This window comes from Betaproteobacteria bacterium, assembly GCA_009377585.1.
Taxonomy (GTDB): Bacteria; Pseudomonadota; Gammaproteobacteria; order Burkholderiales; family WYBJ01; genus WYBJ01.
The window spans coordinates 1-56,573 of sequence record WHTS01000007.1 but is presented as its reverse complement, the minus strand read 5'-3'; the positions used below and the strand labels follow the sequence as shown (position 1 = coordinate 56,573).

Here is a 56,573-nt window from a genome sequence, read left to right as displayed (position 1 = left end):
GCTGCCCGGCGCGGCCGCCGCGCTGGGCGCGGTTGTGCCCTGGCTTCTGATCTGGCCCCTCGCCCTTTACTCGCAATCGAGCGAGCTCTTCTGGCAGTGGTGGACACATACGTCCGCCTGCTTCCTCGGTACCCAGGAGGCGAGCTTTCATAACGATCGCCTGCACTATCTTCGCATCCTGCCGTGGTACGCATGGCCGTCGCTGCCGCTCGCGCTTTGGGTGTTATGGGGAACCCGCGTGTCCCATTTCGGCCGGCCGGCAGTTCAGCTTCCGGTAGTCGTGTTCGCGGTGGCGCTCATGGTCCTCAGCGCGTGCGGGCCCATGCGCGAGCTGCATGCCATGCCACTGCTCGTGCCGCTCGCCTTGCTGGCCGCGCCGGCGGTCGACAACATGCGTCGCGGCGCATCCAACTCGATGTACTGGTTCGGCGTGATGGGCTTCAGTTTCTTCGCCGTTGTAGCCTGGGTGTACTGGAGCGGGCTCGAGCTCGGCATCCCCGGGCGACTCTCACGCCATCTTCACAAGCTGCAGCCCGCTTACGACAGCCACGTGCGCTGGTTGCCACTGCTGGCCGCCATCGCTTTCTGCGGCCTCTGGGTCGCGTTGCTGGCGAAGCTCGAGCGCATGCTGGAGCGTCCGGTCGTCGTATGGGCGGCCGGCATGACGCTCATCTGGGGATTGCTCAATACCCTGTTCCTGGACTATGCCGATACGAGCAAGAGCTACCGCAGCATGGTGGCCGAGCTCGTCCAGACGCTGCCCGCCGGGTACGATTGCATTTCCAGCCGCGGCCTCGGCGAATCGCAGCGCGCCATGCTGCACTACTTCGGCGGCATCGTGACCTATCGCGAGGAAGCGCCCGAGCGCCGGCGCACCTGCGATCTGCTGCTGGCGCAAGGCGAGCGTTCGGAACCGCCCGAAATTCCACCCGGCTGGCACCAGGTATGGGAGGGAACGCGGCCCGGAGAGAACGACGAGTATTTCTGGCTCTACGGCTACGGGCCGCCGCAACCGCTGCGGTAGGGCGGGAAGCTCATGTCGCGCGTCCTCCGAACGCACAGCGCAGGCAATCCGCCAAGGCGTCGGCCGCCGGCGCCATTCGCTTTGCGGTCGATCCCCGCAAGCGGGGCGCCTCATGAACCGTCGAGCGAACTGAACCGCCGGAGCAGCGGCGCCTGGCGCCACTCGACTTGCGGTCGATCCCCACTTTGTGGGGCCCCTCGCCCGGGAGTCTCATGTCGCCCCCCTCGCCCGGGAAGCTCATGTCGCCCGCCGCATGGCGCCGCCGGCCTCGGGTTCGCCACCGCCGTGACTGATCGGCTGCAACAACTCGGCCGGAGGTTGCAATTCGAGCAATCGATAGAGCTCGGTCAGATTGCGCCGGAAAAGCCGATCGAAGCTCGCCACCGCATGCGCCGGGTTGTAGTCGCCGAACCACCAGAACCAGTCGGAGGCTTCGCACACGGCGAGCCGGCGCTCGGCCGCAGCCAGCTCGGAGGGCGTGAGCCGCCCGCTCGCCGACACGAGGTCGAAGCTGCGCTTGGCCGCGCACAGAAGACCCCACGCGCGGTTCTTGTCGTGCGAGCCGATCCAGGTCGAGAAGGTGCCGTAGACCCAGCTGCCGGCAACGATGCGTTCGAGCGGCTCGCGCACGCGCTCCAGGCACTGCACCGGCAACCGCGTGCGGATCGATGCATGCGACTCGAGCGCGCCATAAAGATCCTGCAGGAAGTAAAAGCCGTTGTACGGGTAGTACTCCCAGGCGTTCTCGCCGTCGAGCATCACGCTCACCAAGGGCACGTCGCCTTCGGCCGCATCGCGTGCGATCGTTTCGAGCTCGGAGACGAAATGGCTGGATGCGTCCTTGCCATGCCATTTCGCGTATTCGAACCCGATCAGATCGGACAAGCGGTCGTCGCGAAACAGCAGCATGAGACCGCTCGTCTGGTACGGCCGGTACAGGAATCGGTTCTTGTCGTCGGCGGCGCGCCCGAGCGAACGCAACGAGTTCGCAGCCACCGTCTCGCTGCTCGCAGCCCACGCACAAGCCGTGCCGGTCAGCATTTCGACGAAGGCATCCGATAGCGCGCCTTCGGCCGGCCACACGCCCTTGGGCCGCGCACCGAAACGCGCTTCGTGGCTCGTCATGGCGGAGCCGAGATGCGCTGCGACCCGGCTGCGCCCGCCCGGATACGACAATTCATGCGGCAGCTCGATGCCCGGTTCGGCCTGGCGCGCGCTGGCAAGATCGAGCAGCAAGGGCGCCAGCGGATGCTGCTGCGGCGTAGTGGTGAGCTCGACCCGTCCGCTCGCCGCGAGCGCGCGAAAGCGCGGAACGATACCGCGCACGACGCGGCCGATCAGATCGAGCAGAGCCGCGCGGTCCGCAGCCGAAAATTCCGATCCCTTCGTCATGAGCTGCACAACGAGCGCGTGTTCCCTGCGTACCGACTCGCCGGTCCACGCGAGGTGATACCACGTCAGCAGGTCGGCGAGGTACTGGCCCGACAGGTAGCTGCATGAAGCGTCTCCGCCCTCCTCGCACTGCAGGTAAAGCGCGTGCAGGGCACGATAGGCCGGAAAGGGCTCGATCATGCGAGCGTGGTTGCTGCGAAAACAGCTCTCGAGCACCAGCGCGCGCTCGGTCTCGTCCATGCGATCGGGATCGGCATGCACGAGCAGCCGCAGGAGCGGATCGCGCAACTCGCGGCTCTCGAACTGGCGCGCGTAATCTTCGATCTGATCCAGCAGAACCGGCACCAGGTTGACGGTTGCATGCATGCCCGTGCGCTGCTCGAGGTGCCACGCCATGTCGGAGTAGTCCTTGAGCGCATGCAGATACACCCACGGGAACAGGAACTCGCCGCTGGCGGGGTCGCGATAATCGGGCTGGTGCATGTGCCACAGCAGCACCAGGTCGAGCGGTCGGCTCACGGCAGCACGAAACCGGCCGTCTGGCCCGGATATTTATTGGTTACGCTTCGGGCCGGCCTGGTGAAATATCCGGGCAAGCCGGGCTCAGCGCGTGACATGCGTCTGCTGGCCGAGCTTGTCCGCAGTGACCAGCGTAACGCCCCGCTCAGTGACGAAGAAGTTCCTGGCGCGGTCGGCTTGCACATCGACGCCGATCTGCATGCCGTCGGGAATGATGCAGCGCTTGTCGACCACGACCTTGCGCAATACCACGCCGGCTCCGACCGTCACGTCGGGCAGCACGACGCAATCTTCGATGACGGCTCGGTTGTCGACGCGCACGTTGGAGAACAGCAGCGAACGGCGCACAGTGCCGCCGCTGATGATGTCGCCGCCGGATACGAGCGAATCGATCGCCATGCCGCGGCGGCCGTCGTCGTCGTCGAATACGAACTTGGCCGGCGGCAGCTGCTCCTGATGGGTCCAGATGGGCCATACGTCGTCGTAGAGATTGAGCGCGGGCGTCACGCGCGTCAATTCCATGTTGGCTTCCCAGTAGGCGTCGACGGTGCCGACGTCGCGCCAGTACGGCGTGCCGTTCTCGCTCCCCACGCAGGAGTCGCCGAAGCGATGCGCGTAGACGCGGTAGCGTGGCACCAGGTGCGGAATGAGGTCCTTGCCGAAATCGTGCTGCGAGCCCGGTTCGTCGGCGTCGCGAATGAGCTGCTCGAACAGGAACCGGGTGCTGAATACGTAGATGCCCATGCTGGCGAGCGCCACACCCGGCTTGCCGGGTACGCACGGCGGCTGGGGAGGCTTCTCGACGAAGGAGACCACGCGATCGTTCTCGTCGACCCCCATGACGCCGAACGCGCGTGCATCTTCCGCCGTCACCTCGATGCAGCCCACCGTCACATCGGCCGCGGTCTGCTCGTGATAGGCGAGCATGCGCCCGTAGTCCATCTTGTACACGTGATCGCCGGCGAGGATCAGCATGTACTGCGGATCGTAATCGCGCAGGACGTCGAGGTTCTGGAACACGGCATCCGCGGTGCCCTTGTACCAGGCTTCCACGATGCGTTGCTGCGCGGGCAGGATATCGACGAACTCCTTCATGCGCCCGTCGAGAAAGCTCCACCCGCGCTGGATATGCTGGATCAGGCTCTGCGCCTTGTACTGGGTCGCCACGCCGATGCGGCGAATGCCCGAGTTGACACAGTTCGAGAGCGGAAAATCGATGATGCGGAACTTGCCGCCGAACGGCACGGCAGGCTTGGCGCGCCAGTCGGTCAGGCCCAGCAGCCGGCTGCCGCGGCCACCGGCCAGGATGAGAGCGTACGTGTTCTTGGTGAGGCGGCTTACGTAACGCTCGCCGCGATCGATCGGCGACTGCGGTACGGGTCTCGAAGGCGGCGCGCCTGGCGTCATGGTTCGACGTGGAATTCGTTGCGGAGGGGCAGGACTGGGCGTCGCGGCGACGCGTCCTATAATTCGTCGCGGCCTATGAGACACGAGCACTGCAACAAAGTCAATCCGCGCCCGATCGCGCCGGCGGATGCGCAACCGCTTGCCCGCACGACACTGGGCGCGGTTGTCGCTGCGCGTGAGGAGCTTGCGGTGCGAGGCGCGCTGCCCCTCGGCGCTGAGCGTGCAGCATCTGACGCGCGCTCAGCGCTGTCGCTCGCCGTTCGCATCGTTCACTGCCGCTTGGCGTCAATGCCGTGAGCGATTTCCTGCACGGATTCATGTTCGAGCACGTCGCGGTACGCGGCGCGATCGTCCAGCTCGATGCGGCATGGCGTTTCATGCGCACGCTGCGCGCCTATCCGGGCGTGGTGGAATCGTTGCTCGGCGAAGGCTTGGCTGCGGCGGCCCTGCTCGCTTCGACGCTCAAGCGCACGCACGGCAGCCTGCTGCTGCAGATGCAAGGCGATGGCGCGCTCCAATTGCTGCTCGCCGAATGCTCCAGCGATTACGGATTGCGCGGAACCGCGCGCTGGAGCGACCCGATCCCGGCAGCACCCTTGAACGAGCTGATCGGCACCGGGCGCTGCGTCATCACGCTGGGCGGCAACGGCGGCGCGAGGTACCAAGGTATCGTGCCGATGGAAAGCAATTCGCTGGCGCAAGCGCTCGAAGATTACATGCGCCGATCCGAGCAACTCGAAACGCGCATGCTGCTGCACGCCGATACGGAAGCCGCGGTCGGTCTGCTGCTGCAGCGTATCCCGGACCGTACCGACGCCGACCCCGACGATTGGAACCGGGTGCAACATTTCGCGGGCACCGTGAGCGCGAAAGAGCTGCACGAGCTGCCCGTCCCGACGCTCTTGCACCGGCTGTTCCCGCAGGACGATGTGCGCGTGTTCGACGGGCGAGCGTTGCGCTTCGCCTGTTCCTGCTCGATCCAACGCGTGCAGAACATGCTGACCGGCCTTGGGCGCAGCGAAGTCGAGGAAGTGCTCGCCGAGCGCGGCCGGATGGAGGTGAGATGCGAGTTCTGCGGCCAGCTGTACCTCTTCACCGCCGAGCAATGTCGCGCGCTTTTCTCTTGACCGATCGCTCAGAGCCGGGATGGCAGTCGCAGCTGCGTGGCGGGTCGATACGCTACACCGAGGACTATAATGTGCCGGCCGAGGCGGCGAGCGAAAAGGAGCATCATGGACGGCAAACGCGAAGTGGTGGTAGTGAGCGGCGCACGCACCGCGATCGGAGACTACGGCGGCGCGTTGAAGGATGTTGCGCCCACGGAGCTGGCTGCGACCGTGGTGCGTGAAGCCGTCAAGCGATCGAAAGTTGTGCCGGAAGAAGTCGGCCAGCTGGTGTTCGGGAACGTGATCCATACCGAGCCCAAGGACATGTACCTGTCGCGGGTGGCCGCGCTCCAAGGGGGGCTCGGGCAGGAAACGGTTGCGCTCACGCTCAATCGGCTATGCGGCAGCGGCCTGCAAGCGGTCGTCAGCGCCGCGCAGAGCATCGCAGCGGGTGATTGCGATACGGCGGTCGCGGGCGGCGTCGAGTCGATGAGTCGCGGCGGCTATCTGCTGCCGACTCTGCGCTGGGGCCAACGCATGGCCGACGGCGGCGTCGTCGACATGATGGTCGGCGCGCTGACCGATCCGTTCGATACCGTGCACATGGGCATCACCGCGGAGAACATCGCCGAGAAATGGAACATCTCGCGCGAGGAACAGGATGCGTTCGCGGTGGAAAGCCACCGGCGCGCCATCCATGCGATCGAATCCGGGCGCTTCAAGGAGCAGATCGTCCCGGTGGAGATCAAGACGCGCAGGGGCAGCATCGTGGTGGATCGCGACGAGCATCCGCGAGCCGATGCCAGCCTCGAAGGGATGGCGAAATTGCGCGCCGCCTTCAAGAAGGAAGGATCGGTCACCGCGGGCAACGCCTCGGGCATCAACGACGGCGCTGCCGCGGTGGTGCTGATGGCGGCCGAGAAGGCAAAGGCCAGCGGGTTGAAGCCGCTGGCACGCCTGATGTCCTATAGCATCGCCGGCGTCGATCCGAAGTACATGGGCATCGGACCGGTCCCCGCCTGCACCCGGGCACTCGCCGAGGCCAGGCTCGGCATCGACGACATCGACGTGGTCGAGTCCAACGAAGCCTTCGCGGTCCAGGCGCTCGCGGTGGCAAGCGACCTGAAGCTGCCGGGCGCCAAGACCAACCCCAACGGCGGAGCCGTCGCCCTGGGCCATCCGATCGGCGCCACCGGCTGCATCCTGACGGTCAAGGCGCTTTACGAGCTGCAGCGTACGGGCGGGCGTTATGCGCTGGTGACCATGTGCATCGGCGGTGGGCAAGGCATCGCCGCGGTATTCGAACGGGCCCGGTAAGCGCGCGTCCAAGTTCGCTCCGCTGCTGGATGCTGCAGCACAGAAATATCGCTTGACAAGGTCGTGACAGCCCCTCTAGACTCGCGTTTGTTGCACTGCATCAATATCAGCCAAATAGAGGGCCATCATGGAGCAAGCACCCGAACGTTTCATGCAGCTGGGCAAGTCGAGCATGGAAGCGGCTCTGAGCGTTGCCAACATCACGTTGCAAAGCACCGAGCGTCTCATCGATCTGAATCTCAAGACCGCCAAGGCGGCGCTGGACGAAAGCCTGCGCAAGGCCAAGGCGCTGACCGAAGCGAAGAACGTCCAGGATCTCGTCGCGCTGCAATCGAGCGACGCGCAGCCTGGTATCGACAAGGCACTCGCCTATTCGCGCAGCGTGTACGAGGTTGCCACGCAGGCGCAAACCGAGCTCAACAAGCTGGTGGAAGCGCGGCTGACGCAGGTGAACGAAGAGCTCATCGCGGCGCTGGACAAGGCGGCCAAGGCCGCCCCGGCCGGCTCGGAACCCGCCTTCGCCGCTTTCAAGTCCGCGCTGGTCATGGCCAATAGCGCCTACGATACCTTCGCCAAGGTAGCGCGCCAGGCCACGGACGCCGCGGTCAACAACGGCTCGCAAGTCGCGGCGCAAGTAGCGAAGAACGCCAGGAAGAAAGCGCACTGAGCTCTCGACACGCCCGGATCGTGCAATCACAGGCCCCGTCCCCGACGGGGCTTTTTATTTGCGCAGGGGACTTTGCGCCCCATGCCGGAAATCGTTGCGGACGGCCATGACCCGTTCGTTCGGTTCGTTTCATCCGGCCGGCTAGAATGATCGTCTGCGAACGAGGTGGCCGCCTTTGAACGAGGTGGCCGAACGAGGTAGCCATGTCACGCCTGACCGAATCGCCTGCCTGGAAAACGCTCGCCGCGCACCGCGCCGACATCAACGGTGTCCACATGCGCGAACTGTTCGCCGCCGAGCCACCGCGCAGCGAACGCTACACCCTGCAAGGGGCAGGGCTCATGCTCGATTACTCGAAGAACCTGGTCGTCGACGCAACGATGCCGTTGCTGCATGCGCTTGCGAGGCAGCAAGACGTGCCGGGCTGGATCGAAAAAATGTTCAACGGCAGCCGCATCAACGACACCGAGGGCCGAGCCGCCTTGCACGTCGCCTTGCGCGCCACGACGCCGATGCTGCTCGATGGCCAGGACGTGATGCCGGCGGTGCTGCGGGTGCGAGAGGCGATGCGCCGCTTCAGCGACAGCATTCGCAGCGGATCGATCGCCGGCTATACCGGCAAGCCGATCCGATCCGTGATCAACATCGGCATCGGCGGCTCCGACCTGGGCCCGCTGATGGCCACCGAAGCGCTGACACCGTACCGACATCCGCGCATCACGCCCTATTTCGTCTCCAACGTCGACGGCACGCATCTGGCCGAAGTGTTGAAGCGCGTGCAAGCCGATAGCACGCTCGTCATCGTCGCCTCGAAAACCTTCACGACCCAGGAGACGCTGGCCAATGCAGCCTCGGCGCGCGCCTGGCTCGTAGCCGAGCTCGGTTCGGACGCCGCCGTCGGCCATCACTTCGCCGCGCTCTCCACCAACCTGGCCGCCACCGGGCGCTTCGGCATCGACCCTGCGCGCGTGTTCGAATTCTGGGACTGGGTCGGCGGGCGTTATTCGCTGTGGTCGGCGATCGGCTTGTCGCTGGCGCTGGCGATCGGCATGGATCGATTCGAGCAGATGCTTGCCGGCGCCAACGCCATGGACGCACACTTCCGCGCAGCACCCCTGGAATCGAACATGCCGGTGACGCTGGCGCTGCTCGGCGTGTGGTACACGAATTTCTTCGGCACCCGGTCGCACGCCGTACTGCCCTACGATCAGTACCTCGCGCGCTTTCCCGCGTACCTGCAGCAACTGGAAATGGAAAGCAACGGCAAGTCGGTCAACCGCGACGGCGAAGCGGTCGACTACGCGACCTGCCCGATCGTCTGGGGAGAGCCCGGCACCAACGGCCAGCACGCGTTCTACCAGCTGCTGCATCAGGGAACGCCGCTGGTGCCGGCCGATTTCATCGCGCCGGTCCATAGTCAGAACCCGATCGGCGAGCATCATCGGCTGCTGCTGGCGAATTTCATCGCCCAGACCGAAGCGCTCATGCGCGGCAAAACGCAGGCCGAAGTGCGCGCGGAGCTGCAGCAGCAGGGCCTCGAAGGCGAGGCGCTCGAGCACTTGCTGCCGCACAAGGTGTTTCCCGGCAACCGGCCGACCAATTCGATCGTGTTCGATCGCCTCACGCCGCATACGCTGGGCGCATTGATCGCGCTCTACGAGCACAAGGTCTACGTGCAAGGCACGATCTGGGGCATCAATTCCTTCGACCAGTGGGGCGTGGAGCTCGGCAAGCAGCTGGCCCAGCGCATACTGGACGAAGCAGCCGATCCGGCGCGGCAAGGCGCACACGATGCGTCGACTTCGGCGCTCATCCGGCATATGCTTTCGCACCCGAGCCGGACATGAATCTCGCTGCTATTGATCGTTCCGTATTGGACGGCAGTCCAGTACGGACGCGACGCTCCCCTCTCCCCCCGGGGGAGGGGTTGGGGGTGAGGGACGAGCGTGACATGAAATGGGGAACGCTCGATAAGACACACGAGGTCATTGCATGAACGAAGACGCTTTCAACATGAGCATCCGAAAATTCCTCAAGACCGTGGGCGTGAAGTCGCAGCACGAGATCGAACAGGCGGTTGCGCACGCCCGCGCGGAAGCGAAAATTCAGGGGACCGAATCGTTCCCGGCCACCATGACACTGCGCATTCCGGCGCTCGGGCTGGAAGTGCAGTTCGACGGCCGCATCGAGCTCGAATAAGCGCGCGGCGCTACGTGACGGCATCGTTGCGCGTCCTGTTTGCCGCCTCGGAGTGCGCGCCGCTCACCAAGACCGGTGGTCTGGGCGATGTCGCGGCTGCGTTGCCCGCGGCGTTGCGCCGCCTCGGGGTCGATGTGCATGTGCTGCTGCCGGGATACCGCGAGGTTCTCGGCGCCGTAAGCGCGCATGCAGTGGCACCGGTACCGCCCAGCGCCGGTTTTCCGCCGGCGCGCCTGTTGGCGGCAGAGCATCCCAACGGCGTGCCGCTGCTGATCCTCGCCTGCCCCCAGTTATACGAGCGCGAAGGCGGCCCGTATCTGAACCCGCAGGGCCTCGACTGGCCCGACAATGCGTTGCGCTTCGGCCTGCTGTCCCACGTCGCCGCCTGGCTGGCTTCTGCGCACAGTCCCTGCGACTGGCGCTGCGATCTCGTCCACTGCAACGACTGGCAGACCGCGCTCGCGCCCGCATACCTGCACTGGTCGGGCAACACCGACATACCCAGCCTCGTCACCATTCACAATCTCGCCTACCAAGGTATTTTCCCGCCCGACGTACTGCCCAGCCTGGGATTGCCTGCGCAGAGCCTGGACATCAACGGCCTGGAGTTCCACGGCAAGGTTTCGTTTCTCAAGGCGGGCCTCTACTACGCGCGGCGCATCAGTACGGTGAGCCCCACCTATGCGCGCGAGATACAGTCCGAGCCGCTCGGCTTCGGCCTGCACGGGCTGCTCGCCGCTCGCACGGGCGAGCTGGAGGGAATACTCAACGGTGTCGACCTCGATACCTGGAATCCGGCGACCGACCCGTGCTTGAGCGCAACTTACGACGCCGCAAGCCTCGCCCGCAAGTCGGAAAACACCCGGGCCCTGCGCAGCCGCTTCGGCTTGCAGCCGCGGCCCGAGCAGCCGCTGCTCGGCGTAGTCAGCCGCTTGGTTGCGCAGAAGGGCATCGATCTGGTGGTGCAGGCCGCCGATGCCTTGGCTGCCCTGCCGGCGCAATTGATCGTGCTCGGCACCGGCGATGCGCCGATCGAGCAGGCCTTGGCGGCCATGGCCGCGCGCAACCCCGGCAAGGTTGCTGTCATCCGCGGATTCGACGAACCGCTGTCGCACCTGATCGAAGCGGGCGCGGACATCTTTCTCATGCCGTCGCGCTTCGAGCCGTGCGGGCTCAACCAGATGTACAGCCAGCGCTACGGAACGCTGCCGGTCGTGCGCCGCACCGGTGGGTTGGCCGATTCGGTGGTGGATTGCACGCCGCGCTCGCTCGAATCGGGCGCGGCCACCGGCTTCGTGTTCGAAGCGGCGAGCCGGCAAGCGCTCGTGGCGGCGGTGCGGCGGGCAGTCGCCGCATGGCGTCGACCCGAGATATGGCAGCGCTTGCAGCGCAACGCCATGGCGCGTGATTTTGGCTGGGCCGCGAGCGCCCGGCGCTACATTGCGCTATACAAGACGATGCGGACCGCCGCCGCATATCCGTCCCCGGCGCCCGAGCTCAGAGCCAGATCATCAACCCGGTCTCGAACGGATGGGTGAGCAGCTCATGGCACGGATAGGCCCGAATGCGGTATTCGAGCTTGCCGCAAAGCTCGGGTGAGAGCTCGAGCGAAAACAGGTCTTCGCCGAGCTCGTTCTTCCTGCCTTCCCATTCGAGCTCGTAACGGGCCGCCTGGTGGGTGCGCGGTTCGCCGATCGGGCGGCCCATGATGAGCTCCACCACGACGTCGCCGTGCGTGAGCCCATTGAGCCTTACCGCCACCTCGATGGTCAGGCTGTCGCCGAAGGCGATATGCGCGCTCGGCGCGTCCATGCGGCGCAAAGTCACGCCGGGCCAGGCCTGCTGCACCTTGCTCTTCCAGTGGGCGACCAGGCATGCCGCCTCGTGGTTGTTCTCGCCGTAGCGGCGTCCCTGTTGCGATGCCGGCAGATAGGTCTTGCGCACATACTCGGTCAGCATGCGGCTGGCATTGAACCGGGGCAGCAGGCTCACGATGGAATGCTTCGCCATGCGCACCCAGCCGGGCGAATAACCCAGCTCGCCGCGCTCGTAGTAGAGCGGTGCCACATGATCCTGCAACAGCTCGTACAGCGTGACCGCCTCCTCGTGGGCACGGCGCGCATCGTCCAGCTGCGCCGCCGCCGGCTTGATCGCCCAGCCGTTGTTGCCGTCGTACGCTTCCCCCCACCAGCCGTCGAGCACCGAGAGATTGATGCCGCCGTTGATCGCCGCCTTCATGCCCGAGGTGCCGGAGGCCTCCATGGGATAGGTCGGGTTGTTGAGCCAGACATCGCAGCCGCAAACCAGGCGCCGCGCGAGTCGCATGTCGTAGTCCTCGACCAGCAGCAAGCGTCCTTCGAACTCCGGCAGGCGCGACATGCGATGCACCTCACGGATGAGATCCTGTCCCGGCGCATCGGCCGGATGCGCCTTGCCGGCGAAGATGAACAGGATGGGCCGCTTCGCGTCGGATACGATCTCGCGCAGCCACTCGAGGTTGTCGAACAGCAGCCCCGCGCGCTTGTAGGTCGCGAAGCGACGCGCGAAACCGATCGTGAGCACGTTCGGATTGAGCGGATCGGCCAGCTTCAGCAGGCGGTCCAGGTGCGCTTCCGAGCCATCGTTGCGGAAGTGCTGCTGCGCCATCCGGTGGCGCACCAGGTGCAGCATCTGCGACTTGAGCGACTGGCGCACGCTCCAGAACAGCTGATCCGGGATGCGATAGATCCCCTGCCAGAATTCGCTGTTGCCCAGCCGATGCGCCCAGCCGAAGCCGAGGTAGCGCTCGAACACCTCGTGCCACTCCTGCGCGAGAAAAGTCGGCACGTGCACGCCGTTGGTGATGTAAGTGAGCGGGTTTTCCTCCGGCTCGATCTGCGGCCACATTCCGGCGCAGATCGATGCCGACACATTGCCGTGAATGCGCGAGACGCCGTTCTGGAAACGCGAGCCGCGGATGGCGAGCGCCGTCAAGTTGAAATCGCCTGAATCGGGGGCGCGCCCCAGCGCCAGCAGCGCTTCCCGGTCGATGCCGAGATCGAGCGCGTGGCGCTCGAAGTACTGCCACATCGTGTCGGGATTGAAATGATCGTGGCCGGCCGGCACCGGGGTGTGCGTGGTGAACACCGTGTTCGCCGCCACCGTCTCGAGCGCCGCGTGAAAGTCCAGCCCCTGCTGCACCAGCGCGCGCATGCGCTCGAGCACCAGGAATGCGGCGTGACCCTCGTTGATGTGCCATACGGTCGGCTTGAGCCCCAGCGTAGCGAGCAGGCGCACCCCGCCGACACCGAGCACGATCTCCTGTTCGATCCGGGTGGTGCGATCGCCGCCGTAGAGCTGGTGGGTGATGTCGCGGTCGTGTTCGGCGTTGGGCTCGATGTCGGTATCGAGCAGGTGCAGCGTCACGTGCCCGATGCGCGCGTGCCAGGCCTTCGCCATGACCGTGCGCCCGGGGAACTCGACGGCGACGCGAATCTCATTGCCGGCCGCGTCCAGCGAGGGCTCGATCGGCATCGCCTCGAACTCGCTGTCCCGATAGCTCGCGTGCTGATTGCCTTCGGCGTCGATGATCTGCGAGAAGTAGCCTTGCCGGTAGAGCAGCCCGACGCCGACGAACGGCAGGCGCATGTCGCTCGCGCTCTTGCAGTGATCGCCGGCAAGAATGCCCAGGCCGCCGGAGTAGATCGGAAAGCTTTCATGGAAGCCGAATTCGGCGCAGAAGTACGCGACCAGGTCGGTGCTTCGGAGCCACTCGGAGCCGTCGCGGCGCAACGGCTCGGTATGGTAGGTGTCGTAGGCGGAGAGGACCTTGTTGAAGGTGCCGAGAAAAACCGGGTCCTCCGCCACTTCCAGCAGGCGGCGTTCGTCCACGCGCTGCAGGAACGCTCTTGGATTGTGGGCCACGGCGTTCCACAACCCCGGGTGCAGCAGGCCGAAGAGTCCGCGCGTGGGCCGGTCCCACGAATACCAGAGATTGTTCGCCAGCTCGTTCAACCGCTTCAGCCGCGCAGGAATGCGTGGCTGTACTTGCAGCGTGTATGCGGTGCCTTTGGTCATGCTCGATCCTTAACCCATCCGACCGCAGCCGGGATGATTGCGCTCACGCTTTTTGTCGCTCCCGCTTGTTGTATCGGCGCGCGCTGCCGGTTCGGAAGTCGGGTTGGGCCGGCATCGCCCACCGACGATTCGCCAGCCACGTTGTTGGCGCGGGCGGGTTGCACCGCTTGCAGCGCCTGCCGGCATGACCGTCTACAGACGCAGAAAGTGCTCGCGATAGTATTTCAACTCGCCGATCGACTCGTGGATGTCGGCGAGCGCTTCGTGTTTTCCCGCCTTCACCAGCCCGTCGAGCAGCGCCGGACGCCAGCGCCGGGCAAGCTCCTTCAGCGTGCTCACGTCGAGATTGCGATAGAGGAAGTACGCCTCCAGGCGCGGCATGTAGCGAGCGAGAAAGCGCCGGTCCTGGTGGACCGAGTTGCCGCACATCGGCGAGGTGGACGGCGGCACGAGCTCGGAAACGAATTCCAGCATGCGCTGCTCGGCCTGCGCCTCGGTCGTCGTGCCAGCGCGCACCCGTTCGGTCAGTCCGGTACGGGCATGCGTGCTCGTGTTCCAGGAATCCATCGCGCCCAGGACGCTGTCCGGCTGATGTACGACCAGAACCGGAGCTTCGGCCACGACTTCGAGATTAGCGTTCGTGACCACGATCGCGACCTCCAGCACTTTGTCCCGGTCGGGGTCGAGCCCGCTCATTTCCATGTCGATCCAGATGAGGTTGGCGGCGTCCTGTGCCATAATGATCCCGCGCTTGAGCCGGCTTTATTGTGGCACAAGTTCAGCAGCTTCCGAAGATTCCATGCATCCATTCACGGCCCTGTTCCTGGCCGCATTGCTGCTCGCCACCGCGGTGCGGTTGTATCTGGCATACCGGCACGTGCGCTACGTGTGCGCGCACCGCGACCGCGTGCCGAGCGCATTCGCCGGCGCCATCCCGCTCGAAGCGCATCGAAAAGCGGCCGACTACACGGCGGTCAAGACCCGCTTCGGCATGCTCGGCACGCTGCTGGACGCGGTCGTTCTGCTCGCGCTGACTTTCGGCGGGAGCTTGAACTTCGCGCACCAGGTGGTTTCCGACCTGCTCGCGCCCGGGCTCGGACAAGGTATCGCGTTGATTGCTTTGGTGGCGATTGTATTGAGCCTGATCGAGATCCCGTTTTCGCTTTATCGTACCTTCCGCATCGAGGAGCGCTTCGGCTTCAACAAGATGACGCTGAAGCTGTTCCTGATCGACCTTGTCAAAGGGGCGCTGGTTGCGGCGCTGCTCGGTTTGCCGCTGGTGACGCTCATCCTGTGGCTCATGGACGTGGCGGGCAGCCTCTGGTGGCTCTATGCCTGGGCCGCGTGGAGCGCTTTCAACCTGCTCGTGCTCGCCATCTATCCCACGTTCATCGCGCCCTTTTTCAATCGCTTCTCGCCCATGCAGGACGAAGCTTTGAAGGTGCGCATCGAGCGGCTGCTGGCCCGCTGCGGCTTCCGTGCGCAGGGTTTGTTCGTGATGGACGGGTCACGCCGCAGCAGCCACGGCAACGCCTATTTCACCGGCTTCGGCCGCTCCAAGCGCATCGTGTTCTTCGATACCCTGCTCGAGCGCCTCGAGCACGCGGAAATCGAGGCCGTGCTTGCGCACGAGCTCGGACATTTCAAGCACAAGCACGTGCTGAAGCGGATCGCATGGATGTTCGCCGCCAGCCTGGGATTGTTCTGGCTGCTCGGCAGTCTCATGAGCCACGACTGGTTCTATCGTGCGCTCGGCGTACAATCCCCCTCCACGGCCATGGCGCTGCTTCTGTTCTTCCTGGTGCTGCCGGTGTTCACGTTCCTGCTGCAGCCCGTGGCTGGGTTCTATTCGCGCCGGCACGAGTTCGAGGCCGACCGGTATGCCGCGCAAAACGCCTCGGCGGGCGAGCTCAAGCAGGCGCTGATCAAGCTGTACAAGGACAACGCCTCGACCTTGACACCCGATCCCTTGCATTCGGTCTTCTACGATTCGCACCCCCCCGCGGCCGCTCGCATCGCGCGCCTGGAAGCAGCCGCACCGGCTACCTGAGGCTGCAAGCGGAGAATCGCGATGAGCGCAACAGCGACGCAACTGAGCGCGAAGAAGTGCAAGCCTTGCCAGCGCGGGGATACGCCACTTTCGCTCGCGGAGATCGAGCGGTTGCTGCTTGAGCTCGACGGTTGGGCGCAGCGCGACGGGGTGATCACGAAGACTTTCCGCTTCCCGGATTACTGGCACACCATGGCGTTCGTCAACGCCACCGCCTGGATTTCTCACCGCGAAGATCACCACCCGGATCTGCATGTCGGCTACAACAGTTGCCGCATCGACTATTGCACGCATGCAATCGACGGCTTGTCGGAGAACGACTTCATCTGCGCCGCCAAGGTGGACGCGCTGCTTCGCCTGTAGCAAGCTTGCGCCAAGTGGCCGACAGCTCGCCCTACCTAGGATCCTGCCCGCCAGGCGGGCACACGACGCTCCCCTCTCCCGCCGGGAGAGGGGCCGGGGGGCGAGCCCGGGAATTCGCGGACCATGGTCCGCGCCGAGCGAGCGGCATCGGCCTGCATGCCGATGCGCGCACTGCAAGTGAGGGAAGAGACGCCACGCAGGCTCGAGGGCACAATCCGCGATGCTTGTATCGTGGCGTCTCTCGCCCGCGGCACGTGCACCGGTAGATGTCTACAGCTGCAGCGACCGCTGTCTCCGACGTGGACGCTCAGATCGTCGCCAGCCACGGTCAGCGCCTCCTGGTCGAGACGCAGGCTGGTGACGTGGTCTCGTGTTTCGCCCGCAGCCGGCTCGGAACGATCGTCTGCGGCGATCGGGTACGAATCGCGCGCACCGGTTCCAGCGAAGGGATGATCGAGGCCGTGCATGCGCGCAGCTCGCTCATCTACCGCTCCGATCGCAAACGCGAAAAAGCGATCGCAGCCAACGTCAGCCAGGCGGTCGTCGTGCTGGCCAACACGCCGCGCCCCAACGCGGAATTCATCGACCGCTGTCTGGCCGCGATCGAACATGCCGGCGTCAAGGCGCTGCTGCTGCAGAACAAGATCGATCTCGATCCGCAACGCGCGCTGCAACGCATGCTGCTCGCACGCTATGGCGCGCTGGGCTACCCGATCCGCGAGCTGTGCGCGCACGCGGCCGTCGAGCCGCTCACGTCGGCACTGCAGGCGCAAGCAAGCCTTTTGATCGGCCAATCCGGGGTCGGCAAGTCGACCATCGTGAATGCATTACTGCCCTTCGCGGGCGCTCGCACGGGCGAAATGTCGCGCTCCGAGGCAGGACGCCATACCACGACCCATGCCCGGCTCTACCGGCTGGGCGCGGACACAACGCTGATCGATTCACCCGGCATGCACCAATTCGGCCTGCAGCACATTGCGCCGGCCGAGCTGGCCGCGTGCTTCATCGAGTTCCGCCCTCTGGCTGGGCAGTGTCGCTTCAACGATTGCCGCCATGCCGACGAACCGGGCTGCGCCCTGCACGAGGCCGTGCGTCAGGGGGAAATCGCACCCGAGCGGATGCGCTCCTACGAGCGGATACTGAACTCGCTCGAGCCGCCGCTCGGCGCTCGCTCAGGCGCCGGCCGAGCCGAACCAGCTCGCCACCGTCACCAGCGCGATGACGACGAGCCATAGCACCAGTGCGCGCCAGATGAGACCCACGGCGCTGGTCATGAGCTCGGCGTCGGCATCCTCGCCGGTGCCCAGTTCCGGGCGCACCTCCAATGGCGCGGGGCGCCCTTCCAATGGCGCGGGGCGCCCTTCCAATGGCGCGGGCGTTCCGACCACCGAGCCCAGGCGCACACCGATCGCGCCCGCACCGGCGGCGAGCACGATACCTTCGGAGCGCTCGGGCCATGCGTTCGCCTGCGTGCGCCAGCAGTACAGCGCGTCCTCGAAATCGCCCGTTACTGCAAACGCGATCGCGGTAAACCGCGCCGGGATCCAGTTGCACCAATGGAATACTTCCCGGCTGAAACGACCGAAGCGGTCGAGCTCCGTGTCGCTGCGCGCGCCCCAGCGGTCGCGAACCAGCGCAGCCAGGCGGTAGAACACGGCGCCGGCGGCGCCGAACACGGCGAACCAGGCGATCACGCCGAAGACGTGCCGGTGCGCGCAGGCCAGCCCGCGTTCGATGGCAAGCCGCGCCACTTCGTTCGCCGAAAGCTCTTCGGTCGGACCACCGCGCCAGCGGCCGATGCTCGCCCGCGCCTGGAGGAGGTCGCCCGCGCGCAAGGCATCGTGGGTCTCGCGGTACGAGCGGCTGAAGACGCGAAAACCCATGGTGAGATAGAGCACGCCTATATCGAACAGCAGCCCGAGCAGCGGCACCGTGCGATGCAGCCACAGCGCGATCGCGGCCACTACGAGAACGACAGGCAGCGTGGCGAGCGCCCAGGCGAGAATGCCTTGCCGGTAGCTGCCGGCGTCGAGACGGCGCTCGATGAAGAGCAGAAAGCGGTGAAACTGAGTGTAGACCGGATGGGTCGGTGAAAGCGCGCGTGCCTGCTCAAGCAGCAGCGCCGCGGCCAGAGCGAGAAATGTCACGGCCCATTACACGTAACGGATGTCGATCACGGACACGTCTTGCGGCGTTCCGGCCCGCTTCCACGCAAACGAGTCGCCGACGCGCAACCCGATCAAGGCCGTCCCCAGCGGCGATGCCCAGCTGATCCGTCCGGCGTTCACGTCCGCCTCGTCTTCGCCCACGATTCGATAAGTCGTGCGCGCCCCGGTCTCGTTTTCGATCTCGACTTCGGCGCCGAAGCGAACTTCTTCCTTCGGTTGACCGGCCGGGTCCACCACGATGGCCCGCTCCACTCGCCCCTGGAAATAACGCAGATCGCGCTTGACTTCGAGCAGGCGGGTGCGCGCCATGGGATCGTCCTGCGCCGCCAGCCGATCGCGCTCTTCCTGTAGCGCGTGCACGCGTGCGTGCAATTGCGCGAGTCCGGGAGGCGTCACGTAGTTCGCGTGCGGGCTCTGCGGACGCTCGGGCAGCTCGTCGGACGGCAGATTGTCGTCGGCTTCCTTGACGAAGGCACGGCTCATGGCGATTTACCGTAGCTGGTTCGCGGCCAAGCTAACATCATGTGCGCAGCCTGTCAAAGACGCGCTCGACAAGACGCGCTGACGCGATGCTTCCGAGCGGCAGGCGAAGAGCGCGAATCGGCTGTGGCATCGCGCCTCGCGGCATGCGGGGCATCTATCGGACGCGAGATCGCGTTAGCCGCGATAGTCGACGGACGGCGTGCAGACCACGAACATGGCGCCCCGATCGGCGGACCGCGCAGTTCGCGCGTAGCCGATATCATGCCGATGTCATGGATCGCGCGCCATTGCACGCGCCGGCGTTCAGGCCGCGCTGTTTCGCAGCTCGCAGTACCACTGCGTGGCGTAACCGAGAAATCCGCGCAGGTTGTCCTGGCGCGCCATGGCGTCCTTGTAGCCCAAGGCGATCAGCTCGCGGCAGAAGGCGCGCTCGAACAGCACGTACGACAACAACGTCGCACCCCCGCGCTGCATGGCGCCGACGCTGCGGAACAACAGCCGTACGGTGCGCGGCAGCGCGGCCGCGTGGCGCAACGCGATCTTGTCGAGCTCCTCCGACGGCGAGATCACCATGAAGTCGACGTGGCGCAGGGCGCTGCCATTGCGCTGCAGGACCTCCGCGGGAATCATGCTGAGCGTGCGGTTGATGCGTTGCAGCCGTTCCAAGTCGACTTCCATGCTGTCGAGGAAGATGCTGTCGAGCGCGTGGCCGGCAATCTGCGCAAGGGTCGGGTAGCCGGGCGATTTTTCGCGCGGTCGGTCCGGCGCCCGGTCCGGCGCGAGCTGCCTGCCGACCGACACCACCAACACGCGATCCGCGCCCAAGTGCAATGCCGGGCTCACCGGTGCGATCTGTCGCATCGAACCGTCGCCGAAGTATTCCCGGTTGATGTGCATGGCCGGAAAGATGAACGGAAGCGCCGACGAGGCGAGCAGATGGTCGATGCCGATGGGCATCGCGACGCCGACGCGGCGCGCGCGCCGCCAGGGCTCGATGCCTTTGGCGCCCTGAAAGAAGCACACCGACTGGCCCGACGAATAGCCCGAGCACGTGATGCCGAGCGCGTACAGCCCGCCCGCATCGATACAGCGTCCAATCGCCCCGAAGTCGACGCGTTCAGCCAGCAGCTCGCGCAGCGGAGAATTGTCCAGGAGCGACACGGGTTCATGCCGCAGGCCCCCGGTGACCGCGGCCAACAGCCATTTGCCGCTGTTCCTCAGCACCCCGGACGGATCGGCTCGGTAGACCTGCTCGGCATGAAAGTTCTTCCACACCGCCTGCAGGCGCAATGCGGCGCGGCGGTAATTGGCGGCATCGGCGGCTATCGCCACGGCGTTGATGGCACCGGCCGATGTACCGCATACGATCGGGAACGGGTTGCCGGCATCTTTCGGCATCAGGTCGGCGATCGCGCGCAGCACGCCCACCTGGTACGCGGCTCGAGCGCCGCCGCCGGTGAGGACGATTGCCAATCGTGGACGCGGACCGTCGCTCATATCCAACGGCACATCCGCGGCGGACGCGAACGGGCTAGGAGTGCGCCGGCAGCCGCGACCGGAGCTCTCCGCCCAGGACGTGCTCGAAGGCGTCCGAGAGCGTCTCGTCGGACAGCGAGGCAAGCGTGGCGGCGAGCTGGCACAACGATCGACGCGCCCCGGCCGGCAGATCGCGAATGTCGAGCGCAGTGAACAGGCTGGCTGCCGCGCCTGCCGCGTGCAGCAGCCGCTCGCGCTCGTGAATCATCAATTCGATCTCTGCGCCCAGCCAGCGCTCGGATTTGCTGCGCCGCTTTCGGGCAACCGTGCTGCCCACGTGCTTGTGCTTGCGATCGATCATGCCTGCCGTCTCCGTGTGCCCGGGCTTCTCGCCCGCCACCTCGGTATAACGGCCAATCGCAGGATCGGTTTAAGCGCTTCGCGGGCACCGGACTCGTTCAGCTTGCGCGCAGCAGCTGATAGAAGCTGTAAAGGATCGCGGCAGTGGCGCCCCAGATGTAACGCCCGCCATAAGGAATCGCGAGATAGCGCCGGTCGAGCCCTTCCACGACATAGCGGCGGCGCTGGTAATGCCCCGGCGACAGAAAGTGCGCCAGTGGCGCCTCGAAAATGTCCTGCACCTCGAACCGATCGGGCTCGGTCCGATAGGGTGGGCGAATCCAGCCGACGACTGGAGTGATGCAAAAGCCCGATTGCATCTCGTGGTCGGGCAGCGCGCCCAGCACTCGGATGGCGGCGCGCGGCAATCCGATTTCCTCCTCGGTCTCGCGCAGCGCCGTGTCTTCGCGATTGCGGTCTTCGGGCTCGACCCGGCCGCCCGGAAAGCTGATCTGGCCGGCATGATCGTGCAGATGGCTGGTACGCTGGGTGAAGAGCACCTGCGTGCCGGCGCTGCGCTGGACAAGGGGCATCAGGACGGCGGCATGCTTCACCTTCTGCCCGGGAGGAATCCGCTGCTGATGCCACAGGTCGTGCTCGAACGCTTGCACGATGACATGCGCCCGCGCCAGGCGTTCGGCGAGGGCATCCGGTTCGATTGGTACGTTGACCGGCGATTCCGCAGCAGCAGGGGCGGCACCGACGCCGGCCCCATCGAAGGCAGTCATGCGGGCGATTGTAGCCCTGGCTTTCAAACGCCAGGGTGAAGCCGCGCCGCGCCGGCCTCCACTACGCTTAGCGCCGTCATGTTGACGATGCGCCGAACCGTGGCGGACGGCGTCAGGATATGCGCCGGCAACGCGGAGCCGAGCAGGATCGGACCGACCGTAATGCCGTCGCCGGTTGCGACACGCAGCAGGTTGTAGGCGATATTGGCGGCATCGAGCGTGGGCATGACGAGCAGGTTCGCTTCGCCCTTCAAGCGCGCGTTCGGAAACACGCGCGCGCGCAACACCGCATCCAGCGCGGCATCGCCGTGCATCTCGCCGTCGACCTCCAGCTCGGGCTCGGTTCGCCACAGGATCTGCAAGGCCGCGCGCATTTTCATGGCCGACGCGGCTTCGGAGCTACCGAAGCTCGAATGGGAGAGCAGCGCGACCTTCGGCATCAAGCCGAAACGGCGCACCTCCTCCGCCGCCAGCACCGTCATCTCCGCGATCTGCTCCGCGCTCGGATCGATATTCACGTACGTGTCGCAGATGAAGACCGTGCGCATGGGCAGGAGCAGCAAGTTCATGGCGGCGAACGAGCGCACGCCGTCGTGTCGGCCGATGACATCGGCTACGACGCGCAGATGCCGTTGGTACGACCCGACCGTGCCGCACATCATCGCCTCGACCTCGCCCTGACGCAGCAGCATGGCGCCGATCAGCGTGGCACGGCGGCGCATGTCGAGCTTCGCCTGATCCTGCGAAACGCCCTTGCGCTGCATGATCTCGTAATAAGCCGACCAGTATTCGCGAAAGCGGTTGTCGCTGTCCGGGTTCACGAGCTCGAAGTCGATCCCCGGGCGGATGCGTAATCCGAGGCGGTCGATGCGCGCCCCGACCACTTCGGGCCGGCCAATGAGGGTCAGGTGCGCGAGGCCCTCGTTCAGCACTTCTTGCGCGGCGCGCAGCACCCGCTCGTCCTCGCCCTCGCAGTAGACGACTCGCTTCGGCGCCTGCTTCGCGGCGACGAATACCGGCCGCATGATGAGCCCCGATTGCCATACGAATTGCATCAGCCGCTCGCGATACGCCGCCATATCGTCGATCGGCCGGGTGGCAACGCCGCTCGCCATGGCCGCCTCGGCGACCGCGGGGGCGATGGTTGCGATCAGGCGCGGATCGAACGGGCGCGGGATGAGATAGTCGGGCCCGAACCGATCCTCCTGGCCGCCGTAGGCCATGGCGACGATCTCCGATTGCTCCGCGTGCGCCAGCGCGGCCAGCGCATGCACCGCCGCCAGCTCCATCTCGCGCGTGATGCGGGTCGCGCCCGCATCCAGCGCGCCGCGGAACACAAACGGGAAGCACAGCACGTTGTTAACCTGGTTCGGAAAGTCGGAACGGCCGGTGGCAATCACGGCATCCGGGCGCACCGAACGGGCGAGATCGGGCATGATCTCCGGATCCGGATTGGCCAGCGCCAGCACCAGCGGTCGCGGCGCCATTTTCGCCAGCAGCTCGGGCTTGAGCACCCCGCCCGCGGACAAGCCGAGAAATATGTCGGCCCCTGCGATCACTTCCGCGAGCGAGCGCGCGTCGGTCGCGCGCGCATAGCGTGCCTTGAAGGGATCCATTTCGACCGCACGCCCTTGGTAGACGACGCCGGCGATGTCGGTGACCCAGATCCGCTCCCGGCTGACACCCATGCTCACGAGCAGGTCGAGGCAAGCGAGCGCCGCGGCGCCGGCACCCGATACCACCAGCGTCACCTCGGCGATGTTCTTACCCACCACGCGCAACCCGTTTTGCACGGCTGCGCCGACGATGATGGCCGTGCCGTGCTGATCGTCGTGGAATACCGGGATACGCATGCGATCGCGCAGCCTCCTCTCGACGATGAAGCATTCGGGCGACTTGATGTCTTCGAGGTTGATGCCGCCGAAGGTCGGCTCCAGCGCGCTAATGATGTCGACCAGGCGATCCGGGTCGCGCTCGTCGATCTCGATGTCGAACACGTCGATGCCGGCGAATTTCTTGAACAGCACCGCCTTGCCTTCCATCACCGGCTTGGCGGCGAGGGGGCCGATCGCACCCAGCCCCAGTACCGCAGTCCCGTTCGTGATCACGGCCACGAGATTGCCGCGCGCGGTCAGGTCGCGTGCCTGGGCCGGATCGTTCTGGATCGCTTCGCATGCGACCGCGACCCCGGGGGTATAGGCAAGCGCGAGGTCGCGCTGGTTCACCAGCCCCTTGGTCGGGGTCACGGCGATCTTTCCAGCGACCGGCAGGCGGTGATAGTCGAGCGCGGACTGGCGCAGGCGATCGGCGTCGCTCATCAGCTCCGTACGCACTCAGGACGAGGTCGAACGCACACGCAAGTAGGCGATTCGGTCCACCGAGCGGACCTTGACCTGCTGCACGGTCTTGGAGCGAAGAATGTGCAGAACGACATCCTCTCCGGCGGGGCCGCTCGCCCACAGCCGTTGATAGAACTCGCCCTGCCCGCCGATCGACTGCCCCGCCACGCCGAGAATCACGTCGCCTCGGCGCATGCCGGCGTCCGCGGCCGGCGTGCCGGGAAGCACTCGGGTCACCACGACGTGGTTCTCCACTTCTTCGGTGTAGACACCGAGCCAGGGGCGCGCGGGCTCGCGCCGCCGGCCATGGGTGACGAGCTCGTCGAGCACGGGCTTGAGCAGATCGATCGGCACGAACATATTGCCCGGAAACGCCACCCCGGTGTTCAGCGCGTCGCCGACCCAGAGCGAGCCGATGCCGATGAGGCGTCCGTCCCGATCGAGCAAGGCGGCGCCGCTATGGTCGAACCGCGGTGGCGCGGTGAACAGCGCGCCTTCGATCATGTATTCCCAATAGCCGGTGAAACGGCGCCGCGACACCACGTAAGCAGCACTCAGACCGCCAGCGGCGGCATGCGTAGCCGCCATGACCTGGTCGAACTCGCATACCGAATCGGAATCGCCGAAAGCGATCGGCCGGGAGGCGATGCCCGCGCTTGCCCGCAACAGTCCGAACCCGGTGGCATGATCGAAGCCGATCACCGCTGCCGGAAACACCCGTCCGTCGGGCGCGAGCACCAGGATCGAATCCGACTCCAGCACCAGGTAGCCGATGGTGACGATGAGCCCGTCGCGGCCGATGACGACGCCGGTGCCTTCGCGTTCCGCGCCCAGGGTCTCCGCGGTGCGGGCGTTGGGAATGGTCTTGATGCTCAGCTTGACGATCGCATCGAGCGCGGGCTTGCGCGCCGGCACCTCGGCGATCAAGTCATGCGCCGCCCGCCAACATGCGAACGATGCGGTGAACAAGGGCAGAGTCATCGTGCCTCCATGCTAACATTCCAAGCGCTTCATCGCGACGCCCATGCCGGTCCAATCAGCTGCGGTCACCGACTTGTTTCCCTTTCTCGAGCCCCGTGCGAGCGGCATGCTCGAGCTCGATGCTCGGCATCGGATGTATTGGGAAGAATGCGGCAATGCGAGCGGCGTTCCCGTCGTATTTCTCCACGGCGGACCGGGCGCCGGCAGCACCGCCGACCATCGGCGTTTCTTCGACCCGCGCTTCTATCGCATCATCGTCTTCGACCAGCGCGGTGCCGGTCGTTCGCTGCCCCATGGCGAGATCGCCGACAACACTACGCAATTGCTCGTTGCCGACATGGAACGGCTACGTGTGCAGCTGGGGATTGAGCGATGGGTGGTCTTCGGCGGCTCGTGGGGCAGCACGCTCGCACTGGCTTATGGCGCCGCGCATCGCAGCCGTTGCCTGGCTTTCGTCCTGCGTGGCATCTTTCTCGGCAGCCGGGACGAGATCGACTGGTTCCTGTACGGCCTGCGCCGGTTCTTCCCGGAAGCGTGGCGGGCGTTCGTCCGGGATTTGTCCGAATCCGAGCGGGGCGACGTGTTGCAGGCCTACTATCGCCGCCTGGTGCACCCGGACCCGCAGGTCCACGGGCCCGCCGCGCGGGCCTGGAGCACCTACGAAGGGTCCTGCTCGACTTTGCGGCCGAACGGCGAGGGAATGCGCCAGGTGTCGGTCACGCCCACTGCGTTGAGCCTGGCGCGCATCGAAGCCCACTATTTCGTGAACGACATCTTCATGCCGCCCGGCGCCTTGCTGGCCGGTGTGGAGCGCATCCGCCATCTGCCCTGCTGGATCGTCCAGGGCCGCTACGATGCCGTATGCCCGATTGCGACCGCGGATTCGCTCGCGCGCAGCTGGCCGCAGGCGCGTTACGTCGTGGTGCCCGATGCGGGCCATTCCGCCTGGGAGCCGGGAGTATTGGCTGCGCTGCTGCAGGCGATGGAAGCACTGAAGGAGTCCTTCGGCGACGGCGTCGAGGCAGCGTCGCCGGGATTCGAAGCACAGCACGACGCCCGCTAGCCCAACTTCCGAGGTTGCACTACACGAATATTGCGGGTGCGCTGATGCGCACGCGCCGACTTCGAATTCGCGCTCGGCTGTTCGCGCTGGGGCGTCTCCGCGACGCCGAAGGTCCCAGCGTCGGCGTCTGCCTACCTCGTCCCCTCGTCCGGCTTGGCTGCGCCGGCCGCAGACAGAGTTTCGAGCGCCGACTTCTGCATCTCCAGCGTCTTGATCGTCATCTGCAGCAGGCCAAGATTCATCTTCAGCCAGTTCTCGACGCTGCGCAGCTCGGTGAGCTTGCGCTCGATCTCCTCGACGTTGATGGTCGGAGCGACCATCCCCGGCAAGGGGAAGCCGAGCGGGTTCCACATCTTCTGCATGAACTCCAGCATGTCCTTCGACCAGATATCGTCTGCCATGCGGCACCTCCCGGCAAAAGAGAATGTTGGACGAAGCCGCTACGCGGAGGAAGCGGGAATGTCAGGCGGCAACATGAGGCGGGAATGGGAAGCCGTCGTGCCGGCCTGGCAATCGGGATATGCACACGTAACCAGAACGGGCGGCAGTGCGTCAGACCTTGCCTGCGGACCGATCGGTCTGGACCGCCCGGCGATCCTGGACCTTACGCACGATCTGCTCCAGGCGCTGGCGCTCCGAGAGGACCCGGTTCGGATAGGGATTCTGCGGATCGGCACCGACCCCGCCGTACAGCCGTAATGCAGCCGCAAGGTCATCGTCGGTCTGGGTTGCGTACTGGCGCAGCACCTTGGCACCGGCGACGATGTTGATCTCCGGATCGAGCACGTTCGCTTGGCCGCCGTGGGGCGAACGCAGCTTGTCCTGATGGTATTCGGGCATGATCTGCATCAAGCCCTTGGCGCCCATGACGCTTTCGGCGATCGGGTTGAAGCTGGATTCGACCGCCATGACGGCCAGGATCAGCAGCGGGTCGATCTGGGTGGAGTGGCCAGCCGCGTAGGCCAGGCGGACGAAACGCTCCAGCGAGTCGCGCGATACGCGATAGCGCTTTGCCAGGAAGTCCGCCAATGCCCGATGCCGGATGGCGTCCTTTTGCGGCAGGACCTGGATGGCTGTCGTCGGCCGCGCGGCAGCGAGCGGGGAGGCAGAGGCCTGTTGAATCGGGCCTCGTACCGGGGCTGCCTCGAGATCGCGCAGCCATCCTGGCAGCGACACCAGCGTCGCGATACCGGCGACGGCAACCAGGGTTGTCCGCAATCCAGTCAGAGCCCGCCTGGCATCGATTGCAGAAAACGAACCGCGAGTGCTGCTCAACCGATCAGTCATCTCTAACGCCTCTATCTAGCCAGCGCGCGGGGGCGCGGCATCGTTCGTCTCGGCAGGTCGCATCGACCTGCAAGTTCCCCCGTGCTGCTATGTCGTGGGCCGAGGAGGCCCTACATCTGGCAGGTCTAGCTCGGAGATACCTCTACCCATAGAGGCGAGCTTCATGAAGCGGACTGGCAGTGTGCCAGATGACCGGCGCCGCTGGCAAGCGTTTCATGCTGCGACGCAACAAGAGCTATCTCACACGAGGTCGTCGTTGGCGTCGTTGCCGGCCGCGATGTCATTCGGCGGCGTCGGCGGGATGGGCGGCTTGCCACATGCGCAGTTGCTCGTGGTAGCGCTCGAGCGCTTGCTGGTAGCGATCGAACACGCACAGCGCGCAGCCCGAACCGCAGCATTCCTCGGGGTCGGGCTCACGCGGCGCTATCGGCGGATGCTCGCCGTCGCTCATTTCCAGTTGCCACCACGCTGCAACTTTCGCGGCCCGTGGTCACGCGCCGCCGGCGGTTGCTCGCTGTCGCTCATTTCCAGGATTCCGGAAGCGGATGGTCGGGAAAGCGCTTGCGGAATTGATCCAGGCGCGTGCGCGCAAGTTCCTCGCGACCATCGCGCCGCAACTGTTCGATCTCGCGCAGCCACTGTTCCGGCGTCATGAGCGCATCGCGTTGCGCTTCGCTGGGCTCGATTCGCTGGCGCGCCGGACTTTGCGCCGGTGGCGGCGCGGTCGGCGAAGCGCCTGCCTGGGACGCGGCGGGCAGCTTGCTGCGCTCATCGCCTACCGGCGGGTGCTCGTGCTTGGCGGCCGGCGCCGTCGAGTGCATGCGGCGTTCCCCGAGATTCGCCCGCGAGTCGGATTGCGCGGGCTTGCTGGCCCCCGTGCCGCCGTCCGATGGAGGCGGGCCCATGCCGGGCTCGGCTGCCGGTTCGGCGCGCTGCTCGCGCGGAAGCGGCAACGGATGAGCGGACGAGGAAACGCTCGGTGCCGAAGCGAGAGGCGGCGCTGGCGCATCCGCACGCTCACGCTCCTTTTCCAGGACCTCGCGAGCGCCGCGCTCCAGGGCCTCCGGCAAGGTGCGCTGCATCCTGAAGCCTTCGGTCTTTTGAGGAGCGCGAGGAGCGGCCTTTGCCGCCGGCAATCGCTCATGCTCATCGAGGCCTCGATCGCGGCCGACACTAGTGTTCGGGGATTGCGACGACTGCGCATCGGAGCGCTCGCTGCTTGCGGACGCCGACGGCGCGACCGGCGCAGGCAACGGCGGCGAGGAGGCCGGTGTCTGCTCCAACTCGCCTTCCACGACCAGTGCAAGGCTCACCGCAAGCGTCAGCACCGCGGCCACGGCCAGTGGCGCTTGCCAGCGCCAGCGCCAACCCGGGCTCGCACGCCTTGCGGGCTGTACGAGGTCGCGTTCTGCCGCGGTCAGGATCGCTGAATCGAGCCACGACGGCGGCTCCTCGCTCGCGCCGGCCCGGTAAAGCCTCGACACGTCCCGATCGGCGTCTGTATTCACAGCAACTCCTGCAGGCCCCGCCGCAGCTTGGCCAGTGCGTAGCGCAGTCGGCTCTTTGCGGTTTCGGCGTTCACGCCGGTTGCGCGCGCGATTTCCTCGACGCTCAAGCCGGCCTCTTCGTGCATGACGAAAACCTCCCGCTGCGCATCGGGCAAGCCCGCCAGCAGTTCCATGAACCGTTCGACCTGCGCCTTGCGCTGCAGGCGGATATCCGGCTGCTGCCGGCTATCGGCGGCGAGGTTGGCAACCGGATCGTCGTCCGCGTCGTCGCTGGCGAGCGTTGGGCGATGGGCGGCGCGACGGTAGTGATCGATCAGCCGGTTGTGCGCGATCCGGTAAAGATAGGTCGCGAACCGCGCTGCCGGTGCATAGCGCAGGCGAGCCCGAATCAGGTTGAGCCAGACATCCTGGAACAGCTCCTCCGCGATCGCGGCCGCGCCGCATTGTCGCAGCAGAAAACGATAGAGGCCGCCGCGATGGCGCGCGTACAGCACCTGGAAAGCCTGGCCATCGCCATCGCGATAGGCGCTCATGAGCGCTTCGTCGCTCGCCTCCCCGGCGTCTCTCATCGGGCGCGGAGTATGCACGCCTGCGACTGTCGAGTCGACCGCCGAGCGCAAGCGGAACATCGAGACCGCGCCGGCACAGCCATCGCGCTCACCGTCCTCGCCGGCACGCATGCTTCGAGTTCCTCGTCGTTGTTGTTCGAGTCATTAAACGCACGTCGGACCGAATCGGGTTCGACCCGGAGCGCAGCAGGCGTTTGCTTGCGGCTCCCCAACCCGGCCTCTATACTGAACCGAGGCACCCGGAGGAGGAAAGCATGGCGAAGTTCACGACCGAAGCCATCCGCACCGTAGCCTTGGTCGGTCATGGCGCGTCCGGCAAGACCACGCTGACCGAAAGCCTGCTGGCGAAAGCCGGCCTGACAGCGACACCGGGAAGCGTCGAACGCGGCACCACGGTGTGCGACTTCGATCCGCTGGAAAAAACCCACAAGCACTCGATCCAATCCGCGGTCGTCCACTTCGAATGGCAGGGGCGGCGTATCCATTTGCTGGACACCCCGGGCGCGCCGGACCTGGTCGGCAATGCGATCGGCGCGCTCGAAGCCGTCGAGACTGCGGTGATCGTGATCAATGCCCAGAACGGCATCGAGATGATTACCCGACGCATGATGCAATGGGCGTCCCAGCGTCAGCTTTGCCGGATGATCGTGGTCAACAAGATCGACGCCGAGAATGTCGATCTGCCCGGCCTGGTGCAGAAGATTCAGGAGACCTTCGGCAAGGAATGTCTTCCGATCAACCTGCCTGCCGGCGGGGGCAGCCGCGTGGTCGATTGCTTCTTCAATCCTTCGGGCGAGTCCGACTTCTCCTCGGTCGAGACAGCGCATCAGGCTTTGATCGATCAGGTGGTGGAAGTCGACGAGGAATTGATGGCGCTTTATCTGGACAAGGGCGAAGTCAGCCCGGATGAACTGCATGCGCCGTTCGAAACCGCCTTGCGGGAAGGCCATCTGATTCCGATCTGCTTCACCTCGGCGCGCAACGGCGCCGGCATCGCGGAGCTGCTGGAGATCGTCGTCAAGCTCATGCCCAACCCGGCCGAAGGCAATCCGCCTCCGTTCCACAAGGGCGCGGGAGCGTCCGCGGTTCCCATTCAGGCAGTCCCCGATCCGAGCAAGCACGTACTGGCGCACGTGTTCAAGGTGGTCATCGACCCGTTCGTCGGCAAGCTTGGCATCTTCCGGGTCTATCAGGGCACGGTGTCGAAGGACACGCAGCTCTTCATCGGCGATGGGCGCAAGCCCTTCAAGGTGGGGCACCTGCTGATGCTGCGCGGCAAGGACCATATCGAGGTCGAATCGGCAGGCCCGGGCGACATCGCGGCCGTCGCGAAGGTCGAGGAGATCACGCTCGACAGCGTACTGCACGATTCGCACGACGAAGATCACATTCACATGACGCCGATGGAGTTTCCGCAGCCGATGCATGGGTTGGCCGTGGAACCCAAGCGCCGCGGTGACGAGCAGCGCATCTCGGAAGTGCTGCACAAGCTCGCATCGGAGGATCCGTGCTTCAAGGCGGAGCACAGCGCGGCAACCAACGAAACCGTGATTCGCGGCCTGGGCGATCTGCATATGCGGCTGGTTCTGGAGAAGATGGCCGGCCAGTATCACCTCGAAGTCAACACCAAGCCGCCCCGCATACCGTATCGAGAGACGATCACGGCCAAGGCCGAAGGGCATCACCGGCACAAGAAGCAAACCGGTGGCGCCGGCCAGTTCGGCGAAGTTTTTCTGCGCGTGGAGCCGCTGGCGCGCGGGACGGGCTTTCAGTTCGCCGACGAAGTCAAAGGGGGAACGATCCCGACCCAATTCATTCCCGCGGTGGAGAAAGGCATCCACCAGGTGCTCACTGCCGGTCCCCTCGGCGGCTATCATGTGCAGGATCTGAAGGTGACGGTGTACGATGGCAAGCATCATCCCGTGGATTCGAAGGAAATCGCGTTCATCACCGCGGGCAGGCGGGCGCTGCTCGACGCCATGATGAAAGCCAGGCCGATCGTCCTCGAGCCCATCGTCAACATCGAGATCAGCGCACCCGAAGCGGCGATGGGCGACATCGCGGGCGACCTGTCGGCCAAGCGCGGCCAGGTGAGCGGAACCGACAGCCTTCCGGGCGGCACGATCGTCGTCTCCGGCAAGGTCCCCCTGTCCGAGTTGAACAATTATCAGGGGCGCTTGAAGTCCGTAACGGGCGGCCAGGGCTCTTACTCGATCGAGCTCAGTCACTACGATCCCGTACCGCCGCAGGTGCAGCAGCAGATCACCGCGGGCCACAAGAGCGCTCACGACGACGAGGAATAGCTCGAGCAGCCTCCTCGACTGGGTGCGCGCAACGACAACGGCGATCGCGCGCCATCTTTTGCGGAATCGAAGGACATGGATGACGCCGTCCGGCGCGCGATGGCCAAGTGGCCCGATGTACCGGCCGTGTTCGGATGGCTTTCCCTCGACACGCGCGGGCAGTGGCTGCTGCGCAACGAGCGCATCGGCAATCGGCTGCTGATCGAGTTCATCGACCGGAACTATGGCGGCGATTGCAACGGGCGCTGGTTCTTCCAGAACGGGCCGCAACGCGTCTTCGCGGCACTTGCCTACGCGCCGTGGGTCCTGCGCATGGACTCCGAGCAGTGCCTGATCACGCACACGGGCAGGCCGGTGCGGGCGGTAACGAGCGCGTGGATGGACCGCGAGGGAATCGTCACTCTGCATACCGAGCACGGCGCGGGCGTCGTCGACGATCGCGATGTCGAGTCGCTTGCGCCCTGGATCTCGGATACCGCCGGCGGCGCGCTCGACGAAGACGAGCTCATCGAGTCGCTCGATCGCATCCAGGAAGGACACGACCGGGACATCCGGTTGCGCTACGCCGGCCGCGCGGTAGCGCTCCTTCCCATCCCGGCCGACGAGATTCCGGCGCGTCTTGGCTTCGTGCGTATGCCGCAGCCGCTGCCGGGCGAGGAGACTGGATCCTGATGCGCGCCTTGCGCGATTGCCCGGCCTCGGCGTTGCAGCAGCTGCAGGGCGTATTGACCGACATCGACGATACGCTCACGACCGATGGCCGACTACCGGCCGAATCGTACGCGGCAATGGAACGCATCGAGGCCTCTGGCCTGATGATCGTACCGATCACCGGACGTCCCGCGGGATGGTGCGACCACATCGCGCGCATGTGGCCGGTGCACGGGATCGTGGGCGAAAACGGCGCGTTCTGGTTTCGCTACGATCGCACCGAGCGCCGGATGTTGCGTCACTTCGTCAGCCCTGCCGAGATGCGGCGCAGCCAGGCTGTGCGTCTTCGCGCTATCGCGGCCGACATTGTGCGCGCAGTGCCCGGGGCGCGGATCGCATCGGACCAGCATTACCGCGAGTCGGATCTGGCGATCGATTTTTGCGAGGACGTGCCGCGCCTGCCGCAGCCGGACGTCGAGCGTATCGTGACGCTGATGCAGGAGCGAGGCCTGACCGTGAAGGTGAGCTCGATCCATGTCAACGGCTGGTTCGGAAGCTTCGACAAGCTCTCCACCACCCTGCAGTTTCTCACCGGTCAGCTCGGTGCCTCGATGCGGGCGGTGCGCGGGGAATACGCATTCATCGGCGACTCGCCGAACGACGAGCCGATGTTCGGGTTTTTCGATTGCAGCGTGGGCGTCGCCAATGTGCGCGACTTCGCGCGCATCCGAACCCTGCCGCGCTACGTAACGCAGGGCCGGGGCGGCAACGGCTTCGCCGAGTTCGCCGACCACCTCGTTCGCGCCCGCGCGCGTGCGGGCACTTGACGCGCTTGCTGTCCTAGCGGATGCGCCGCGTCGCGTACGACTCCTCGATCTGATCGCGGAAGTAACTCGTAGGCGATGGAGCAGCGAGGAAGCGTCGGTGCACCTCGGCCGCAACGGGCTCGTATTGCACGATCGATCCGTTCGAGAATTCCACTTCCAGGGCTTGCGTCTTCGGATCGTAGCCGACCGCGCGGATGGAAGAGGAGTTCAAGCGTTTGCGTTCCATGATCGAAGCCCTGTTCGAGTCCTCTATTGTCGGTGGCGCCGATTACCGCGACCGCGCGGTCGAAGGGCTCATTTCTCCTCGGATGTCAAGTGCTCCTAAGCGGCCGACGGAGCCATGTTTCGTATGGCGGAATCTATACCGTTATGTGCAATTGAGGCTATTTTCACAATACGAAATTACATCTGGAATTTAAATCTTTCTATATCAATCAGTTAACCATAATTCCGAGATGTGAAACGACGATCGACGGCGTCGAGCTGCGGCAAAATCCCCAAAAACGGCTCCGGCCGCCCGCTTTTCTGGTATCCTTCGTCTCGTCACCGATCTGCTGGCGAAGTCCCTGCCTAAGATCGGTTCCCCAGCGGAAAGGGCCACGCTCCAGGGATCAAAATCGGTCGCGGAGATGATGGCGGTGCAGCAGGTGTGGTTGGGGATTCGGTTTCGGTCGCTGCGGCGTTTTCAATCGGAGACGGTTCGCGCGCGGCGACAGATGGTGCAGTCTTCTTCGCGGCTATTGTCTTTGCTGGCTTCTTAGCCGCCTTACGAGCCGCGGGCTTCGTGCCCGCGGCTTTTTTCTTTGCCGCGCCGGATGGTTTCGCCACCCTGACCTGTTTCGCAGCAGAGCGCGTGTTCTTCGCTGCGGTCCGCTTCCTGGCAACCGCCCGCTTCTTCGCTACCGGTCGCTTCTTCGCCGGTCGCTTCCTTGCAGTGGTCCGCTTCGTCGCAACCGCCCGCTTCTTCGCGGCCGATCGCTTCTTCGCTACCGGTCGCTTCCTTGCCGCGGTCCGCTTCTTTGCGGCTGTCTTGCGCATCGGGCGCTTGCTCGCGGCCACGCTCCTACGCGCGCCCGAACGTCTGCTCTGGGCTGCTGCCCGGGTCGACCTGCGTTTGGCCGCTCTCTTCGCGGGCTTTCGGGCGGCTGTCTTGCGCACCGACCGCTTCACCGACTTCCTGGCTGCCGATTTCTTTCTTGCTGCCATGCTTGCCTCCGGTTGTGAAGACACGGGTTGCCCACGCTAATGTAACGCCGCAAGGACCCTGGCTGCGAGATCCTTGTACAGCGCCCTTGGGTCGAGCCGGATGCCATCCTCCCATTGCACGACGCCGGTATCCGGATCGACACTTACTTCGAGGAATCGATCGACATCGCGCCAGGCACTGAAGTCCCCGATTTCCACCAGGTCGCCGAGGTACACACATCCTTCCAGCCCGTCCTCGAACAGCAGCCAAAGCGAATAGTCGGCCTCGGCCCTGCAATCCTCGATCACCGGGCCGAGCCGTCTGCGTGCCCGGCGCGGCATGCGCTCGAGGCTCAGTCCCAAGACAGCGCTCCGCCGGTCTGATATTCGGTGACCCGCGTCTCGAAGAAGTTCTTCTCCTTCTTGAGATCGATCATTTCGCTCATCCAGGGGAACGGGTTGTTGCTGCCCGGGAACAACGGCTCGATGCCGATTTGCTGGCAGCGCCGGTTGGCTATGAAGCGCAAATACTCCTTGAACATCGGCGCATTCAGCCCAAGCACGCCGCGCGGCATCGTGTCTTCCGCATAGCGATATTCGAGATTCACCGCCGTGCGCACGAGCTCCTGCACCTCGTCGCGGAACTCCGCGGTCCACAGGTGCGGATTTTCCAGCTTGATCTGGTTGATCAGATCGATGCCGAAGTTGCAGTGCATCGACTCGTCGCGCAGGATGTACTGGTATTGCTCGGCGGCCCCCGTCATCTTGTTCTGCCGCCCGAGCGCCAGGATCTGCGTGAATCCTACGTAGAAGAACAGACCCTCCATCAGGCACGCGAACACGATCAGGCTGCGCAGGAGGCGCTGGTCGGCTTCCGCCGTGCCGGTGCGAAACGACGGATCGGTCAAGGTCTCGATGAACGGAATCAGGAACTCGTCCTTGGCCCGAATGCTGGGAATCTCGCGGTAGGCGTTGAAGACCTCGCCTTCGTCCAGGCCGAGACTCTCGACGATGTACTGATAGGCGTGGGTATGGATGGCTTCCTCGAAGGCTTGGCGCAGGAGGTACTGACGGCACTCCGGCGCCGTGATGTGGCGGTAGGTGCCCAGTACGATGTTGTTGGCCGCCAGCGAGTCCGCCGTGACGAAGAAGCCGAGGTTGCGCTTCACCAGGCGGCGCTCGTCCTCGCTCAAGGCCTTCGGGTCTTTCCACAACCCGATGTCCCGGCTCATCGGGATCTCCTGCGGCATCCAGTGATTCGCGCACGCCGAAAGGTATTTCTCCCAAGCCCACTTGTACTTGAACGGCACCAGCTGGTTGACGTCGGTCTGGCCGTTGATGACGCGCTTGTCGTCGACCGATATGCGGCGGAATTCACCGGGCTCTCCCGGCTGCTGCCCGCCGATCAGGGGGGACCCCTCGATGCCGACTGCGGCGGTGTTCATTTCTTGTTCGAATGACTGCATCCCTTGCTCCTGATCGCTACGGTTCGTTCGGTGGGCGCCGCGCCGGCGCCCGCTGCCTGACTTTTCGCTACCTGTCTATTGGCAAGCTTCGCACTCGGGGTCGTCGATCGAGCACACCTTGAGCTCCGTGCCGGACTCGTCGGCGGTGGGAACGGCATTAAGCGCGCCCACGCGCCCCGTGGACTTCTCGGTGTGCGTAGCGCCCAGCGTGCGCAAGTAATAAGTGGTCTTGAGGCCGCGCAGCCACGCCAGCTTGTAGGTATCGTCGAGTCGCTTGCCCGAGGCGCCCGCCATATACAGATTCAGGGACTGCGACTGGTCCACCCACTTCTGCCGCCGCGCCGCGCATTCGACCAGCCAGCGCGGCTCGACCTCGAATGCGGTGGCGTACAGCGTGCGCACTTCGGGCGGCACCCGGTCGACCTTCGCGAGGCTGCCGTCGAAGTACTTCAGGTCGGAGATCATGACCTCGTCCCAGACGTTCAGCCGCTTCAGGTCCTCGACCATGTACTGATTGGCGACGGTGAACTCGCCGGAGAGGTTGGACTTCACGTACAGGTTCTGGAACGTCGGCTCGATCGATTGCGAGACTCCGGTGATATTCGCAATGGTCGCGGTCGGCGCGATGGCGAGGCAATTGGAGTTGCGCATGCCGACCCGCGCGATGCGGGTGCGCAGCGCCTCCCAGTCGAGCCGCGTCGAGGTGTCGGCCTCGACGTAGCCGCCACGCTGCTCGGCCAGAAGTCCGAGCGTCTCGTGCGGCAGGATGCCGCGATCCCAGAGCGAACCGCCGAAGGTCGCATAACGGCCGCGCTCTTCGGACAGGTCGGTCGAAGCCCAATACGCGCAATAGGCAATTGCCTCCATCGAGCAATCGGAGAACTCGACCGCCTCGGCCGATGCGTAGGGAATCCGCAGGGCGTGCAGGCAATCCTGGAACGCCATGATCCCCAGGCCGACCGGCCGGTGCTTGAAGTTGGAGTTGCGCGCCTTCCCGACCGAGTAGTAGTTGAGGTCGATGACGTTGTCCAGCATGCGCATGGCGGTGCCGATGGTGCGCCGCAGCTTGTCGAGATCCATGCAACGCTCCTCGCGATCGAGATGCGCCAGCATGTTGACCGAGCCCAGGTTGCACACCGCGATCTCGTCCGGGCCGGTGTTCAGGGTGATCTCGGTGCACAGGTTGGAGCTGTGCACGACCCCGACGTGCTGCTGCGGCGAGCGCAGATTGCACGGGTCCTTGAACGTGATCCAGGGATGCCCCGTCTCGAACAGCATGGACAGCATGCGCCGCCACAACTGCACCGCTGGAATGCGCTTGAACAAGGTGAGCTCGCCGCGCGCGACCTTCGCCTCGTAGGCGAGGTAGGCCTGTTCGAAATCGCGCCCGTGCTTCTCGTGCAGGTCCGGGACGTCGGACGGCGAAAACAGGGTCCACTCGGCCGCCTCCATCACTCGCTTCATGAACAGGTCCGGGACCCAGTTGGCCGTGTTCATGTCGTGCGTGCGGCGCCGGTCGTCGCCGGTGTTCTTGCGCAGCTCGAGGAATTCCTCGACATCCAGATGCCATGTTTCGAGGTACGAGCAGACGGCGCCCTTGCGCTTGCCCCCCTGGTTGACCGCGACCGCGGTGTCGTTCACCACTTTGAGGAACGGCACCACGCCCTGCGACTTGCCGTTGGTTCCCTTGATGTGCGCACCGAGCGCCCGCACCGGGGTCCAGTCGTTGCCGATGCCGCCCGCATACTTCTGCAGCATGGCGTTTTCCTTGATCGACTCGTAGATCCCGTCCAGGTCGTCCGGCACCGTGGTGAGATAGCAGCTGGCAAGCTGCGAGCGTCGCGTCCCCGAATTGAACAGGGTCGGCGTCGAGCTCATGAAATCGAAGCTCGACAGAACGTTGTAGAACTCGATGGCGCGTGCCTCGCGCTCCTCCTTTTTCTCGTTCAGGGCAAGGCCCATCGCGACGCGCATGAAGAAGGATTGCGGCAACTCGATGCGGCGGCCGCGAACGTGCAGGAAATAGCGGTCGTAAAGGATCTGCAGGCCCAGGTAGCCGAACTTGAGATCGCGATTGTGGTCGAGCGCCGCCGCCAGGCAGCCGAGATCGTATTCGCCCAGGCGCGGGTCCAGCAGCTCGGCGGCAATGCCGGCGCGGATGAGCTCGGGAAACGCCTCGGCATAGCCCTTCTTCATGCCGGCATGGCGCACCTCGCGGCCCAGGGTTTCCAGGCGCAGGTCGTTCAGCAGCAAGCGCGCCGTGACGAAGCTGTAGGCGGGCTCGGACTCGATCAGCGAGCGTGCCGCCAGGACCACGCACTTGCGCACCTCGTTCATCGGTATGCCGTCGTAGATATCACGCGAGGTCGCATGCAGGATCGGATCGGCGCTCACGTCCGTCCCGAGACCTTCGCAGGCTTCCTCCACCAGCGCCTTCAGAGCGTCCCGATCGAGCGGGCGCCTTACGCCAGCATCGATCACGTGGATCGACGGCTGGGCAGCGGGAGCCACATGCGATTCGCGCTGTCGCGCGCGCTCCTGCGCACGGGACTCGCGATACAGCACGTAGGCGCGGGCGACTTCGTGCTCCCCGCCGCGCATGAGGGCGAGCTCAACCTGGTCCTGGATGTCCTCGATATGAAATGTGCCGCCCTCCGGACGCCGGCGAACGAGCGTGCTCACCACCGCCGCGGTCAGCTGCGCGACCAGTTCGCGGATGCGCGCGGACGCCGCACCGACCCCGCCGTTGACGGCGATGAAGGCCTTGGTCAGCGCGATCGAAATCTTCGACGGCTCGAAACCGACCACCGCTCCGTTGCGGCGTATCACCTTGTACGGCGCGAAGCGCGCATCGCGTTCGGGGGCGGACGCTTCGACGTCGAGATTGACGGACGGCGCCGAGGCGAGAGATTCGGTCGCGACATGCATGTGCGGTCTCCTTGGGCGGGTGCTTTATCTACTTATTTTTGTAAAGCGAAGGACTTACGTGAGCCGAAGCAGAAAAACCACTATATGTTGTGGCTCGACTCGAAGGTTGAACTAATTGTAGTAGCTGCGAAAGCGTTGTCAACAGATTCCGCAGGCACGCGGGCAGGCCCTGCGGCGGCGTTGCGCAGATCGCACACGGATGGAGAGGCGGGAGAGCGCGCGGGCCATGAAGCCCGTGCGACGACGCTCAGTGCTCGAAGAGCTCGGCGGGCTGACGCAACGCAGACCAGTCGAAACATGCCCCGGGATCGGTCTTGCGCCCGGGCGCGACATGGCAGTGACCGGCGATTCCCCGGATCGGATAGGCCGCCCGCAAGGCGGTGATCAACGCTGTCCCTGCGCGGTATTGCGCGGCTTCGTAGGCAACGTCGTCGGCACCCTCGAACTCGATGCCGATGGAATAGTCGTTGCACGCGCTGCGGCCGCGCCAGCAGGACGCTCCCGCGTGCCATGCGCGTCGAAGGCAGGAAACGAATTGCACCAGCTCGCCATCGCGGCGAACGAGGAAGTGGGCCGACACCCGTAGTTCCTGAAGTGCACGGAAGTACGGATGCGCTGCGGGATCGAGCGTATTGGTGAAAAGCCGCTCGACGTGATCGCCGCCGAACTCCCCCGGAGGCAGGCTGATGCCGTGGATCACGATCAGCTCGAGCGCAGTGGCGTTCGGGCGCTGGTCGCAGTTCGGCGACTCGATGCGCCGCGCGCCGACGAGCCAGCCGCCCGCGTTCATGCGCAAGCGCCGAGGGGCAACCAGGGGGCGGCGCGCGGGCACGGCTAGCTCACGACTTGCACTGCGATCTGCGCCGCCACAAGCCCCGGCGAGCGCATCGGCGTGGTCGGTCCGAACGGCCGCGGCAAACTCCAACTCGATGCATGGGCTTGGATTCGGGCCAAGTTAAAATCGGGCTCCGATCCTGCCGCTCAGAGCTTGGGCTCGAGCTCTTCGTTGAGTCCGAGGCGCGCCATGCGGTAGCGCAATGCCCGGAACGTGATGCCCAGCAGCTTCGCGGCCGCGGTGCGGTTGAAGCGCGTTCGTTCGAGCGCATCGAGAATCGCTTCGCGCTCGACCCGGTCGAGATGGTCCTGCAGGTTCATGGGCGCCGAGCCGGCCGCAACCGCCGCCGCCGTCGGCTGCGAAAGCTGCAGATCCGACGCCTCGATGGCTTCGGATGTGCTCAAGGCGAGCGCGCGTTCCAGCACATTCTCCAGCTCGCGCACGTTGCCCGGAAAGGAATAGGACTGCAGCGCCCGCAAAGCGCCCTGGGAGAGCGTCGCGGGACGGTCTGCGGCGCCGGCGTCGAGCCTTACCAGGATCAATTCGGCCAGCAGGGGAATGTCTTCGGGGATTTCCCGCAGCGCGGGCATCTTGAGCTCGATCACGTTCAACCGGTAGTAGAGGTCCTGCCGGAACTTGCCCGCTTCCGCGCATTCGCTCAGATTCTGATGGGTCGCGCTGATGATGCGCACATCCGCCGGCTCCTCCTGCGTGGAACCGACTTTGCGAACCTTCTTTTCCTGGATCGCGCGCAGCAGTTTCACCTGCATCGAGACCGGGAGCTCGGCGACCTCGTCGAGGAATAGCGTGCCACTGCTGGCCGCCTGGAAAAAGCCGTCGCGGTCGGCATCGGCGCCGGTGAACGCGCCCTTGCGATAGCCGAAGAACTCGCTTTCCATCAGCGATTCCGGGATGGCGCCGCAGTTGACCGGTACGAACGGCTTATCCCGGCGCGGGCCGTGCAGATGGATCAGGCGCGCGGCCAACTCCTTGCCGCTGCCCGATTCGCCTCGCACGTGGATGGGCGCCTGGCTGCGGGCGAGCTTGGCGATTACCGCCCGCGTCTGCTGCATGAGCGGCGATTCGCCGAGCAGTTCGGGATAAGCCGGATTCGGACTTTCCGTCCCGCCGCCCTTCCGGCCCTTGTCGGCAGCGGGCGGCAACTTGAGCGCCGATTGCACCAGCGCGCGCAACTGGTTGAGCGCGACCGGCTTGGCAATATAGTCGAAGGCCCCCGCCTTGAGGGCGGCGACCGCATTCTCCGCACTGCCGAACGCCGTTATGACCGCAACCGGCGTGTTCGGATAATGACGGTTGACATGCTCGAGCAGATCGAGCCCGTCGCCGTCGGGCAAGCGCATGTCGGTGAGGCACAGATCGTATCGGCTGCGCTGCAGGAACTGCTCGGCTTCGAAGCCGGTTCCCGCCGCGTCCACGCTCAACCCCATGCGCGTGAGCGTCATGGACAGCAGCTCGCGAATGTCCGCCTCGTCGTCGACCACCAGGACACGAGCACTCATTGGGCGCGAATCCGAATCAGACAGGTTCGACTCTCCGACACTCCACGCAGAAATGCCCTCCAGCCGCCGATTCGACATATTCCAGCGACGCGCCGTTCGCCTCGCATACCTCGCGGGCGATATACAAACCAAGCCCCGTACCGGTCGCGACCGTGGTGAAGAACGGCTCGAACAAGTGCACGCGGTACTGCGCCGCGATGCCCGGGCCATCGTCGATCACGCTCAATCTTACTCTATCGGCGCGGGCGCCATGGTCGACCCGAACGACTATGCTGCCCGGAAGGCCCCGGCAATAGCGCAGCGCGTTGCGGCACAGATTCCACATCACCTGGTTGAGATGGCTGCGGTCGAAGCTGACCGCGGCCTCGAGCGCAATCTCCAGCCGCAGGACCTGTACATCGATGCGCTCGATGCTGCAGAACTGCTGCGCGAAGGTGCGCAGGAAGTCGGCGACAGAGAAGTGTTCGGTGTGCGCGCGGTCGCGCCGATTGAGCTTGAGCACATCCTGCACCATGCGATCGAGCCGCTGGGTGTTGTCGTGAATGATGCTCAGCAGGCGAGAGGCGGTATCGTTGAGCCCCGTCTCCTCCTGCAGCAGCTCGGTGGCATGGCTGATGGCCGAGAGCGGATTTCGGATCTCGTGGGCGATGTTCGCGGTCAAGCGCCCCAGGGAGGCGAGCTTCATCTGCCGTGCCTGGGCCTGAACACGGGTCAGATCCTCGAGGAACAGCACCGCGCCGACGCTTGCGTCCCGACCGACCGGAACGAAGCGCACGCTCACGGGCTTGCCCGCAATCAGCGTGGTGGCCGGTTCCCGATCGGCGGCGGATTTTTCGCGCCAACGGGCGATCCGGCCCGCCAGCGCGGGCGCGCGGTTGCGCAAGGTATTTTCCACCTGGTCGGAATCGAACGGTCCGAGCAGGCTTTCCGCTTTCGCATTGCGGCTGCGGATGCGACCTTCGGCGTCGATCACCACCACCCCCGTATCCATGTCGCGGATGACCAGCTGGTTGACCTCGGCCATGTTGGCGAGATCGACCTCGCGCTGCGCCGCAAGCCGCTCGCTTTGCACGGTGTAGCTGGCGAGGACGTGCGCCACCCAGGCGGTGGCGAAGAACCCGGTGGAAAGAAATCCCGCCTGGATGTATTGGCTGCCTACGGCATCCGAGGCGAGGACTTGATAGGTGTGCTGCAAGAGCACCGCAATGCTCGCGAGCGAGGCGTAGAACAGCGTCAGGCGACCGCGGCTGATGAGGCCCGCGCCCGCGAGCACTGCCAGCAGCAACAGCCCCACGCCGCTCACGATTCCGCCGCTCAAGTGCATCATCGAGACGATGAAGACGATGTCGCCCGTCACTTGCACGGTAAGCTGCCAGTCCAGATCGGGCCGGCGCAAACGAGCCGGAACGAAGCAGAACAAGCCGAACAGGACGTAACCGAAGCTGAGGGAAAAGAAGGCGGCGCGATCCGCCGCGCCCAGGAAGGTGGTATCGCCGAAAGATCCGGCGGCGGCGAACATCAACAACGCCACCGCAACGCGATAGGCGTTGAAGAACCTGAGCGAGCCCCAGTGCGAGACGCTGAACTGACTGGGCACCGCCGCCGCAAGCCCAGCCGGGGAAAGCTCTAGGGGGGACGACAAGTCGCGACTCGCGTCAGGGCCCATGCAGCTTCTGGTGTTCCTCGGAACAGTAGAAATAACTGCCGGCGCGCACGCTTTCGCCGCGAGGCAGGTGGACGTCGCAATGCCGGCATCGAACCATGTCGTCGTCCCGCCCGGGGGAATTCGCGGGCGGCTTGGCGGCAAGGCTGCGCGCGTAGCCGCGCATGACGAAGTAGACGACCGCGATTACCGCAACGATCAGAAGTATCTTGGTCAAGATTCCGCCTCGAGACGAGCGGACACGCCGCGGCAACGGGCCCTGCAATTATCCCGTGGCATTATCCCGTGGCATTATCCCATGCTTCTCGCCGCGCCCGGCAGCGGACCGATGAAATGGTCGGGGTGAGAGGATTTGAACCTCCGACCACTGCGTCCCGAACGCAGTGCGCTACCAGGCTGCGCTACACCCCGACTGCCGCCGCTTGCAGCAGGAACTGGGCAGCAAGCGAAAACGCGCGGGATCACCGCGCGCCTGTAGCCTGCCGGCCCGAGCTCGCTGAACGCGAGTGCTCAGAAATTTCGTTCGACCGCGAACCGGGCCAATTCTAGCAGAGTATCCAGGTGTTTTGAACGCGGCAGGTGGCATATCGCGTCGCATGCGATGCGCGCTTGCGCCTCCGCCTGGGTCCGGGTGTACTCGAGCGCGCCGCTATGGCGAATCGCATCGAGCACGGCGCCCAAATCTTCGATCCCGCCCCGCTCGATGGCTTCGCGAACCTGGGCAGCAGCGGACGGGGATCCATGCCGCATGGCATGGATCAGCGGCAGCGTCGGTTTGCCTTCACCCAGGTCGTCGCCGACATTCTTGCCCATTTCGGCGGCGCTGCCCGAGTAGTCGAGCACATCGTCGATCAGCTGGAACGCGGTTCCGAGATGCATGCCGTAGGCGGCCATCGCTTCCTCGTCCGCCCGCCCCGCTGCGCTGACGACTGCGCCCAGCCGCGTTGCCGCTTCGAACAGCTTCGCCGTCTTGCAGCGGATCACGCGCAGGTAACCCGCTTCGTCGACATCCGCGTTGTGACAGTTCATGAGCTGCAGCACCTCGCCTTCGGCGATCATGTTGGTCGCGTCGGCGAGCACTTCCATCACCCGCATGTTGCCGACCGTCACCATCATCTGAAACGCGCGGGAATACAGAAAATCGCCCACGAGCACGCTCGCCGCATTGCCGAACAGCGCGTTCGAGGTCGCGCGGCCGCGGCGTAGCGACGATTCGTCCACGACGTCGTCGTGCAGCAGGGTTGCGGTGTGAATGAACTCGATGATCGCCGCCAGGCGATGATGGGCATCGCCCTGATGGCCGAATGCGCCCGCCGAAAGAATCACGAGCGCGGGCCGCAGGCGCTTGCCGCCGCCCGCGATGATGTGCTCGGCCACCTGCCGAACGAGCGCGACCTCCGAGTGCAGGCTGGCTCGAATGACGCTATCGACCGCTTGCATATCGGCAGCGATACGGGCGCGAATGGTCTCTATGGGCACGGGTTTGCGGCAGGGCGCGAGGGAGGCGAATCGCCGCGATGATAGCAATTTTGCGCCGCCGCCGCGCCGTGACCGCCGCCGCGATTTGCCTCGAACGCTGGTCTGGAGTTTGACCATCGACGCGTGGCCCTTGTATACTTTCGGCCTTTTCGGGCGGGCGTTCCCCCATGTACGCAGTGATCAAGACAGGTGGCAAACAATACCGGGTGAGCGCCGGGCAATCGCTGCGGGTCGAAAAGCTCGACGCCGAAGCGGGAGCCGAAATGGTGATTGCCGAAGTCCTCATGGTCGGTCAGGGCGACGACGTCACGATCGGCGCACCGCTCGTGTCCGGCGCCGCGGTCAAGGCCACGGTTCTGAGCCAGGGCAAGGGCGACAAGGTGCGTATCTTCAAGATGCGCCGGCGCAAGCACTATCGCAAGTCACAGGGTCATCGGCAGCCGTACACCGAGATCCGGATCGATTCGATCGATACCAACTAGCATTCGAGGCTCGGGCACATGGCACACAAGAAGGCAGGCGGCAGTTCGCGCAATGGCCGCGATTCCGAATCCAAGCGCCTGGGTGTCAAGCGCTTCGGCGGCCAGCTGGTCTCGGCCGGCAGCATCCTGGTGCGCCAGCGCGGCACGCGGGTACACCCGGGCAGCAACGTCGGCATGGGACGCGACCATACGCTCTATGCGCGGATCACGGGCACGGTGCTCTTCGGTCAGCGCGGGCCTTCCAATCACCGCATCGTGAGCATCGTCCCGGTCTAGCCGCGCATGCCACCGTAAAAGCCCTGTCTCGAGCGGCAGGGCTTTTTTGTTTGCGGGGACCCTAGACATGAAGTTCTTCGACGAAGCGCGCATCGAGATCCATGCCGGCAAGGGCGGCAATGGGGCCGTCAGCTTCCGCCGCGAGAAATATATACCGCGCGGGGGCCCGGATGGCGGCGACGGAGGCGCCGGGGGCAGCATCTACGCGCTCGCCGACCGCAATATCAATACGCTGGTCGAATTCCGCTATGCACGCATCCACCGCGCACGCGACGGGGAGCGGGGCCGAGGCGCGGACTGCAACGGCCGTGGTGCCGAGGATGTCGTGCTGCGCATGCCCGTCGGCACGGTGATCACCGATGCGGAGAGCGGAGAGCGGATCGCCGATCTGGCCACCGACGGGCAGAAATCGCTGCTGGCGCGCGGCGGTGCCGGCGGACTCGGCAATCTCAACTTCAAGTCGAGCACCAACCGCGCGCCGCGCCAGTCGACCCCCGCACAGGCGGGCGAATCGCGCGTTCTCGCGCTCGAGCTCAGGGTGCTGGCCGACGTGGGCCTGCTCGGAATGCCCAACGCCGGGAAATCGAGTCTCATACGCCGCATCTCGGCGGCTCGGCCCAAAGTGGCCGATTATCCTTTCACGACGCTCTCGCCGAACCTGGGCGTCGTGCGAGTCGGGCCCTCGCAAAGTTTCGTGGTGGCCGACATCCCGGGGTTGATCGAGGGCGCGGCCGAAGGCGCCGGGCTCGGCCACCGGTTCCTGCGCCACTTGAGCCGCACACGCCTGCTCCTGCACCTCATCGACGCCGTGCCGCTGGTGCCCGATGCCGATCCTGTGCGCGACGCCCGGGCGCTTGCGGCAGAGTTGAAGAAGTACGATCCGGCGCTCTACCAAAAACCCCGCTGGCTGGTGTTGAACAAGCTCGACCTCATGCCGGAATCGGAGCGGAGCGCGGCCGTCGAGCGCATCGTCAAGCGACTGCGCTGGCGCGGGCCGGTATTCGCCATTTCCGCGCTGAGCGGCGCAGGCTGCACGGATCTCGTGAACGCCTTGGGCGAGCACCTCGCGCTCGAACAACGCCAGAGCGAGCAATGAATCCCGCCGCCGCAGAATCATCGGCGCTGCTGCAGGCAGCGCGCCGCCTGGTGGTCAAGATCGGCAGCAGCCTGCTCACCAACGAGGGGCGCGGCCTCGATCAGGCGGCCATTGCCGCGTGGGCCGATCAGATCGCGCGCCTGACGCTCGCCGGGCGCGAAGTGGTCCTGGTATCGAGCGGCGCGATCGCCGAAGGGATGAGCCGATTGGGCTGGCAGCGGCGGCCGAAATCGATCCATGAGCTGCAGGCCGCCGCGGCCGTTGGCCAGATGGGGCTGGTGCAGGTCTACGAATCCTGCTTCCGCCGCCACGACCTGCACACGGCTCAGGTGCTGTTGACGCACGCGGATCTGGCCGATCGCAAGCGCTATCTCAACGCGCGCTCGACGCTATCGACGTTGCTGCGCTTGCGCGTCGTTCCGGTCATCAACGAGAACGACACGGTGGCGACGGACGAGATCCGTTTCGGCGACAACGATACCCTGGGGGCGCTCGTCACCAACCTGGTCGAGGCCGACCTGCTGGTGATCCTCACCGACCAGGCGGGACTCTTCACCGCGGATCCGCGCCGGCAGCCCGATGCCGAGCTGCTGCGACATGCGCGCGCCGGCGCAGCCGAGCTCGAGACCATGGCCGGTGGCGCAGGCAGCGAGCTGGGGCGCGGCGGCATGCTCACCAAGGTGCTGGCGGCCAAGCGCGCCGCTCGCAGCGGCGCGCATACCTTGATCGCATCGGGGCGAGAGCCCGAGGTGCTGCTGCGGCTCGCAGGCGGCGAGCACATCGGCTCGCTGCTGCAGGCGGAGCGCGAGAGCCTGGCGGCGCGCAAGCAATGGCTCGCGGACAACCTGATGGTATACGGGCGGCTGCATCTCGATGCCGGCGCGGCGAAGGCCCTGCGTATCGACGGCAAGAGCCTGTTGCCGATCGGCGTGCATGCGCTCGAAGGGGAATTCGATCGCGGCGCCCTGGTGAGCTGCATCGCGCCCGACGGCAGCGAAATCGCGCGCGGACTCATCAACTACGGGGCCGCCGATACCGGCCGCATCCTGCGTACGCCCTCGAGCGCGATCGAGGCCCGCCTGGGCTATGTCGACGAGCCCGAGCTGATCCACCGCGACAACCTGGTGCTGCTGTAGCCCGGTGCCGACCGCGCCGCGGCTGGCGGCTGCACCGCTCAGTCGGGCGCGCGGCTGCACCGCTCAGTCGGGCGCGCGGCTGCACCGCTCAGTCGGGCGCGCGGCTGCACCGCTCAGTCGGGCGCGCGGCTGCACCGCTGAGTCGGGCGCGCGGCTGCACCGCTGAGTCGGTGCGCGGCTGCGCCGCTGAGTCGGTGCGCGGCTGCGCCGCTGAGTCGGGTTCGCGGCTGCGCCGCTCAGTCGGGCGGCCGGCTGGTGCCGTAGAAATCGGTGCGAAGCGCGCGCACGATTGCATCGCGGCTCGCGGCAATGCGATCGGGACAGAAGTATTCCTTGTACAGGACGTCCTGGTGCTCGTTGGCTCGGCCCGACTGGATCGGTTCCCACGTCGAGCGCCTGGCTTCTATCCACTTGCGCTGCGGGTGTCCGAGCGCATAGATGCGCTTCTCGTAGGTCTTGCAGCGGATGCCTTCGTAGCTTGCGTTGCGGGCGCCGCCCGCGGTCTGCACGACCAGGCTATAGCGCACCACGTCGTCCGCGCCGACAGCGAGCGTTTGGGCGTCGATGAAGTAGCGGTGCGGCACGGTCCCGACGGAAAACTCCACCAGGTCCGAGTCCTGCGGATAGGGCGGCAAGGCTACCGACTGTTCGCGCTCGGCTTTCTTTGCATCGACCGCATTGCGGTCCCAATCGGTTTCGCGTTCACCGGCAAGGCGGGTGCCGCCGCAGCCGTGCAGCAACAGGGTTGCGAACGCAGTCGCGGCGACCACGAACATGATGCGTGTCATGCCAGGTCCGCAACCAAAGACGCCCGCGTCGCAGCGTCGACTTCAGCGATCGGGTGCTGGTAGTTGGGATGATCGATTCCCAGCGAGAGCGCGGCGCCCGCGCGCAGCCGCGCAATCATTTCCGGGGTCAGGTCGAAACGCAGGAAGTGCACCGAAGAGGTCTTGTCTTCGTTTTCGCGCTCCAAATCCTCGTCGGCAATCGCGTACACCGCGCTGGAGCCCTCCGCCCGGACCCAGACGCGGTCTTCGATGCCGATCAGCCGAGCGAGCATGCGCCGGCGCTCTTCGACCTCGGGATACTCGAGCAGCATGGTGGCCTTCCAGTTGGAACCGTCGGGCACGAGCGGGTTGTATGCGTCCAGCTCGTCCTGGATGCCGTCGGCCTCGAAGATGCGCTCGGCCCGCAGCATCTCCTGGATCTGATAGCGCATCGTCAGCTCGTCTTCGAACACGAGGGTCACGTTCGGGCCGATTGCGACGGTTCGATGCTTCTTGTGCGCCAACACCTTGTTGCGAAACTCGGTGCGCGCGCCGGCATAGGCTTCCAGAGTCATCAGGCTTTCGCGGGTGATCTTTCCCATGAGATTGTCCTCGGTGTGATACGCCACGCGGCCCTGTCGCCGCCTGGGCCTCGCTGACCGCAATTGATTCGTTGCCTCAGTAAGAAATATGACCGAAATCCGCCTTCCGGTAGGCTGCCAGGGGTGAGCGCACCGCAAACAACGCGGTGCTAGAGGCCGTATGCCTTGCGCAGCAGCGTGAGCGGATGCGCCTTGGTCGGCGCCTCAACGCCGATCCCCTGGCAGATCTGACGGCCGGCAATGGCGCAATCGGAGCTGATGTAGTCCGCTTTGGCTTCACCCATCTGCCGGAATACCGGCCGGCCGATCTTCATCGACGTCTCGAAGTACTCCTTCTTCACCCCCCAGGTGCCGTCGTGGCCGGAACAGCGCTCGACCATCTGCACTTCGGTGCCGGGCACGAGCTTGAGCACGTCGCGGGTCTTGTGGCCCATGTTCTGCACCCGCAGGTGGCACGGCACGTGGTAGGCGACGCGCCCCAGCTCGTTCTTGAAGTCGGTCTCGAGCAACCCGTCCCGGTGGCGCAGAAGCAGGTATTCGAACGGATCGTACATCGCCTCGGCAACCGCCGCCGCGTCTGGGTCATCCGGGTACATCAACGGCAGCTCCTGCTTGAACATCAGCGTGCAGGACGGCACCGCGGTGAGGATCGCGTAACCTTCTCGCGCCAGTTTCGCAAGCACCGGGATATTGCGTTCCTTGTTGCGCGCCACCGCTGCGAAATCCCCCAGCTCGAGTTTCGGCATCCCGCAGCACACTTCGTCCTCGATCAATACGGTCGGGATGTGGTTGTGGCCGAGCACCGCGAGCAGGTCGTGGCCGATCTCGGGCTCGTTGCAGTTGATGTAGCAGGTCGCGAACAGCGCAACCTTGCCGGGACAGGCGCCTGCGCTGCCCGCGGCAGTGCCGCTTTGGGGCTTGGCCGCCGCTCGAAACTTGCGGCTCGTGTAAGGCGGCAGCTCCCGCTCACGGTGCACGCCGATCGCCTTCTCCATCAGCGCGCGTGCTAGCGGCATGCGGTTCGCGGTATTCACGATCTGCGCCACGACCGGAATGGATGCGAGCTTGCCGACCGCATCGGTACTGGTGAGCAGACGATCGCGCAGCGACGCACCCGATTTTTTGAACTTGACACCCTTGGCGCGCAGCATCAGATGCGGAAAATCGATGTTGAGCGGGTGCGGCGGCACATAGGGACACTTGGTCATGAAGCACATGTCGCACAGGTAGCACTGGTCCACGACTTCCCAGTAGCGCGACTTCTCCACTCCGTCCAGCTCGCCGCTCGGCCCTTCGTCGATCAGATCGAACAGATGCGGAAAAGCATTGCACAGGTTGAAGCAGCGCCTGCAGCCATGACAGACGTCGTATACCCGGTGCAGCTCCTCGAACAGCCGGGCCTCGTCGTAGAACTCGGGGTTGCGCCAGTCGAGCGGGTGGCGCTTGGGCGGTTCGAGATTGCCTTCCCTGACCGTCATGGCGGCACGTTCCCTTCGAAATGTAATGCAGCGAGCCAAAAGAAACGGGGTGGCCGATGAGCGCACGCCCATCGGTCACCCCGGAGGATCGGACGCCTAGTCGGCGAGCGCGTCCAGCGCCTTCTGGAACCGATTGGCGTGCGAGCGCTCGGCTTTCGCCAGGGTCTCGAACCAGTCGGAAATTTCGCTGAAGCCTTCGTCGCGTGCGGACTTGGCCATGCCCGGGTACATGTCGGTGTACTCGTGCGTTTCACCCGCGATCGACGCTTTCAGATTCTCGCGCGTGCGGCCGATCGGCAGATCGGTGGCGGGATCGCCGCAAGCCTCGAGGTACTCGAGATGACCGTGAGCATGTCCCGTTTCGCCCTCGGCAGTAGAGCGGAACACCGCGGCCACGTCGTTCTGACCTTCCACGTCGGCCTTGGCGGCGAAGTAAAGGTAACGGCGGTTCGCTTGCGATTCGCCGGCGAATGCCGCCTTGAGGTTTTCGTGCGTCTTGGTTCCTTTCAGTTGCATCGTCCTCTCCTTCGATTGGCTGCGTTGTCACCGCGCTGCTTCGCCGCAATGCTGCGGGCGGCGAAATAACGAAGATCAATTTAGACTGATTCTAAATCTGCGCCTGGAGTGCGTCAATGCGCCCGGCCCTGCGCTATGGATACAGTCAGAATCGTGAACAGAGTGGCCGCGGTGCAATGACGAACCGCGCCGCGTTCCTCGGCCTTGCGCACGGTGCGCGCCAGTGCTGCGCTCTCGCCCCGATGCCCGCGGCTAGGCGCTGCCGGTGCTCGCCGGCTCCTTGATCGGAACGGGGACGCCATTCGCGGCGCGTTCCCCATGCCCGGCTTTGCGTGCGCCGCGTGAGCGCTCGACATAACGGCTCAGCTCGTTCAGCGCGCGCTGGTAGACCTCGCGCTTGAACTCGATCACCGATTCCAGCGGTATCCAGTAGCTGTTCCAGCGCCAGGCGTCGAACTCCGGGCGTCCGGATGCGCGCAGCTGCACATCGCAGTCGCGTGCAACGAACCGCAGCAGGTACCAGATCTGCTTTTGCCCGCGATAGTTGCCGCGCCAGTCGCGCTTGATCCATTGATCGGGCACATCGTAGCGCAGCCAACCCCGGGTGCGGCCCAGGATGCGCACGTGATGTGGTACGAGACCGACTTCCTCGTTGAGCTCGCGGAACATCGCCTGCTCAGGCGATTCCCCGTGCTTGATGCCGCCTTGCGGGAATTGCCACGCGTGCTGGTTGACACGCTTGCCCCAGAACACCTCGTTGCGCTGGCTGAGGATGATGATTCCCACATTCGGGCGATAACCATCCTTGTCGATCATTTAAACACCCGCAAAATGCCTCTCTGGCGAGGATTCTTCCACAAATCGGACGGCGGCGAAAGGCGACAGCCGGTGCAGCTCAAGTCCACGACGGCATTGCGCCCAGGCGCAATCCGACGGTATCGCAGGCGTTCATCTGCCTCAGCCCTTCCACGAAGCGAGGGAATTCGAGTCCGAACCGCTCCTGCAGGCTCCCCGCGTGCTCGCGCAGCTCCGCCCAGCGCAGGCGCCGCGGTACGGCGGCGAACGCGAACACGATGACGTTGCCCGGCCGCTCGGCGGGCAGACAAAGGCAGCACCCGTCGAAGGCGCGGTCGATCGCCTGCAGGTTGCGGTCGAACGCACGGTCGCTCGACCACAGATTCATCGCCAGCACTCCGGAGGGCGAAAGGGCGGCCCGGGCGGCCTGGAAAAACGCTTCGGTCGCAAACGACGCCGCCAGCGAGCGGCCATCGTAGGCGTCGATCAACATGACCTCTCCGGGCTCCTGCTGCTGGCCGATCAATTGCGCGCCATCGCCGATGACGATGGACAGGCGCGCGCACTCGCGCGGCAGGGCGAAATACGTGTGCGCGACCTCGACCACTTCGCGCTTGATCTCCACGACGCGCAGCCGCGTCTCGGGCATCGAACGGTAGATGAATTTCGCCAGCGACCCGCCGCCGAGTCCGACCAGGAGTGCGCAACGCGGCGGCGGCACGAACAGCAGAAATCCCATCATCGCGCGGGTGTAGGACAGCTCCAGCGCGTCCGGCCGGTCGACCCGCATGGCGCTTTGCACGGTGTCGGAATCCAGGTGCAGCGTTCGCACGCCGTGGCGCTCGCGCACCTCGATGCCGTCGCCGCGGTACAGCAGTGGCGCGCCCCAGATTCGACCCAAGACCCCAAGCATGCGCTGCTCGCACTGGCTCCCTGATGGGTCCGGTTAGAATAATTGCTTTTGTCCGCCGGCAATAGCCAATGCGAGTCTCCCGCCTGTTTCTGTCGACACTCAAGGAAGCGCCTGCCGAGGCCGAGCTGGTCAGCCATCGGCTGATGTTGCGCGCCGGGCTGATCCGCCGTCTGGCGAGCGGTCTCTATACCTGGTTGCCTCTGGGGCTGCGCGTGCTGCGCAAGATCGAAGCCATCGTGCGCCGGGAGATGAACGCTGCCGGCGCGGTGGAGCTCCTGATGCCCGCCATCCAGCCTGCGGAACTGTGGCAGGAGTCAGGACGCTGGGAGCAGTACGGCCCCGACCTGTTGCGGCTCAAGGACCGGCACGAGCGCGACTTCTGCGTCGGTCCCACGCACGAGGAAGTCGTGAGCGACCTGGTGCGCAGGGAAGTGAAGAGCTACCGGCAGCTCCCGGTCGTCGTCTACCAGATCCAGACCAAGTTCCGGGACGAGATCCGGCCGCGCTTCGGCGTCATGCGCGCGCGCGAGTTCATCATGAAGGATGCATACTCGTTCCATGCCGACAAGGCCGGGCTCGATCTCACCTACCAGGACATGTACCAGGCGTACTCGCGCGTGTTCACTGGCCTGGGCTTGCGCTTTCGCGCCGTGGCTGCCGACACCGGTGCGATCGGCGGAACCGGTTCACACGAATTTCACGTGCTCGCCGATTCCGGCGAGGACGCCATCGCCTACTGCCCGAATTCGGACTACGCCGCCAATGTCGAGCTGGCGGAGGCGGTTGCGCCGGCCGAATCGCGGCCGCAACCGCAGGAAGCCCTGCGCAAGGTCGCCACGCCGGGCAAGAGGACCTGCGAGGCGGTGTGCCAGCTGCTCGGCTGTGAGCTCCGCCGCAGCATCAAGGCGATCATGGTGCACGCGCACGGGAAGCTCGCGATGCTGCTGCTGCGTGGCGACCATACGCTGAACGAGATCAAGGCGGCGAAGCTTCCCGATCTCGCCGGAATGCGGCTGGCAACCGAGGACGAAATCCGTACGGCGATTCGCACACCTCCCGGTTTCATCGGACCCGTGGGATTGGATGGCTCCATTCCCGTCATAGCGGATCGCAGCGCCGCCAGCCTGGCGGACTTTGTCTGCGGGGCCAACGAGCCCGATTTTCACCTGGCCGGCGTCAACTTCGGCCGCGACCTGCCCGAGCCTGCCACTGTGGCCGACATCCGCAACGTGGTTGCCGGCGATCCCAGTCCGGACGGCAAGGGAGCCCTCGAAATCTGCCGCGGCATCGAGGTCGGCCACATCTTCCAGTTGCGGAAGAAATACTCGGAAGCCATGAACGTCGCCTTCCTGGACGAGGCGGGCAAGCTGCAAACCATGGAAATGGGCTGCTATGGCATCGGTGTCACCCGCATCGCCGCCGCCGCGATCGAGCAAAATAACGATTCCCGCGGCATTATTTTCCCGGCTGCGATCGCGCCGTTCCAGGTGGCGGTGGTGCCGATCGGAGCCGCCAAGAATGCCGCGGTCCGGGCGGCGGCGGAGCGGGTGCACGACGACCTGGCGGCCGCCGGTGTCGAAGTGCTGCTCGACGATCGCGACGAACGGCCCGGGGTGATGTTCGCCGATATGGACCTGATCGGCATTCCGTATCGGATCGTGGTCGGGGAACGGGGTCTTGCGGCTGGCCAGGTCGAATTCAAGGGCCGGCAGGAAGACAAGGCGGCTGCCGTGGCGGTCGCCGAGGTAGTCGACTATACTCGGGCGCGAATCGTGGCGCCTCGCTAGCAACACCTATTTTTCTTTTTTTGCCTTGTCGGAGATGAACGCGTTCAACCGCGCAGGCGCCATGTTGCGTGCCGCGATCCTGCTTATCGCGGCTGCCTTCCATGCCGGCGAAGCGCATTCCGGCCCGCAAATGTACGAGCCGCTTTCGGCAAGCGCCCGGCATGCGCTGCAGAAGGCGGTTTCCGACCAGGCGGTCGAAGGCAGCTCTTTCCAGTCCCGGCAACAGGCGCGGACTTGGATACTCGCCATGTCGCCCCGGCTGCAGAAGAAGCTGCCGGATTCGGTGGCGCGCATCGAATTCCTGCGCACGGTGCACTACGAAGCGACGCGAGCCGGACTCGATCCGCAGCTGGTGCTGGCGGTGATCCAGGTCGAGAGCAACTTTCGCAAGTACGCGGTTTCCACGGCCGGCGCCCGCGGCTACATGCAGGTCATGCCGTTCTGGCTCGACCTCATCGGAACTGCGGAGCACAACCTGTTTCACCTGCGCACCAACCTGCGCTATGGCTGCCTGATCCTGCGCCATTACCTGGACATCGAGCGCGGCAACCTCACGCGCGCGCTCGGCCGCTACAACGGCAGTCTCGGCAAGCTCTGGTATCCGTCGCTGGTGCAAACCGCGTGGAAGAACGCCTGGCAGTATGCCGAGCCGATTGCCCCGACGACCGCGGGCGTTGCCAACGTCGGCGGGCGCGGCGAGACGCCGGTCACGCCCGTGCCGGCTGTGACAGCGACGGTTCTGCGGCGTTAGCCGGATCGTTCCCGTTCGACAGGGCCCCCAGGGGGACGTCGAGCTCCTGTTCCACCTGCGCAAGCAATCCGCCGGCAGCGCGAACCAGCTCGCCATCGCCCGCCTGCGCTTCGTAGCTGCGCACGCCAAGCAGCCGGTACAACTCCACCAGTCGCAGCGTTTGCAGATCGCGCACCAGTACCCAACCCGCCGGCTCGACCCGGCGCGCCCAGCCCGGCGCATTCATCGTCTCGAGCAATTGTTCTACTTCCTCTTCCGGGATCCCGGAGCGGGCGACCAGCTGCGAGACCGTCGGTGTTTGCGATTGCAGGCGCGCCTCGTGCAGCAACTCGATCAGACGCAGCGCCCGGTACAACGCGCCGCCATCGCCGAATAGCGGTTGCCGCGCCCCCATGCGCCAATGCGGCAGCACGGCGACCACGACTGCGCCGAGCAGAACGACCAGCCATGACAGATAGATCCACAACAGAAAGATCGGGATGGTGGCGAAGGTTCCGTAGATGAGGTCGTAGGTCGGAAACAGCATCACGTACACGCCGAAGCCGCGCTTCATCACTTCGAAGCCGACCGCCGCGGTAATCCCGCCCACCAGCGCATCCTTCACGAGCACCCGGCGGTTCGGAATCATGATGTAGAGCAGCGCAAAAGCCGCGCCATTGAGCACGATCGGCAGGAGCTTGAGCAGTAGCTCCTGCGCGCCCCGCACGCCGCTGACCGATTGCATCGATTCCGTCACCAACCAGGAGGTGAGCGACAGGCTGGCGCCGATCAGCAAGGGCCCCACCGTGATGGTCGTCCAGTACATCACCAGCCGCTGCACGACCGAGCGGTTCCGGCGCGCACGCCAGATGCCGTTGAACACGCGCTCGATGTTCACCATCAGCATGAGCGCAGTCACCGCCAGGAAGATCAGGCCCACCGCGGTGAGCTTGCCGGCGTTGTCCGAAAATTGCTGCATGTATACCGTGATCACCTTGCCGCTCACTTCGGGCACCAGGGTCGTAAGAAGAAACACCTTGAAGGCGTTGGACCAATCCTGGAACATTGGAAAGGCGGCGAACAGGGTGAGCGCGATGGTGAACAGCGGCACCAGCGCGAGCAGTGTCGTGAAAGTCAGGTTGCCGGCGACCTGAACGCAGCGGTCATCGGCAAAGCGGGCCGCGACCAGCCGCGCGAATTGGCTGCCGCGCCGCAGTGCGTTGTCGATCCGTGGGAGCATGCGCGAAGTACCCTGTTGCTATAATCATAGCGGCATTGCATCCGCACAAGCCGCGCGACATGCGCTTTGTGCAGGGCGTGCGACGAGCGCTTTGTGCAGGGCGCACGCAGCCGAACGACCTGTCGAGCGTGCGCTGCCCTCCTGTAGAGCTCTCTATACCACTCGGTGATGCCTGCCCGGCGAGAAAATCCTGCTTTGAACGACATCCTGGTGCTCTATTACAGCCGCTCCGGCAAGGTCGATCGGCTGGCTCACATGATCGCGCACGGGATCGAGCAGGTTGCGGGGGCGCGAGCACGTATCCGCACCGTGCCGCCGGTGTCACCGGTGTGCGAGCAAACCGAGCCGGCCGTGCCGGCAAGCGGAGCGCCATACGCGCAACTGAGCGATCTGGAGCAATGTTCAGGCCTTGCGCTCGGATCGCCCACGCGCTTCGGCAACATGGCCGCGCCGCTGAAGCACTTTCTCGATTCCACCGGTGTGCTGTGGACGCGAGGTGCATTGGCCGGCAAGCCCGCGGCCTTGTTCACTTCCACCGCGACCCTGCATGGCGGGCAGGAAACCACATTGCTTTCGATGATGATGCCGCTGCTGCATCATGGGATGATCATCGTCGGCGTGCCATATACCGAAGCGGCTCTGACGAACACCGCCTCGGGCGGAACGCCTTATGGCGCGACGCACGTCGCCGGCCGCGACAACGAGCGCGCGCTCACCGAGGACGAAAAAAGCTTGTGCCTGGCGCTGGGCCGGCGGCTGGCGGAAGTCGCGCTCAAGTTGTCCGCGTGAGACGCTAG

54 protein-coding genes and 1 tRNA gene (1 of these 55 running past the window's edge) are annotated in these 56,573 nt (G+C 65.3%); 21 read left to right on the top strand and 34 right to left on the bottom strand.

What is annotated here, in order from left to right; all coding sequences use genetic code 11:
- Positions 1–1,024, top strand: partial view of a glycosyltransferase family 39 protein gene (locus GEV05_04230; GenBank protein MPZ42607.1) — the 3' portion only. The gene continues 638 nt to the left of window position 1, outside the view; only the last 1,024 of its 1,662 coding nucleotides appear in the window; its start codon lies off the left edge, out of view; the stop codon is at positions 1,022–1,024.
- Positions 1,025–1,261: 237 nt separating this feature from the next.
- Here GEV05_04230 and GEV05_04225 read toward each other — a convergent pair whose 3' ends face one another.
- Complete coding sequence (locus GEV05_04225) at positions 1,262–2,899, bottom strand: glycoside hydrolase (GenBank protein MPZ42606.1); 1,638 nt, start codon at positions 2,897–2,899, stop codon at positions 1,262–1,264.
- A gap of 120 nt (positions 2,900–3,019) precedes the next feature.
- Positions 3,020–4,342: a glucose-1-phosphate adenylyltransferase gene (gene glgC / locus GEV05_04220; GenBank protein ID MPZ42605.1), complete on the bottom strand. Its 1,323-nt coding sequence runs from the start codon at positions 4,340–4,342 to the stop codon at positions 3,020–3,022.
- Positions 4,343–4,635: 293 nt separating this feature from the next.
- Between glgC and GEV05_04215 the strand changes: the two genes are divergently transcribed.
- From GEV05_04215 to glgA, 6 genes are all read left to right on the top strand, one after another.
- Positions 4,636–5,469 (top strand): redox-regulated molecular chaperone Hsp33, encoded by an 834-nt coding sequence (locus GEV05_04215; protein ID MPZ42604.1) that lies wholly within the window; start codon positions 4,636–4,638, stop codon positions 5,467–5,469.
- Between the two features lie 105 nt (positions 5,470–5,574).
- Positions 5,575–6,765 (top strand): acetyl-CoA C-acyltransferase, encoded by a 1,191-nt coding sequence (locus tag GEV05_04210; GenBank protein MPZ42603.1) that lies wholly within the window; start codon positions 5,575–5,577, stop codon positions 6,763–6,765.
- Positions 6,766–6,892: 127 nt separating this feature from the next.
- Positions 6,893–7,432 (top strand): phasin family protein, encoded by a 540-nt coding sequence (locus GEV05_04205; GenBank protein ID MPZ42602.1) that lies wholly within the window; start codon positions 6,893–6,895, stop codon positions 7,430–7,432.
- Positions 7,433–7,635: 203 nt separating this feature from the next.
- The gene (locus GEV05_04200; protein MPZ42601.1) at positions 7,636–9,279 is read left to right on the top strand and encodes a glucose-6-phosphate isomerase; all 1,644 of its coding nucleotides are present in this window, start codon (positions 7,636–7,638) and stop codon (positions 9,277–9,279) included.
- A 145-nt stretch (positions 9,280–9,424) separates the two neighbouring features.
- Complete coding sequence (locus GEV05_04195; protein MPZ42600.1) at positions 9,425–9,631, top strand: hypothetical protein; 207 nt, start codon at positions 9,425–9,427, stop codon at positions 9,629–9,631.
- Positions 9,628–11,169 carry a glycogen synthase GlgA gene (glgA, locus tag GEV05_04190; protein MPZ42599.1) on the top strand — a complete coding sequence of 514 codons (1,542 nt, stop codon included), beginning with the start codon at positions 9,628–9,630 and terminating at the stop codon, positions 11,167–11,169. The genes GEV05_04195 and glgA overlap by 4 nt, the downstream gene beginning before the upstream one ends.
- On the opposite strand, the gene glgP is transcribed toward glgA, so the two are convergent.
- Positions 11,129–13,687, bottom strand: coding sequence for an alpha-glucan family phosphorylase (gene glgP, locus GEV05_04185; GenBank protein ID MPZ42598.1), 2,559 nt, complete (start codon positions 13,685–13,687; stop codon positions 11,129–11,131). The two genes, glgA and glgP, sit on opposite strands and share 41 nt — an antisense overlap.
- 192 nt (positions 13,688–13,879) lie before the next feature.
- Positions 13,880–14,425, bottom strand: coding sequence for an oligoribonuclease (locus tag GEV05_04180; GenBank protein MPZ42597.1), 546 nt, complete (start codon positions 14,423–14,425; stop codon positions 13,880–13,882).
- Between the two features lie 61 nt (positions 14,426–14,486).
- Between GEV05_04180 and GEV05_04175 the strand changes: the two genes are divergently transcribed.
- The 3 genes from GEV05_04175 (at position 14,487) to rsgA (ending at position 17,335) form a co-directional block, all read left to right on the top strand.
- Entirely contained in the window at positions 14,487–15,737 is a 1,251-nt protein-coding gene (locus GEV05_04175; GenBank protein MPZ42596.1) for a M48 family metalloprotease, read from the top strand.
- Between the two features lie 21 nt (positions 15,738–15,758).
- Positions 15,759–16,100: a 4a-hydroxytetrahydrobiopterin dehydratase gene (locus GEV05_04170; protein ID MPZ42595.1), complete on the top strand. Its 342-nt coding sequence runs from the start codon at positions 15,759–15,761 to the stop codon at positions 16,098–16,100.
- 266 nt (positions 16,101–16,366) lie between these two features.
- On the top strand, positions 16,367–17,335 hold the full coding sequence (gene rsgA / locus GEV05_04165) for a ribosome small subunit-dependent GTPase A (protein ID MPZ42594.1): 969 nt from the start codon (positions 16,367–16,369) through the stop codon (positions 17,333–17,335).
- Here rsgA and GEV05_04160 read toward each other — a convergent pair.
- The 7 genes from GEV05_04160 to GEV05_04130 all read right to left on the bottom strand — a co-directional run bounded on the left by GEV05_04160 (position 17,273) and on the right by GEV05_04130 (position 24,674).
- The gene (locus GEV05_04160; GenBank protein ID MPZ42593.1) at positions 17,273–18,247 is read right to left on the bottom strand and encodes a CobD/CbiB family protein; all 975 of its coding nucleotides are present in this window, start codon (positions 18,245–18,247) and stop codon (positions 17,273–17,275) included. The two genes, rsgA and GEV05_04160, sit on opposite strands and share 63 nt — an antisense overlap.
- Before the next feature lie 6 nt (positions 18,248–18,253).
- Entirely contained in the window at positions 18,254–18,751 is a 498-nt protein-coding gene (locus GEV05_04155; protein MPZ42592.1) for a transcription elongation factor GreAB, read from the bottom strand.
- 303 nt (positions 18,752–19,054) lie between these two features.
- Entirely contained in the window at positions 19,055–20,248 is a 1,194-nt protein-coding gene (locus GEV05_04150; GenBank protein MPZ42591.1) for a patatin-like phospholipase family protein, read from the bottom strand.
- Positions 20,249–20,282: 34 nt separating this feature from the next.
- Positions 20,283–20,588, bottom strand: coding sequence for a hypothetical protein (locus GEV05_04145; protein MPZ42590.1), 306 nt, complete (start codon positions 20,586–20,588; stop codon positions 20,283–20,285).
- A gap of 97 nt (positions 20,589–20,685) precedes the next feature.
- Positions 20,686–21,354 carry a CoA pyrophosphatase gene (locus GEV05_04140; GenBank protein MPZ42589.1) on the bottom strand — a complete coding sequence of 223 codons (669 nt, stop codon included), beginning with the start codon at positions 21,352–21,354 and terminating at the stop codon, positions 20,686–20,688.
- A 23-nt stretch (positions 21,355–21,377) separates the two neighbouring features.
- Entirely contained in the window at positions 21,378–23,672 is a 2,295-nt protein-coding gene (locus tag GEV05_04135) for an NADP-dependent malic enzyme (protein MPZ42588.1), read from the bottom strand.
- A gap of 15 nt (positions 23,673–23,687) precedes the next feature.
- The gene (locus tag GEV05_04130; protein MPZ42587.1) at positions 23,688–24,674 is read right to left on the bottom strand and encodes a PDZ domain-containing protein; all 987 of its coding nucleotides are present in this window, start codon (positions 24,672–24,674) and stop codon (positions 23,688–23,690) included.
- 43 nt (positions 24,675–24,717) lie between these two features.
- Here GEV05_04130 and pip point away from each other — a divergent pair, with 43 nt between their 5' ends.
- The gene (gene pip, locus GEV05_04125; protein ID MPZ42586.1) at positions 24,718–25,737 is read left to right on the top strand and encodes a prolyl aminopeptidase; all 1,020 of its coding nucleotides are present in this window, start codon (positions 24,718–24,720) and stop codon (positions 25,735–25,737) included.
- 131 nt (positions 25,738–25,868) lie between these two features.
- Here the strand turns inward: pip and GEV05_04120 are convergent, their stop codons facing one another.
- From GEV05_04120 to GEV05_04100, 5 genes are all read right to left on the bottom strand, one after another.
- Positions 25,869–26,138 carry a hypothetical protein gene (locus tag GEV05_04120; GenBank protein ID MPZ42585.1) on the bottom strand — a complete coding sequence of 90 codons (270 nt, stop codon included), beginning with the start codon at positions 26,136–26,138 and terminating at the stop codon, positions 25,869–25,871.
- Between the two features lie 151 nt (positions 26,139–26,289).
- Positions 26,290–27,024, bottom strand: coding sequence for a transglycosylase SLT domain-containing protein (locus GEV05_04115; protein MPZ42584.1), 735 nt, complete (start codon positions 27,022–27,024; stop codon positions 26,290–26,292).
- Between the two features lie 280 nt (positions 27,025–27,304).
- Positions 27,305–27,475, bottom strand: coding sequence for an oxidoreductase-like protein (locus GEV05_04110; GenBank protein ID MPZ42583.1), 171 nt, complete (start codon positions 27,473–27,475; stop codon positions 27,305–27,307).
- A 70-nt stretch (positions 27,476–27,545) separates the two neighbouring features.
- Positions 27,546–28,532, bottom strand: a complete 987-nt coding sequence (locus GEV05_04105; GenBank protein MPZ42582.1) for a hypothetical protein — start codon at positions 28,530–28,532, stop codon at positions 27,546–27,548.
- A complete protein-coding gene (locus tag GEV05_04100) occupies positions 28,529–29,101 on the bottom strand; it encodes an RNA polymerase sigma factor (protein MPZ42581.1) in 573 nt (190 codons plus the stop codon). The genes GEV05_04105 and GEV05_04100 overlap by 4 nt, the downstream gene beginning before the upstream one ends.
- A 254-nt stretch (positions 29,102–29,355) precedes the next feature.
- On the opposite strand from GEV05_04100, the gene GEV05_04095 reads away from it, so the two are divergent.
- The 3 genes from GEV05_04095 (at position 29,356) to GEV05_04085 (ending at position 32,882) form a co-directional block, all read left to right on the top strand.
- Positions 29,356–31,404: an elongation factor G gene (locus GEV05_04095; GenBank protein MPZ42580.1), complete on the top strand. Its 2,049-nt coding sequence runs from the start codon at positions 29,356–29,358 to the stop codon at positions 31,402–31,404.
- Between the two features lie 75 nt (positions 31,405–31,479).
- The gene (locus tag GEV05_04090) at positions 31,480–32,076 is read left to right on the top strand and encodes a DUF2946 family protein (protein MPZ42579.1); all 597 of its coding nucleotides are present in this window, start codon (positions 31,480–31,482) and stop codon (positions 32,074–32,076) included.
- Positions 32,076–32,882, top strand: coding sequence for an HAD-IIB family hydrolase (locus GEV05_04085; GenBank protein MPZ42578.1), 807 nt, complete (start codon positions 32,076–32,078; stop codon positions 32,880–32,882). The genes GEV05_04090 and GEV05_04085 overlap by 1 nt, the downstream gene beginning before the upstream one ends.
- Before the next feature lie 13 nt (positions 32,883–32,895).
- On the opposite strand, the gene GEV05_04080 is transcribed toward GEV05_04085, so the two are convergent.
- The 11 genes from GEV05_04080 to ispB form a co-directional block, all read right to left on the bottom strand.
- A complete protein-coding gene (locus tag GEV05_04080) occupies positions 32,896–33,108 on the bottom strand; it encodes a KTSC domain-containing protein (GenBank protein ID MPZ42577.1) in 213 nt (70 codons plus the stop codon).
- Between the two features lie 344 nt (positions 33,109–33,452).
- Positions 33,453–34,088 (bottom strand): histone, encoded by a 636-nt coding sequence (locus GEV05_04075; GenBank protein ID MPZ42576.1) that lies wholly within the window; start codon positions 34,086–34,088, stop codon positions 33,453–33,455.
- A 36-nt stretch (positions 34,089–34,124) separates the two neighbouring features.
- Complete coding sequence (locus GEV05_04070) at positions 34,125–34,430, bottom strand: DUF2442 domain-containing protein (GenBank protein MPZ42575.1); 306 nt, start codon at positions 34,428–34,430, stop codon at positions 34,125–34,127.
- Positions 34,421–35,533, bottom strand: coding sequence for a ribonucleotide-diphosphate reductase subunit beta (locus tag GEV05_04065; protein ID MPZ42574.1), 1,113 nt, complete (start codon positions 35,531–35,533; stop codon positions 34,421–34,423). Before GEV05_04065 ends, GEV05_04070 begins: the two co-directional genes overlap by 10 nt.
- A 75-nt stretch (positions 35,534–35,608) precedes the next feature.
- On the bottom strand, positions 35,609–38,461 hold the full coding sequence (locus GEV05_04060) for a ribonucleoside-diphosphate reductase subunit alpha (protein ID MPZ42573.1): 2,853 nt from the start codon (positions 38,459–38,461) through the stop codon (positions 35,609–35,611).
- A 247-nt stretch (positions 38,462–38,708) separates the two neighbouring features.
- Positions 38,709–39,251, bottom strand: coding sequence for a 1,6-anhydro-N-acetylmuramyl-L-alanine amidase AmpD (gene ampD / locus GEV05_04055; protein ID MPZ42572.1), 543 nt, complete (start codon positions 39,249–39,251; stop codon positions 38,709–38,711).
- 191 nt (positions 39,252–39,442) lie between these two features.
- Complete coding sequence (locus GEV05_04050; GenBank protein ID MPZ42571.1) at positions 39,443–40,816, bottom strand: response regulator; 1,374 nt, start codon at positions 40,814–40,816, stop codon at positions 39,443–39,445.
- 16 nt (positions 40,817–40,832) lie between these two features.
- The gene (locus tag GEV05_04045) at positions 40,833–42,482 is read right to left on the bottom strand and encodes a two-component sensor histidine kinase (protein MPZ42570.1); all 1,650 of its coding nucleotides are present in this window, start codon (positions 42,480–42,482) and stop codon (positions 40,833–40,835) included.
- The gene (locus tag GEV05_04040; GenBank protein ID MPZ42569.1) at positions 42,472–42,696 is read right to left on the bottom strand and encodes a hypothetical protein; all 225 of its coding nucleotides are present in this window, start codon (positions 42,694–42,696) and stop codon (positions 42,472–42,474) included. The genes GEV05_04045 and GEV05_04040 overlap by 11 nt, the downstream gene beginning before the upstream one ends.
- 117 nt (positions 42,697–42,813) lie before the next feature.
- Positions 42,814–42,890 (bottom strand) — tRNA-Pro (locus GEV05_04035).
- A 99-nt stretch (positions 42,891–42,989) separates the two neighbouring features.
- Positions 42,990–43,958, bottom strand: coding sequence for an octaprenyl diphosphate synthase (gene ispB / locus GEV05_04030; GenBank protein ID MPZ42568.1), 969 nt, complete (start codon positions 43,956–43,958; stop codon positions 42,990–42,992).
- Positions 43,959–44,125: 167 nt separating this feature from the next.
- Here ispB and rplU point away from each other — a divergent pair, with 167 nt between their 5' ends.
- The 4 genes from rplU (at position 44,126) to GEV05_04010 (ending at position 46,948) form a co-directional block, all read left to right on the top strand.
- A complete protein-coding gene (gene rplU, locus GEV05_04025) occupies positions 44,126–44,440 on the top strand; it encodes a 50S ribosomal protein L21 (protein MPZ42567.1) in 315 nt (104 codons plus the stop codon).
- An 18-nt stretch (positions 44,441–44,458) separates the two neighbouring features.
- On the top strand, positions 44,459–44,716 hold the full coding sequence (rpmA, locus tag GEV05_04020; GenBank protein MPZ42566.1) for a 50S ribosomal protein L27: 258 nt from the start codon (positions 44,459–44,461) through the stop codon (positions 44,714–44,716).
- A 67-nt stretch (positions 44,717–44,783) separates the two neighbouring features.
- Positions 44,784–45,812: a GTPase ObgE gene (obgE, locus tag GEV05_04015; protein ID MPZ42565.1), complete on the top strand. Its 1,029-nt coding sequence runs from the start codon at positions 44,784–44,786 to the stop codon at positions 45,810–45,812.
- The gene (locus GEV05_04010; GenBank protein MPZ42564.1) at positions 45,809–46,948 is read left to right on the top strand and encodes a glutamate 5-kinase; all 1,140 of its coding nucleotides are present in this window, start codon (positions 45,809–45,811) and stop codon (positions 46,946–46,948) included. The genes obgE and GEV05_04010 overlap by 4 nt, the downstream gene beginning before the upstream one ends.
- Positions 46,949–47,184: 236 nt before the next feature.
- Here the strand turns inward: GEV05_04010 and GEV05_04005 are convergent, their stop codons facing one another.
- The 6 genes from GEV05_04005 to GEV05_03980 form a co-directional block, all read right to left on the bottom strand.
- Positions 47,185–47,736, bottom strand: coding sequence for a hypothetical protein (locus tag GEV05_04005; protein ID MPZ42563.1), 552 nt, complete (start codon positions 47,734–47,736; stop codon positions 47,185–47,187).
- The gene (locus GEV05_04000; protein ID MPZ42562.1) at positions 47,733–48,317 is read right to left on the bottom strand and encodes a DUF3501 family protein; all 585 of its coding nucleotides are present in this window, start codon (positions 48,315–48,317) and stop codon (positions 47,733–47,735) included. The genes GEV05_04005 and GEV05_04000 overlap by 4 nt, the downstream gene beginning before the upstream one ends.
- 149 nt (positions 48,318–48,466) lie before the next feature.
- Positions 48,467–49,795 (bottom strand): Fe-S oxidoreductase, encoded by a 1,329-nt coding sequence (locus GEV05_03995; GenBank protein MPZ42561.1) that lies wholly within the window; start codon positions 49,793–49,795, stop codon positions 48,467–48,469.
- 96 nt (positions 49,796–49,891) lie between these two features.
- Positions 49,892–50,311: a rubrerythrin gene (locus tag GEV05_03990; protein ID MPZ42560.1), complete on the bottom strand. Its 420-nt coding sequence runs from the start codon at positions 50,309–50,311 to the stop codon at positions 49,892–49,894.
- Positions 50,312–50,563: 252 nt separating this feature from the next.
- On the bottom strand, positions 50,564–51,127 hold the full coding sequence (locus GEV05_03985; protein MPZ42559.1) for an RNA pyrophosphohydrolase: 564 nt from the start codon (positions 51,125–51,127) through the stop codon (positions 50,564–50,566).
- Positions 51,128–51,206: 79 nt separating this feature from the next.
- Positions 51,207–52,019: a spermidine synthase gene (locus GEV05_03980; protein MPZ42558.1), complete on the bottom strand. Its 813-nt coding sequence runs from the start codon at positions 52,017–52,019 to the stop codon at positions 51,207–51,209.
- Between the two features lie 68 nt (positions 52,020–52,087).
- On the opposite strand from GEV05_03980, the gene GEV05_03975 reads away from it, so the two are divergent.
- On the top strand, positions 52,088–53,806 hold the full coding sequence (locus GEV05_03975; protein MPZ42557.1) for a proline--tRNA ligase: 1,719 nt from the start codon (positions 52,088–52,090) through the stop codon (positions 53,804–53,806).
- 61 nt (positions 53,807–53,867) lie between these two features.
- Positions 53,868–54,557 (top strand): transglycosylase SLT domain-containing protein, encoded by a 690-nt coding sequence (locus tag GEV05_03970; GenBank protein ID MPZ42556.1) that lies wholly within the window; start codon positions 53,868–53,870, stop codon positions 54,555–54,557.
- On the opposite strand, the gene GEV05_03965 is transcribed toward GEV05_03970, so the two are convergent.
- Complete coding sequence (locus GEV05_03965) at positions 54,514–55,776, bottom strand: YihY family inner membrane protein (protein ID MPZ42555.1); 1,263 nt, start codon at positions 55,774–55,776, stop codon at positions 54,514–54,516. The genes GEV05_03970 and GEV05_03965 overlap by 44 nt on opposite strands.
- A 195-nt stretch (positions 55,777–55,971) precedes the next feature.
- Between GEV05_03965 and wrbA the strand changes: the two genes are divergently transcribed.
- Positions 55,972–56,565: an NAD(P)H:quinone oxidoreductase gene (wrbA, locus tag GEV05_03960; GenBank protein MPZ42554.1), complete on the top strand. Its 594-nt coding sequence runs from the start codon at positions 55,972–55,974 to the stop codon at positions 56,563–56,565.
- The last annotated feature ends 8 nt before the right edge of the window (positions 56,566–56,573 follow it).

What these genes read in the sequence shown, in the direction of transcription:
- GEV05_04120 (MPZ42585.1), bottom strand. Translation starts at nt 26,138, where the DNA reads ATGGCAGACGATATCTGGTCGAAGGACATGCTGGAGTTCATGCAGAAG.
- GEV05_04130 (MPZ42587.1), bottom strand. Translation starts at nt 24,674, where the DNA reads ATGACTCTGCCCTTGTTCACCGCATCGTTCGCATGTTGGCGGGCGGCG.
- GEV05_04075 (MPZ42576.1), bottom strand. Translation starts at nt 34,088, where the DNA reads ATGGCAGCAAGAAAGAAATCGGCAGCCAGGAAGTCGGTGAAGCGGTCG.
- GEV05_04060 (MPZ42573.1), bottom strand. Translation starts at nt 38,461, where the DNA reads ATGCATGTCGCGACCGAATCTCTCGCCTCGGCGCCGTCCGTCAATCTC.
- GEV05_04225 (MPZ42606.1), bottom strand. Translation starts at nt 2,899, where the DNA reads ATGCACCAGCCCGATTATCGCGACCCCGCCAGCGGCGAGTTCCTGTTC.
- GEV05_03965 (MPZ42555.1), bottom strand. Translation starts at nt 55,776, where the DNA reads ATGCTCCCACGGATCGACAACGCACTGCGGCGCGGCAGCCAATTCGCG.
- GEV05_03970 (MPZ42556.1), top strand. Translation starts at nt 53,868, where the DNA reads ATGTTGCGTGCCGCGATCCTGCTTATCGCGGCTGCCTTCCATGCCGGC.
- GEV05_04095 (MPZ42580.1), top strand. Translation starts at nt 29,356, where the DNA reads ATGGCGAAGTTCACGACCGAAGCCATCCGCACCGTAGCCTTGGTCGGT.
- glgC (MPZ42605.1), bottom strand. Translation starts at nt 4,342, where the DNA reads ATGACGCCAGGCGCGCCGCCTTCGAGACCCGTACCGCAGTCGCCGATC.
- pip (MPZ42586.1), top strand. Translation starts at nt 24,718, where the DNA reads ATGCCGGTCCAATCAGCTGCGGTCACCGACTTGTTTCCCTTTCTCGAG.
- GEV05_03980 (MPZ42558.1), bottom strand. Translation starts at nt 52,019, where the DNA reads ATGCTTGGGGTCTTGGGTCGAATCTGGGGCGCGCCACTGCTGTACCGC.
- rsgA (MPZ42594.1), top strand. Translation starts at nt 16,367, where the DNA reads ATGTCTACAGCTGCAGCGACCGCTGTCTCCGACGTGGACGCTCAGATC.
- rpmA (MPZ42566.1), top strand. Translation starts at nt 44,459, where the DNA reads ATGGCACACAAGAAGGCAGGCGGCAGTTCGCGCAATGGCCGCGATTCC.
- GEV05_04145 (MPZ42590.1), bottom strand. Translation starts at nt 20,588, where the DNA reads ATGATCGATCGCAAGCACAAGCACGTGGGCAGCACGGTTGCCCGAAAG.
- GEV05_04195 (MPZ42600.1), top strand. Translation starts at nt 9,425, where the DNA reads ATGAACGAAGACGCTTTCAACATGAGCATCCGAAAATTCCTCAAGACC.
- rplU (MPZ42567.1), top strand. Translation starts at nt 44,126, where the DNA reads ATGTACGCAGTGATCAAGACAGGTGGCAAACAATACCGGGTGAGCGCC.
- GEV05_04210 (MPZ42603.1), top strand. Translation starts at nt 5,575, where the DNA reads ATGGACGGCAAACGCGAAGTGGTGGTAGTGAGCGGCGCACGCACCGCG.
- GEV05_04150 (MPZ42591.1), bottom strand. Translation starts at nt 20,248, where the DNA reads ATGAGCGACGGTCCGCGTCCACGATTGGCAATCGTCCTCACCGGCGGC.
- GEV05_04205 (MPZ42602.1), top strand. Translation starts at nt 6,893, where the DNA reads ATGGAGCAAGCACCCGAACGTTTCATGCAGCTGGGCAAGTCGAGCATG.
- obgE (MPZ42565.1), top strand. Translation starts at nt 44,784, where the DNA reads ATGAAGTTCTTCGACGAAGCGCGCATCGAGATCCATGCCGGCAAGGGC.
- GEV05_04200 (MPZ42601.1), top strand. Translation starts at nt 7,636, where the DNA reads ATGTCACGCCTGACCGAATCGCCTGCCTGGAAAACGCTCGCCGCGCAC.
- GEV05_04170 (MPZ42595.1), top strand. Translation starts at nt 15,759, where the DNA reads ATGAGCGCAACAGCGACGCAACTGAGCGCGAAGAAGTGCAAGCCTTGC.
- GEV05_04065 (MPZ42574.1), bottom strand. Translation starts at nt 35,533, where the DNA reads ATGCAGTCATTCGAACAAGAAATGAACACCGCCGCAGTCGGCATCGAG.
- GEV05_04155 (MPZ42592.1), bottom strand. Translation starts at nt 18,751, where the DNA reads ATGAGCCGTGCCTTCGTCAAGGAAGCCGACGACAATCTGCCGTCCGAC.
- GEV05_04100 (MPZ42581.1), bottom strand. Translation starts at nt 29,101, where the DNA reads ATGAGAGACGCCGGGGAGGCGAGCGACGAAGCGCTCATGAGCGCCTAT.
- GEV05_04175 (MPZ42596.1), top strand. Translation starts at nt 14,487, where the DNA reads ATGCATCCATTCACGGCCCTGTTCCTGGCCGCATTGCTGCTCGCCACC.
- GEV05_04005 (MPZ42563.1), bottom strand. Translation starts at nt 47,736, where the DNA reads ATGACACGCATCATGTTCGTGGTCGCCGCGACTGCGTTCGCAACCCTG.
- GEV05_04140 (MPZ42589.1), bottom strand. Translation starts at nt 21,354, where the DNA reads ATGACTGCCTTCGATGGGGCCGGCGTCGGTGCCGCCCCTGCTGCTGCG.
- GEV05_04045 (MPZ42570.1), bottom strand. Translation starts at nt 42,482, where the DNA reads ATGGGCCCTGACGCGAGTCGCGACTTGTCGTCCCCCCTAGAGCTTTCC.
- GEV05_04080 (MPZ42577.1), bottom strand. Translation starts at nt 33,108, where the DNA reads ATGGAACGCAAACGCTTGAACTCCTCTTCCATCCGCGCGGTCGGCTAC.
- GEV05_04115 (MPZ42584.1), bottom strand. Translation starts at nt 27,024, where the DNA reads ATGACTGATCGGTTGAGCAGCACTCGCGGTTCGTTTTCTGCAATCGAT.
- GEV05_03985 (MPZ42559.1), bottom strand. Translation starts at nt 51,127, where the DNA reads ATGATCGACAAGGATGGTTATCGCCCGAATGTGGGAATCATCATCCTC.
- GEV05_04050 (MPZ42571.1), bottom strand. Translation starts at nt 40,816, where the DNA reads ATGAGTGCTCGTGTCCTGGTGGTCGACGACGAGGCGGACATTCGCGAG.
- GEV05_04000 (MPZ42562.1), bottom strand. Translation starts at nt 48,317, where the DNA reads ATGGGAAAGATCACCCGCGAAAGCCTGATGACTCTGGAAGCCTATGCC.
- GEV05_04135 (MPZ42588.1), bottom strand. Translation starts at nt 23,672, where the DNA reads ATGAGCGACGCCGATCGCCTGCGCCAGTCCGCGCTCGACTATCACCGC.
- GEV05_04090 (MPZ42579.1), top strand. Translation starts at nt 31,480, where the DNA reads ATGGATGACGCCGTCCGGCGCGCGATGGCCAAGTGGCCCGATGTACCG.
- GEV05_04110 (MPZ42583.1), bottom strand. Translation starts at nt 27,475, where the DNA reads ATGAGCGACGGCGAGCATCCGCCGATAGCGCCGCGTGAGCCCGACCCC.
- glgP (MPZ42598.1), bottom strand. Translation starts at nt 13,687, where the DNA reads ATGACCAAAGGCACCGCATACACGCTGCAAGTACAGCCACGCATTCCT.
- ampD (MPZ42572.1), bottom strand. Translation starts at nt 39,251, where the DNA reads ATGAACGCGGGCGGCTGGCTCGTCGGCGCGCGGCGCATCGAGTCGCCG.
- GEV05_03995 (MPZ42561.1), bottom strand. Translation starts at nt 49,795, where the DNA reads ATGACGGTCAGGGAAGGCAATCTCGAACCGCCCAAGCGCCACCCGCTC.
- GEV05_03975 (MPZ42557.1), top strand. Translation starts at nt 52,088, where the DNA reads ATGCGAGTCTCCCGCCTGTTTCTGTCGACACTCAAGGAAGCGCCTGCC.
- GEV05_03990 (MPZ42560.1), bottom strand. Translation starts at nt 50,311, where the DNA reads ATGCAACTGAAAGGAACCAAGACGCACGAAAACCTCAAGGCGGCATTC.
- GEV05_04010 (MPZ42564.1), top strand. Translation starts at nt 45,809, where the DNA reads ATGAATCCCGCCGCCGCAGAATCATCGGCGCTGCTGCAGGCAGCGCGC.
- GEV05_04180 (MPZ42597.1), bottom strand. Translation starts at nt 14,425, where the DNA reads ATGGCACAGGACGCCGCCAACCTCATCTGGATCGACATGGAAATGAGC.
- GEV05_04085 (MPZ42578.1), top strand. Translation starts at nt 32,076, where the DNA reads ATGCGCGCCTTGCGCGATTGCCCGGCCTCGGCGTTGCAGCAGCTGCAG.